General features: G+C 68.1%; 54 protein-coding genes and 1 tRNA gene (2 of these 55 only partly in view). 27 read left to right on the top strand and 28 right to left on the bottom strand.

Features of this window, described 5'->3' with window-relative positions:
* From E4A48_RS18425 to E4A48_RS18365, 13 genes are all read left to right on the top strand, one after another.
* On the top strand, positions 1–188 hold the 3' portion of the coding sequence (locus E4A48_RS18425; RefSeq protein ID WP_142742921.1) for a hypothetical protein. The gene continues 505 nt to the left of window position 1, outside the view; the window shows 188 of its 693 coding nt (coding positions 506–693); the start codon falls outside the window, past its left edge; it ends in the stop codon at positions 186–188.
* On the top strand, positions 185–379 hold the full coding sequence (locus tag E4A48_RS18420; protein ID WP_142742920.1) for a hypothetical protein: 195 nt from the start codon (positions 185–187) through the stop codon (positions 377–379). The genes E4A48_RS18425 and E4A48_RS18420 overlap by 4 nt, the downstream gene beginning before the upstream one ends.
* 40 nt (positions 380–419) lie before the next feature.
* A complete protein-coding gene (gene cpaB / locus E4A48_RS18415; RefSeq protein WP_142742919.1) occupies positions 420–1,262 on the top strand; it encodes a Flp pilus assembly protein CpaB in 843 nt (280 codons plus the stop codon).
* Positions 1,263–1,471: 209 nt separating this feature from the next.
* Complete coding sequence (locus E4A48_RS18410) at positions 1,472–2,848, top strand: type II and III secretion system protein family protein (protein ID WP_142742918.1); 1,377 nt, start codon at positions 1,472–1,474, stop codon at positions 2,846–2,848.
* An 86-nt stretch (positions 2,849–2,934) separates the two neighbouring features.
* A complete protein-coding gene (locus tag E4A48_RS18405) occupies positions 2,935–4,605 on the top strand; it encodes an ATPase, T2SS/T4P/T4SS family (RefSeq protein ID WP_142742917.1) in 1,671 nt (556 codons plus the stop codon).
* Complete coding sequence (locus E4A48_RS18400; protein ID WP_142742916.1) at positions 4,605–5,453, top strand: type II secretion system F family protein; 849 nt, start codon at positions 4,605–4,607, stop codon at positions 5,451–5,453. Before E4A48_RS18405 ends, E4A48_RS18400 begins: the two co-directional genes overlap by 1 nt.
* Complete coding sequence (locus E4A48_RS18395; RefSeq protein ID WP_142742915.1) at positions 5,450–6,340, top strand: type II secretion system F family protein; 891 nt, start codon at positions 5,450–5,452, stop codon at positions 6,338–6,340. The genes E4A48_RS18400 and E4A48_RS18395 overlap by 4 nt, the downstream gene beginning before the upstream one ends.
* Positions 6,337–6,717 (top strand): DUF192 domain-containing protein, encoded by a 381-nt coding sequence (locus E4A48_RS18390; protein ID WP_142742914.1) that lies wholly within the window; start codon positions 6,337–6,339, stop codon positions 6,715–6,717. Before E4A48_RS18395 ends, E4A48_RS18390 begins: the two co-directional genes overlap by 4 nt.
* A gap of 2 nt (positions 6,718–6,719) precedes the next feature.
* Positions 6,720–7,388, top strand: a complete 669-nt coding sequence (locus E4A48_RS18385; RefSeq protein ID WP_142742913.1) for a TadE family protein — start codon at positions 6,720–6,722, stop codon at positions 7,386–7,388.
* On the top strand, positions 7,388–7,996 hold the full coding sequence (locus E4A48_RS18380; RefSeq protein ID WP_142742912.1) for a hypothetical protein: 609 nt from the start codon (positions 7,388–7,390) through the stop codon (positions 7,994–7,996). Before E4A48_RS18385 ends, E4A48_RS18380 begins: the two co-directional genes overlap by 1 nt.
* A 131-nt stretch (positions 7,997–8,127) precedes the next feature.
* Positions 8,128–9,159: an OmpA family protein gene (locus E4A48_RS18375; RefSeq protein ID WP_260607997.1), complete on the top strand. Its 1,032-nt coding sequence runs from the start codon at positions 8,128–8,130 to the stop codon at positions 9,157–9,159.
* A gap of 347 nt (positions 9,160–9,506) precedes the next feature.
* Positions 9,507–10,451: a 2-dehydropantoate 2-reductase gene (gene panE, locus E4A48_RS18370; RefSeq protein WP_142742911.1), complete on the top strand. Its 945-nt coding sequence runs from the start codon at positions 9,507–9,509 to the stop codon at positions 10,449–10,451.
* Positions 10,452–10,880: 429 nt separating this feature from the next.
* The gene (locus tag E4A48_RS18365) at positions 10,881–11,393 is read left to right on the top strand and encodes a hypothetical protein (protein WP_142742910.1); all 513 of its coding nucleotides are present in this window, start codon (positions 10,881–10,883) and stop codon (positions 11,391–11,393) included.
* A gap of 179 nt (positions 11,394–11,572) precedes the next feature.
* Here the strand turns inward: E4A48_RS18365 and E4A48_RS18360 are convergent, their stop codons facing one another.
* On the bottom strand, positions 11,573–12,370 hold the full coding sequence (locus tag E4A48_RS18360) for a TatD family hydrolase (RefSeq protein ID WP_142742909.1): 798 nt from the start codon (positions 12,368–12,370) through the stop codon (positions 11,573–11,575).
* 110 nt (positions 12,371–12,480) lie between these two features.
* Here E4A48_RS18360 and hrpB point away from each other — a divergent pair, with 110 nt between their 5' ends.
* Positions 12,481–15,093, top strand: coding sequence for an ATP-dependent helicase HrpB (gene hrpB / locus E4A48_RS18350; protein WP_260607996.1), 2,613 nt, complete (start codon positions 12,481–12,483; stop codon positions 15,091–15,093).
* Between the two features lie 114 nt (positions 15,094–15,207).
* Positions 15,208–15,609, top strand: a complete 402-nt coding sequence (locus E4A48_RS18345; RefSeq protein ID WP_053835068.1) for a hypothetical protein — start codon at positions 15,208–15,210, stop codon at positions 15,607–15,609.
* A 193-nt stretch (positions 15,610–15,802) separates the two neighbouring features.
* Here the strand turns inward: E4A48_RS18345 and E4A48_RS18340 are convergent, their stop codons facing one another.
* Both E4A48_RS18340 and E4A48_RS18335 read right to left on the bottom strand, forming a co-directional pair.
* Positions 15,803–16,339 carry a pseudouridine synthase gene (locus E4A48_RS18340; protein WP_142742908.1) on the bottom strand — a complete coding sequence of 179 codons (537 nt, stop codon included), beginning with the start codon at positions 16,337–16,339 and terminating at the stop codon, positions 15,803–15,805.
* Positions 16,340–16,499: 160 nt separating this feature from the next.
* Positions 16,500–17,357 (bottom strand): class I SAM-dependent methyltransferase, encoded by an 858-nt coding sequence (locus tag E4A48_RS18335; protein ID WP_039006340.1) that lies wholly within the window; start codon positions 17,355–17,357, stop codon positions 16,500–16,502.
* Positions 17,358–17,534: 177 nt separating this feature from the next.
* Here E4A48_RS18335 and E4A48_RS18330 point away from each other — a divergent pair, with 177 nt between their 5' ends.
* Positions 17,535–18,494, top strand: a complete 960-nt coding sequence (locus E4A48_RS18330) for an aldo/keto reductase (protein ID WP_058195893.1) — start codon at positions 17,535–17,537, stop codon at positions 18,492–18,494.
* The gene (locus E4A48_RS18325; RefSeq protein WP_142742907.1) at positions 18,491–19,537 is read left to right on the top strand and encodes an NADP-dependent oxidoreductase; all 1,047 of its coding nucleotides are present in this window, start codon (positions 18,491–18,493) and stop codon (positions 19,535–19,537) included. Before E4A48_RS18330 ends, E4A48_RS18325 begins: the two co-directional genes overlap by 4 nt.
* 75 nt (positions 19,538–19,612) lie before the next feature.
* Here E4A48_RS18325 and pcaD read toward each other — a convergent pair whose 3' ends face one another.
* Positions 19,613–20,392 (bottom strand): 3-oxoadipate enol-lactonase, encoded by a 780-nt coding sequence (gene pcaD, locus E4A48_RS18320; RefSeq protein ID WP_039006344.1) that lies wholly within the window; start codon positions 20,390–20,392, stop codon positions 19,613–19,615.
* Positions 20,393–20,534: 142 nt separating this feature from the next.
* Positions 20,535–21,023, bottom strand: coding sequence for a nuclear transport factor 2 family protein (locus E4A48_RS18315; protein ID WP_039006347.1), 489 nt, complete (start codon positions 21,021–21,023; stop codon positions 20,535–20,537).
* 655 nt (positions 21,024–21,678) lie between these two features.
* Here E4A48_RS18315 and E4A48_RS18310 point away from each other — a divergent pair.
* Positions 21,679–21,996, top strand: coding sequence for a hypothetical protein (locus E4A48_RS18310; RefSeq protein WP_039006348.1), 318 nt, complete (start codon positions 21,679–21,681; stop codon positions 21,994–21,996).
* Positions 21,997–22,090: 94 nt separating this feature from the next.
* Here E4A48_RS18310 and E4A48_RS18305 read toward each other — a convergent pair whose 3' ends face one another.
* From E4A48_RS18305 to E4A48_RS18290, 4 genes are all read right to left on the bottom strand, one after another.
* The gene (locus tag E4A48_RS18305) at positions 22,091–22,978 is read right to left on the bottom strand and encodes an alpha/beta hydrolase family protein (protein WP_039006349.1); all 888 of its coding nucleotides are present in this window, start codon (positions 22,976–22,978) and stop codon (positions 22,091–22,093) included.
* Between the two features lie 2 nt (positions 22,979–22,980).
* Positions 22,981–24,072, bottom strand: coding sequence for a DUF3182 family protein (locus E4A48_RS18300; RefSeq protein ID WP_058195894.1), 1,092 nt, complete (start codon positions 24,070–24,072; stop codon positions 22,981–22,983).
* 31 nt (positions 24,073–24,103) lie between these two features.
* A complete protein-coding gene (locus E4A48_RS18295; RefSeq protein WP_080763405.1) occupies positions 24,104–24,304 on the bottom strand; it encodes a hypothetical protein in 201 nt (66 codons plus the stop codon).
* A gap of 158 nt (positions 24,305–24,462) precedes the next feature.
* Positions 24,463–24,915: a hypothetical protein gene (locus E4A48_RS18290; RefSeq protein ID WP_052235022.1), complete on the bottom strand. Its 453-nt coding sequence runs from the start codon at positions 24,913–24,915 to the stop codon at positions 24,463–24,465.
* Positions 24,916–25,364: 449 nt separating this feature from the next.
* On the opposite strand from E4A48_RS18290, the gene E4A48_RS18285 reads away from it, so the two are divergent.
* The 3 genes from E4A48_RS18285 (at position 25,365) to E4A48_RS18275 (ending at position 28,557) form a co-directional block, all read left to right on the top strand.
* Positions 25,365–26,987 carry a SulP family inorganic anion transporter gene (locus E4A48_RS18285; protein WP_142742906.1) on the top strand — a complete coding sequence of 541 codons (1,623 nt, stop codon included), beginning with the start codon at positions 25,365–25,367 and terminating at the stop codon, positions 26,985–26,987.
* 218 nt (positions 26,988–27,205) lie between these two features.
* Entirely contained in the window at positions 27,206–27,607 is a 402-nt protein-coding gene (locus E4A48_RS18280) for a hypothetical protein (RefSeq protein ID WP_260607995.1), read from the top strand.
* A 134-nt stretch (positions 27,608–27,741) separates the two neighbouring features.
* Positions 27,742–28,557, top strand: a complete 816-nt coding sequence (locus tag E4A48_RS18275) for a DUF2884 family protein (protein WP_058195890.1) — start codon at positions 27,742–27,744, stop codon at positions 28,555–28,557.
* 114 nt (positions 28,558–28,671) lie between these two features.
* Here the strand turns inward: E4A48_RS18275 and E4A48_RS18270 are convergent, their stop codons facing one another.
* On the bottom strand, positions 28,672–29,859 hold the full coding sequence (locus E4A48_RS18270; protein WP_039006352.1) for a putative peptide maturation dehydrogenase: 1,188 nt from the start codon (positions 29,857–29,859) through the stop codon (positions 28,672–28,674).
* Between the two features lie 105 nt (positions 29,860–29,964).
* On the opposite strand from E4A48_RS18270, the gene E4A48_RS18265 reads away from it, so the two are divergent.
* The gene (locus E4A48_RS18265; RefSeq protein ID WP_004425939.1) at positions 29,965–30,306 is read left to right on the top strand and encodes an NHLP-related RiPP peptide; all 342 of its coding nucleotides are present in this window, start codon (positions 29,965–29,967) and stop codon (positions 30,304–30,306) included.
* Here E4A48_RS18265 and E4A48_RS18260 read toward each other — a convergent pair.
* The 4 genes from E4A48_RS18260 to aceB all read right to left on the bottom strand — a co-directional run bounded on the left by E4A48_RS18260 (position 30,249) and on the right by aceB (position 37,330).
* Complete coding sequence (locus tag E4A48_RS18260; protein WP_142742905.1) at positions 30,249–32,885, bottom strand: putative peptide modification system cyclase; 2,637 nt, start codon at positions 32,883–32,885, stop codon at positions 30,249–30,251. The genes E4A48_RS18265 and E4A48_RS18260 overlap by 58 nt on opposite strands.
* 23 nt (positions 32,886–32,908) lie before the next feature.
* Entirely contained in the window at positions 32,909–33,955 is a 1,047-nt protein-coding gene (locus tag E4A48_RS18255) for a GGDEF domain-containing protein (protein WP_058195888.1), read from the bottom strand.
* Positions 33,956–34,247: 292 nt separating this feature from the next.
* Positions 34,248–35,543 carry an isocitrate lyase gene (gene aceA / locus E4A48_RS18250; RefSeq protein WP_058195887.1) on the bottom strand — a complete coding sequence of 432 codons (1,296 nt, stop codon included), beginning with the start codon at positions 35,541–35,543 and terminating at the stop codon, positions 34,248–34,250.
* A 143-nt stretch (positions 35,544–35,686) separates the two neighbouring features.
* Positions 35,687–37,330 carry a malate synthase A gene (gene aceB, locus E4A48_RS18245; RefSeq protein ID WP_142742904.1) on the bottom strand — a complete coding sequence of 548 codons (1,644 nt, stop codon included), beginning with the start codon at positions 37,328–37,330 and terminating at the stop codon, positions 35,687–35,689.
* Between the two features lie 108 nt (positions 37,331–37,438).
* Here aceB and E4A48_RS18240 point away from each other — a divergent pair, with 108 nt between their 5' ends.
* From E4A48_RS18240 to E4A48_RS21335, 3 genes are all read left to right on the top strand, one after another.
* Positions 37,439–38,407, top strand: a complete 969-nt coding sequence (locus E4A48_RS18240; RefSeq protein WP_142742903.1) for a LysR family transcriptional regulator — start codon at positions 37,439–37,441, stop codon at positions 38,405–38,407.
* Between the two features lie 406 nt (positions 38,408–38,813).
* Positions 38,814–40,937: a type III secretion system effector XopN gene (gene xopN, locus E4A48_RS18235; protein WP_058195885.1), complete on the top strand. Its 2,124-nt coding sequence runs from the start codon at positions 38,814–38,816 to the stop codon at positions 40,935–40,937.
* An 89-nt stretch (positions 40,938–41,026) separates the two neighbouring features.
* Positions 41,027–41,533, top strand: a complete 507-nt coding sequence (locus tag E4A48_RS21335) for a DUF6597 domain-containing transcriptional factor (RefSeq protein ID WP_409976351.1) — start codon at positions 41,027–41,029, stop codon at positions 41,531–41,533.
* A 107-nt stretch (positions 41,534–41,640) separates the two neighbouring features.
* Here the strand turns inward: E4A48_RS21335 and dcp are convergent, their stop codons facing one another.
* The 3 genes from dcp to arfB all read right to left on the bottom strand — a co-directional run bounded on the left by dcp (position 41,641) and on the right by arfB (position 45,053).
* On the bottom strand, positions 41,641–43,794 hold the full coding sequence (dcp, locus tag E4A48_RS18225) for a peptidyl-dipeptidase Dcp (protein WP_039006375.1): 2,154 nt from the start codon (positions 43,792–43,794) through the stop codon (positions 41,641–41,643).
* A 221-nt stretch (positions 43,795–44,015) separates the two neighbouring features.
* Positions 44,016–44,570 (bottom strand): lysophospholipid acyltransferase family protein, encoded by a 555-nt coding sequence (locus tag E4A48_RS18220; protein ID WP_052235128.1) that lies wholly within the window; start codon positions 44,568–44,570, stop codon positions 44,016–44,018.
* A gap of 51 nt (positions 44,571–44,621) precedes the next feature.
* Positions 44,622–45,053: an alternative ribosome rescue aminoacyl-tRNA hydrolase ArfB gene (gene arfB, locus E4A48_RS18215; protein WP_038234330.1), complete on the bottom strand. Its 432-nt coding sequence runs from the start codon at positions 45,051–45,053 to the stop codon at positions 44,622–44,624.
* 105 nt (positions 45,054–45,158) lie between these two features.
* On the opposite strand from arfB, the gene E4A48_RS18210 reads away from it, so the two are divergent.
* Complete coding sequence (locus E4A48_RS18210) at positions 45,159–45,737, top strand: DUF2059 domain-containing protein (RefSeq protein WP_409976384.1); 579 nt, start codon at positions 45,159–45,161, stop codon at positions 45,735–45,737.
* Between the two features lie 385 nt (positions 45,738–46,122).
* Here the strand turns inward: E4A48_RS18210 and E4A48_RS18205 are convergent, their stop codons facing one another.
* The 3 genes from E4A48_RS18205 to E4A48_RS18195 form a co-directional block, all read right to left on the bottom strand.
* On the bottom strand, positions 46,123–47,778 hold the full coding sequence (locus E4A48_RS18205) for a M28 family metallopeptidase (protein WP_039006378.1): 1,656 nt from the start codon (positions 47,776–47,778) through the stop codon (positions 46,123–46,125).
* Positions 47,779–47,927: 149 nt separating this feature from the next.
* A complete protein-coding gene (locus E4A48_RS18200; protein ID WP_058195883.1) occupies positions 47,928–48,851 on the bottom strand; it encodes an MBL fold metallo-hydrolase in 924 nt (307 codons plus the stop codon).
* A 282-nt stretch (positions 48,852–49,133) separates the two neighbouring features.
* Positions 49,134–50,444 carry a tryptophan--tRNA ligase gene (locus E4A48_RS18195; protein WP_039006381.1) on the bottom strand — a complete coding sequence of 437 codons (1,311 nt, stop codon included), beginning with the start codon at positions 50,442–50,444 and terminating at the stop codon, positions 49,134–49,136.
* Between the two features lie 110 nt (positions 50,445–50,554).
* On the opposite strand from E4A48_RS18195, the gene E4A48_RS18190 reads away from it, so the two are divergent.
* The gene (locus E4A48_RS18190; protein ID WP_142742901.1) at positions 50,555–51,406 is read left to right on the top strand and encodes a hypothetical protein; all 852 of its coding nucleotides are present in this window, start codon (positions 50,555–50,557) and stop codon (positions 51,404–51,406) included.
* Positions 51,407–51,475: 69 nt separating this feature from the next.
* Here E4A48_RS18190 and E4A48_RS18185 read toward each other — a convergent pair whose 3' ends face one another.
* From E4A48_RS18185 to birA, 8 genes are all read right to left on the bottom strand, one after another.
* Complete coding sequence (locus E4A48_RS18185) at positions 51,476–51,691, bottom strand: CsbD family protein (protein ID WP_009574162.1); 216 nt, start codon at positions 51,689–51,691, stop codon at positions 51,476–51,478.
* A gap of 199 nt (positions 51,692–51,890) precedes the next feature.
* Positions 51,891–52,025 (bottom strand): entericidin A/B family lipoprotein, encoded by a 135-nt coding sequence (locus tag E4A48_RS18180; protein ID WP_003469322.1) that lies wholly within the window; start codon positions 52,023–52,025, stop codon positions 51,891–51,893.
* Positions 52,026–52,123: 98 nt separating this feature from the next.
* Positions 52,124–52,276: an entericidin A/B family lipoprotein gene (locus tag E4A48_RS18175; protein WP_039006387.1), complete on the bottom strand. Its 153-nt coding sequence runs from the start codon at positions 52,274–52,276 to the stop codon at positions 52,124–52,126.
* Positions 52,277–52,420: 144 nt separating this feature from the next.
* Complete coding sequence (rocF, locus tag E4A48_RS18170; RefSeq protein ID WP_039006388.1) at positions 52,421–53,344, bottom strand: arginase; 924 nt, start codon at positions 53,342–53,344, stop codon at positions 52,421–52,423.
* Positions 53,345–53,553: 209 nt separating this feature from the next.
* Positions 53,554–53,629, bottom strand: a tRNA-Thr gene (locus tag E4A48_RS18165).
* A 135-nt stretch (positions 53,630–53,764) separates the two neighbouring features.
* Complete coding sequence (locus tag E4A48_RS20680) at positions 53,765–54,619, bottom strand: SPOR domain-containing protein (protein ID WP_185910677.1); 855 nt, start codon at positions 54,617–54,619, stop codon at positions 53,765–53,767.
* Between the two features lie 9 nt (positions 54,620–54,628).
* Complete coding sequence (locus E4A48_RS18155) at positions 54,629–55,369, bottom strand: type III pantothenate kinase (protein ID WP_039006389.1); 741 nt, start codon at positions 55,367–55,369, stop codon at positions 54,629–54,631.
* On the bottom strand, positions 55,366–55,602 hold the final stretch of the coding sequence (gene birA, locus E4A48_RS18150; protein WP_039006392.1) for a bifunctional biotin--[acetyl-CoA-carboxylase] ligase/biotin operon repressor BirA. Its footprint extends 735 nt past the window's final position; the window shows 237 of its 972 coding nt (coding positions 736–972); the start codon falls outside the window, past its right edge; the stop codon is at positions 55,366–55,368. The genes E4A48_RS18155 and birA overlap by 4 nt, the downstream gene beginning before the upstream one ends.

The following is a 55,602-nucleotide window of genomic DNA, read 5'->3' as shown; positions in this document are numbered from 1 at the left end:
CGCTGCAGAACCAGCAGTACTACGCGCGGCACTTCGCGGGGCAGGGCTATGCCCGAGACGGCTCTTCGTCGGCGTGTACGGCGAGCAGCCCGCATTGCGTTTCCCGTTTCACCCGGCAGGACGATCGGGTGACGGTCACCTCGAGCCGAGGGCAGAGCGGCACCGTGATCGTGGCGGTGGTCGAATGAACGCGCTCGCCGTGCCTGGCCGACATCTGCAACGCGGCCAGTCCACGATCGAATACACCGTGGTGGTCATGGCCCTGGCGATCGTGCTGATCGCCAAGCCCGATGTGATCACCGAATTGGTGACAGCCCTGAAAGATCTCTATGCCGCCTTCGTCTACGCCATCTCGGCGTCCGACGTGCCGGTGGGTTGATCCCCTTCCCTCGCGATGACCCACCCGACGGCGCCTCTTCATGCAGAAACCCAAACTCAGCAAGAACGTCCTTTTCATCCTGATCGCGGTGGTCATGGCCGGCCTGGCCGCCTTCATCGCGGTCAGCTACATCCGCACCACCGTGGCCGAACGCACCCAGGACAATCGGCCGATGGTCGACGTCGCGGTACCGGTGAACGATCTGCCGCAGGGGACAATCCTGCAGGGCAGCGATCTGGCCCTGCGCACGGTCCCTGCCGAATTCGCGCCCGCCGATGCGGTCACGCCGGACAACCACGCCCAGTTCGAAGGCAGGATGCTGCGGGCACCGGCGCGTGGCGGCGCACCGCTGAGCGCCAGTGCCCTGGTCCCGTTGTACGACCAGTTCTCGCGACTGATCCCTAGGGGCAAGGTCGCCTACACGATGAGCGTGGACGAGAACAATTCGATCTCGGGCATGATCGCGCCAGGCGACCTGATCGACATCTTCTTCGTCAAGGACGCCCCCACCGGCAGCGATGGTGGCGCTGGCGGCCAGGCAGCGGGCGCGCAGGTGTTCCCGCTGCTGCAGAAGATCAAGGTGCTGGCGGCCGGCAGCCGCATCGGCGAAGCGCCGACGCCGAAGGAAGGCGAGGAATCCAACACGTCCACCGGCTTCTCCAGCGTCACCCTGGAGCTGGATCAGTACCAGGCCAAGCAGTTGGCCGTCGCCTCCAAGGTGGGTGCGGTGAGAGTACTGTTGCGCGAAGTCCAGGACACCTCGCCCGGTGCGGCGGCAGGCATGAGCGAAAGTCAGTTGTTGCGATCGCTGGGATCGGACGATCCGGCGAGCATGGGCAGCGGAAGCAGCCGCGTGGAATTCATCATTGGCGGAAAGGGTTGAGCATGAGGCAAGCAGCACGCCGTCGCAGGAGCAAGGCCGGGACATCGGCGCCATGGTTGGCCGGCTTGCTGCTGGCGGGCATCGGCGGATGGAACGCATCGGCCCAACAGGCCGCAACGTCCGCGGCGGCGACACGGCCCGCCGGGCAGAGCACCGCAGCAGCGGCCGGCCAGACGACGGAAATCCCGTCGGCGGAGCAGGCGCAGCTAATGGCGCAAGGCCGCCAGGTAGACCAGCTCAAGCAGGCGGCCGAATCGCCGATCCAGGAACTGGGCAACAGCGGCTCGACGGCGGGCGGCGGCGTCGCCCTGGCCGGCGACAGGAAGCCCTCGATCGCGCCGCTCATCCAGCCGTCGCAAAGCATCTACGCCGGCGAGGCAGTGGTGCGGCGCGTGCCGGGTGCACTGCGCCGTATCGCGGTCGGCGACGGCGAGGTCCTGAGCGTCTTCTCGGTCGGCAAGTCCGAGTTGGTCATGATCGGCACCAAGCCCGGCGACACCAACGTGCACTTGTGGATGTCCGATGGCAGCCAGCGCGACGTCAACGTGACGGTGAGCGGCAGCAAGTCCGAGGGTGCTGCGGACACCGTGCGTGAACTGCTGGGCAATACGCCGGGCGTCACCGTGCGGGCCATCGGCGCCAATGTGGTGATCTCCGGCAACGACATCGATGCCGCTACAACGGCGAAGATCCAGGCCTTGCAGAAGATCTATCCGCAGGTGTTGAACTTCGCCGGGGCCGACCCGGTGGGCATGCGGCCGATGGTGCAGATGGACGTGTCCATCATGGAGTTCAACAAGAACGCCGTGGAGGATCTGGGCATCCGCTGGGACAGCACCATCGATGGTCCGATCGGCGGCATGATCCGCGACGTGACCACGAACAATTACTTCCGCGTGCTGCCGCAGGACAACCAGACCTTTCAGGACATCAAGGATCGGTTGCCCACCAAGCTGCCCGGGCCGCAGGGCTACTTCGGCATCGCCACAACGATCGCCTCGAAGATCAACCTGCTGATGAGCCGCGGCAAGGCCTGGGTGCTCGCGCAACCCAAGCTGAGCGCCAAGAGCGGCAGCAATGCGACCTTCCTGGTCGGCGGCGAAGTTCCGATCGTGGTGCCTTCGGTGCTTGGGCAGACCCAGATCGAATACAAGGAATACGGCATCCGTCTCAACATCAACCCGACGGTCAATTCCTCCAATCAGGTCAACACCTCGATCATGGCGGAAGTCAGCAGGATCGATCCGTCGGTGTCGGTGCAGGGCGTGCCCGGCTTTCTGACCCGGCGCGTCGAGACCGAACTGAACGTCAATGCCGGCCAGACCATCGTCATCTCCGGTCTGCTCGATCGGGAGGCCTCCAAGGCCGTGGACAAGATGCCGCTGCTGGGCGACATCCCGATCCTGGGCAAGCTGTTCCGCTCCGACGGCTTCCGTGGCAACAAGACCGAACTGGTGGTCTTCGTGACCCCGCGCATCGTCGGCCCGACCTCGCCGGAAAACCTGCAGGATCTGCGGCGTGGCGACGCGATCGAGAAGGCGTTGCAGGACGACATCAACCCCAGACAAGACAAGTTGATCAAGTAATTCCCACGCAGCGCGAAGGGTTCACCGTCATCATGTTCACAGTGCTGATCACTACCCCAGGAGGCGATACGCGACAGGTCAAATGCATGCACCGCGAGTGCGGCATCGGCCGCGCCGATGCCAATCTGGTCATGCTGCAGGGCTGGAACATTGCCGGCAAACACGCCACGTTGCTGCGCGAGGAGGAAGGCGTGTTCATCCTGCCGCTGGGCGGGCGCGAGCCGATCACGCTCAACGGCAAGGTGGTGCTGGCCAAGCAGGGCCCGATCGACGGCAGCGACGAGATCCGCATCGGCCAGTACATGCTCAAGGTCAGCGGTGACGAGGCGCGCATCGTCAGGCAGACGCCGGCCGCCAACGACGGTAGCGCGGCCAGGGCCGCGGAGGCGGCGGCATCGACGACCGAGGCCACCTCCACCGCTGCGCCTGCCGTACCTGCGGCGACCGACATGGTCGTGGCAGGCCCGCCGCCGTCGGACATCGCGACCTGGAGAACCAAACTGCACATGGCGCTGGTGCAGCAGATGGATCTGCGGCGTATGGATGTGCGCAGCATGGGCGACAGCGCGCTGCGCGACAGCACGATCAACCTGATCGACGACATCCTCAAGCGTGAGTTCAGCGATCTGCCCGCCGACATCAACCCGCGCCGGCTGGCCAAGCAGGTGCTGGACGAGGCGATCGGACTGGGGCCGCTGGAAGATCTGATCGACGACCCGACCGTCACCGAAATCATGGTCAATGCCCACGACGACATCTTCATCGAGCGTGCCGGGCGCATCCAGAAATCGGACGTGGTGTTCTCCAACGAACGCGCCTGTCTGGCCGCGATCGAGCGGATCGTTACCCCCTTGGGGCGGCGCATCGACGAAAGCTCGCCGCTGGTCGATGCGCGCCTCAAGGACGGATCGCGCGTGAATGCGGTAATCCCGCCCGTCGCCCTGCGCGGGCCGAGCATCAGCATCCGAAAGTTCGCCACGCGCCGGTTGATGGGCGAGGACCTGCTGAAGTACGGCTCGCTGAACCAGGCGATGCTGGATTTCCTGATCATGGCGGTGCGCGAGCGCCGCAACGTCGTGGTGTCCGGCGGTACCGGCTCGGGCAAGACCACGCTGCTGAACATCCTGTCGAACTTCATCCCCGATGGCGACCGCGTGGTGACCATCGAGGATGCGGCCGAACTCAAGCTGGTGCAGCCCAATCTGGTGGCGCTGGAGGCGCGTCCCGCCAACATGGAGGGCAAGGGTCAGATCACCATCCGCGACCTGGTCAAGAACGCGCTGCGCATGCGCCCCGACCGCATCGTGGTCGGCGAGTGCCGCGGCGGCGAATGTCTGGACATGCTGCAGGCGATGAACACCGGCCACGAAGGCTCGCTGACCACCGCGCACGCCAACAACCCGCGCGAGACGCTGTCGCGCCTGGAGGTGATGGTGATGATGGCCGGCATGGAACTGCCCATGGCGGTCGTGCGCGAACAGATCGCCTCGGCGGTCAACCTCATCGTGCACCAGCGCCGCTATCCCTGCGGCTCGCGCAAGGTCAGCCACATCACCGAAATCACCGGCATCGAAAGCGGCACCATCCAGATGCAGGATCTGTTCCTGTTCAAACCCACCACCTACCACGGCCCGGACGGCAAGGTCGCCGGCAACTTCGTCGCGACCGGCGCGGTGCCCGAGTTCTACGAAGAACTCGCCGAACGCGGCGTGTCGGTGGACCTGGGCATCTTCCGCAACCAGGGAAGCGCGCGCTGATGGCACTTTGGCTGATCGCCCTGCTGGTGTTCGGCGGGACCGTGATGGCGTTCGTGCTGATCGCGCGCTCCGGCGAGCGGTTCCTGAAGCGCTACCGCGAAAGCTTCATGGACCAGGCGCGCATGAACCTGACGGACATGTTTTTGTTCCTGGATCCCGCGCAGGTCTACATGATCAGCGCGGTGGTGATGGTGCTCGTTCCGCTGATCATCTGGATGCTGACCGGCAGCCTGATCATCGCGGTGCTGATCGGCATCTTCCTGATCTTCACGCCACGCAAGATCTACGCGTTCCTGCGCAAGCGCAGGCTGGAGCAGATCCAGGAGCAGCTTCCCGACGCGCTGCAGATGCTGTCCAGCAGCCTGCGCGCCGGCGTCGGCTTCGCGCCGGCGATGGAGATACTGGTCCAAGACGGGCAGCCGCCGCTGGCGCAGGAACTGGCGCTGGTGCTGCGCGAACAGCACATGGGCATTCGCGCCGAAGAGGCGATGGAGAATTTCAGCAAACGCGTCCCCATCACCGATGCCGAGCTGTTCGTCTCGGCGGTCAACATCTCGCGCGAGGTCGGCGGCAACCTGGCCGAAACCCTGGCGACACTGGCCGAGACGCTGCGCCGGCGCCTGACCATGGAGAAGAAGGTCAAGTCGCTGACCGCGCAGGGCCGCCTGCAAGGCATCGTGATGGCGATGCTGCCGGTGTTCCTGATCGGCTATCTCAGCCTGATGTACAGCGAAACCATGCAGCCCATGTTCCACAGCTGGCACGGCTGGGTGGTGATCAGCATCTGCCTGGTCATGGAATACCTGGGCTACCGCCTGTGCAAGAAGATCATGACGATCGACGTATGACCTGGATGCTCGCCTTCGTCGCGCTTCTGGCCGCCGGTGCCGTCGCGCTGGTGGTCATCGGCACGCGCGGGGTGATCCGCGAAGTCGAGCTCGAAGACCGTACCTATTACGATCCCCTGCCGCGGCTGATGCAGTTGATGTGGCCGTTGGTGACCGTGCTGACCCGGCGCATCGCCCCGCACCTGAGGGTCGCGCAACTGGAGCAGACCCATCGGCACCTGCAGGCGGCCGGGCAGGACTACACCCTGTCGCCGGAAGAATTTTACGGCTTGCGCATGGCCAGCGCGCTGGTGGTGATCGCCTTCTTCCTGCTGTGCACCGGAATGCTCGGCCATCTGGGCATCGGCTCGGGCCTGATGTGCCTGATGTTCGGCGGCCTGCTCGGCTGGCTGTACCCGGCCCTGTGGCTGGGCGAACGCCGCAAGGCGCGGCACAAGACCGTCGTGCGCGACCTGCCGATCTATCTGGATTTCATCACCATGTCGGTCGAGGCCGGCCTGAACGTCACCGGCGGCATCGAGCAGGCGGTGGCCAAGGGCCCCGCCGGCGCGCTGTCGCAGGAGTTCTCGCGCATGCTGCGCGACCTGCGCGCCGGCCTGCCCCGTGCCGAGGCATTGCGGCGCATGGCCGAGCGCATGGACATCGCACAGATCACCAGCTTCACCAGCGCGCTGATCCAGGCAGACAGGGTCGGCGCCAACCTGAGCGATACGCTGCGCGCGCAAGCCAACCAGCGCCGCGAGGAACGCTTCCTGCGCGCCGAGAAGCTGGCGCTGGAGGCACCGGTGAAGATGATGCTGCCGCTGGTCATGTTCTTCTTCCCGCTGATCTTCCTGTTCCTGGGCTACTTCATCTACTTGAAGATGCTGCAGGAGGGCATCCTGTGAAGCGCGGATGCATCGAACGCAGCGGCGGCACGTCGATCCCGCGCGTGTGGGCGGCGGACACCTGGTGGTCGCGCGCGCGCGGGCTGCTGGCGCGCCCGGCACTGGCCGCGGACGGATCGGAGGCCTTGCTGATCCGCCCCTGCGCCAGCGTCCACACCATCGGCATGGTCTACCCGCTGGACCTGGTATTCCTGACACGCGACGACGCCGTGCTGGAGTGGCGCGAGAACGTCAGGCCGTACCGGGCCGCGCTGTGCCGACGCGCCGCGGCCACCATCGAGTTCCATGGCGGTGCGCTGGACCGCCTGCAACCGCAACGCGGCGAACACTGGCACTGGCGCGCCACCGCGCTCGCGCCTTCGGACACGGGAGCCTAGTCATGAAAGCACGCGTCCGCGCACCGCGCAGCCGCTCGTCGATACGCGGCCAATCCATGGTGGAACTGGTGATCATCACGCCGGTGCTGTTGTTCCTGTTGTTGGCTGTTATCCAGGCGGTACTGCTGTACCGGATGAAGTCCACGCTCGATTACGCCGCGCTGCTGGCCGCGCGTGCCGGCGCGGTGAGCGGGGTGGATCGCATGCAGATGCGCAACGGTTTGGCCAAGGGCATGATGCCGCTGTACGCGCACGACACCGGGCAGGCCGCGCTGGAACTGGCGTACGGCAAGGCGTTGGCCGACCTTACGCTTCACGGCCACATTACCGTCATCAATCCGACCCGCGCCGCGTGGAACAACTTTCGGGAGCGCCAGTACGACGGCCGCTATGCGCTGCCCAACGACACGCTCGCCTATCGCAGCGACGCGGTCGGCAGCAGCGGCGTCAACGTCCAGGACGCCAACATCCTCAAGGTCAAGGTGGTCTATGACGCGCCCTTGGTCGTTCCTTTCGTCGGCTGGGTGCTGGGAGGAAAGTCGGAATATCTGAAACCTGACACGTTCGAATCGTCCACGCTCCCAGCTTTCAGCAAGCGCCTTCCGATCGAGAGCTACGCCATCGTGCGCATGCAGTCGCCGATCTATAAGCAGGGGAATCTGGACCAGTGATGCAGAGATTTCCACTGCTGGCCTCGGTTGCGCTGCTGTGCCAGGCCATCGTCGGCGCGGCCTGCGCCGCGGATGGCGCCTTGTCCGGCGTGGCGCAGGTCATGACCAATCAGTTGGGCAGCCTGAGCCGGATCCAGCCGCGCGGCGCCTCGCAGCTGGTGACGGTCTATTTTCGCGACGATGCGCTGCGCATCCAGCTCAAGGATGCCAGCGGCACGCCGTATGCGCTGATCCTGGCGAAGGACGCGCCAACCGGCTGGATCGTCGGCCAGCAGGGCGGCGCCATGCCGGTGCCCGGCATGCGCTGGCCGCTGCGCTTCGACCCGGAACACCCCTGCGCGGGCCTGGGCATCTTCGCCGACTGCCGGCGTAGCGACAGCGGTCTGCGTGCAGGCCGGCCCGCGGTGCAGTGGCGCTATCGCCTGGTCAATCCGGGCGGCCCGGGAATGACCCGGCAGGGCACGATGTGGCTGGACCGCGAGACCGGCCTGGTGCTCACCTACCGCAGCAAGACCGGACTGGAGCAACCTCAGCAATGGGACATCCAGCGCGTCGAGTACGGCCCGCAGGCGGATGCGCTGTTCCAGCCGCCCGACCTCGCGCGCTGATCCAGTCTTCGCATGCTGCTGCGCGGTGCACCGCGCGCAGCCGGTCGAGGCGGGTTCGTGGTTCCGCGGCAAGATCGACCGATCCCGCCGTTACACTATTTTCGTTCGTCCCCCGACCAAGGAGTATCTCTGTGAAAAAAGCAGTAGCGGCGACGTTGGCACTGGCCATCATGGCGAGTCTGAGCGCCTGCAAGAAGCATGAGCAGGCTGCCCATCCAGACGATCAGGCAGCTCCCCCCGCGACGACCGCCAGCGGCGCGCGGGAAACTCCCGCGCAGCGCGCCGCCGTCAGTACGGCATTCGACCCGGCCAGCCTGCCGGTGTCCAGCGCGCCGCTGGGAGACTTCCCGTACATTGCCCTACCCAGCGGCTATGTCGCGGGAGCCACACCAGATATTGCCGATTTCGATCAGGTGCCGTTCTGGACCGGCGATCGCCTGCAGCCGGTCGAGGGCAAGGTCTGGTCGGCGCACATCGACGCGGCGCAGGGCAAGACCTTCTCCGACCTGGAGTTGGAACGCAACATCGAGGCTGTCGTCACCGCGCTCGGCGGCAAGAAGATCTTCGATGGCAAGCTTACTGAAGCGGCTACTCAGAAGATCAAGGAATGGCCGCGCAATGTCGCAAGCAAGTACAACAGCGGCCTGGGCGATATCTGGAACAACCCCGCGCAGGTCTTCGTCGTACATCGCGCCGATCGCGATATCTGGATCCACCTGTGCAGCTACCAGTTCGGCGGCGGCCTGCTGATCGCCGAGACCAAGCCGCTGCAGGTCACCGCCAGCCTGCTGCCTGCCAGCGAACTGAAGACGCGGATCGACAAGACCGGCAAGGTCGCGCTGCACGTCAACTTCGCCACCGACAAGACCGACATCCTGGCGGATTCGCAACCGCAGATCGCGCAGGTCGTGCAGTTGCTCAAGCAGGACGCCGCACTGAAGCTGGCCGTCAACGGCTACACCGATGGCACCGGCGACCCCGCGCACAACAAGACGCTGTCGGAAGGCCGGGCCAAGGCGGTCGTCGCCGCCATTACCGCCCAGGGTATCGATGCGGGCCGGCTGTCGTCTGCTGGTTTCGGCGACGCCGACCCGGTAGCCGACAACGCAACCGAGCTGGGCAAGTCGCAGAACCGCAGGGTCGAACTGGTCAAGCAGCCCTGAGTGCGCGAAGCGCTGCGGCGCCCCGTCGCGGGTGATGCCGGTGCATTCGGCGCGGCTTTACGGAGGCTGCGCCGAGCCCCCATGCGGCCGCCGGCTGGCGCTATCCATCCGCCACGCAGGGACCCGACGGCACCACCAGCGGCACGCTGTGGTTGGACAGCAGCGGCCTGTTGCCCGGCGATCGCGGCCGCATCGGCACGCGTCGCGACGAACGCAGCCTGCGTGGGGATGCGGTCAGCGACGCGCCCGTGCCCGCCGAGATCTTCGCCAGCCGGATGGCTTGCGCACGCCGCACGCGCGCGACGCATCACACTGAACCAGGCCGGCGCCACTGCTACCATCGGCGCATGCGTATCCTGATCCTCGGCGCCGGCGCGACCGGCGGCTACTTCGGCGGACGCCTGGCCCAGGCCGGTGCCGACGTCACCTTCCTGGTCCGTCCGGCGCGGGCCGAGCGCCTGCAGCGCGACGGCCTGCGCCTGCGCAGTCCGCGCGGCGATGCCGACATCGCGGTGGCCACGCTGACCGCGGACACGCTGCCGACAACCGCTGCCGCGCAGCCATTCGACCTGGCGATCCTCAGCTGCAAGGCCTACGACCTGGACAGCGCCCTGGACGCGCTGGCGCCGGCGATGGCCTACGGCACCGCGTTGCTGCCGATCCTCAACGGCCTGCGCCACTATCCGCTGCTGGACACGCGCTTCGGGGCCGACCGTGTGCTCGGCGGGCTGTGCTTCATCAGCGCCACGCTGGACGCGGACGGCAGCATCCGGCATCTGGCCAAGCCAGCCTCGCTGACCTTCGGCGAGCGCGACGGGCGCGGCGCCGACAGCGCACGCGTGCGCGATCTGGCCGCCACCTGCACGCAGGCCGGCATCGACCATGTCGCCACGCCGCGGATCGCGCAGGAACAATGGATCAAGTACACCTTCCTGACCGCGCTGGCCGCGGCCACCTGTCTGCTGCGCGCGCCGACCGGCCGCATCGTCGCCAGCGACGACGGCGTGGCGCTGCTGCACGGGTTGTATGCCGAATGCACGGCGGTCGCTGCCGCCGCGGGCGAGCCGGTGCCGGACGCGGCGCAGGCCAACGCGCTGCAGTTGCTGACCCAGCCCGGTTCGCCGATGAAGGCGTCGATGCTGCGCGACCTGGAAGCCGGGCAGCAGGTGGAAGCGCAGCAGATCGTCGGCGACATGCTGGCGCGCGCCCGTGCCGCCGGCCATGCCGCGCCCTGGCTGATGGCCGCTTATTGCCATCTGCAGGCCTATCAGGCGGGGTTGGCGGAACGCTGACGCCGGTGCCGGCGTGGCGACGCCTGGCACGCTGCGCGTTGCCACAGCCGCCGCACGGCCTCTGCCGCCTCACGGTCGCGGGATGCGGCACGCCGCGATGGATGATGCGCAATGCATTTTGCGGCAACGGCTTCAGCCGCGACGCGCGGAGCCATGCGCTTGTCCGCCCGGCAGGCGTCGGGACTGAAGTCCCTCCCACAGTGGCTCCGGCCGACGATCGCCGCGCCACGCCTCTTGTGCAGCGCCGGCCAGCCAGCTCACGGCGCGCGTCCGGTAATCGCTGCAACCGCGGCAACGCCGTGCGGAGGGAACGCCTTCCGCGCATTGGGACATGCGCCACTGGCCGCCGCCCCGCCCCTGGGGCACACCTTCGCGCGCCGCTGACGTCCGCGACGCCTATGCTCACCGACCTGACCACGGCGAATGGCGATGAAGTTCATGGAAAAACTCTTCCGCGGCGGCCATTTCGTCATCATCCTGCTGTTCCTGCTGTGCGCCGCCGGCCTGGTGGCGATGGCGGTGCTGGAGCTGTGGCACGGCCTCACCCCCGGCGGCGACCTGGTGATCCGCGACCGCTTCAACGTGGTGCTGGAGGCGATCGGCCTGCTCACCGTGGCGCTGGTGACGCTGGAACTGGGCCAGACCATCTTCGAGGAAGAAGTGCAGCGCGACGTCAAGATCAGCGGCCCGACGCGGGTGCGCCGCTACCTGTCGCGGTTCTTCGTGGTCATCGTCATCGCCCTGGCGATCGAGACGCTGGTGTCGATCTTCGAACTGATGCACGACGACCCGGCCAAGCTGCCCTACGCCACCGCGGTCGGCCTGTGCGCGGCGCTGTTGCTGATCGCCTGGGGCGTGTTCGTCAAGCTCAACCGCAGCGCCGAGGAACTGGAGCCGGAAGCGATGGCCGAGGCCAAGCGCGAGGACGCGCAGGTCGAATAGCGCGGATGCGCGCCATGGGAAACCGGCAGGCCATGACCCCTGTAGGAGCGGCTTCAGCCGCGACAGGGGTCCCCGATAATGCCGGTCGCGGCTGAAGCCGCTCCTACAAGATTCGGCACAGGACAGGCACACATCGCCACCCACAACGGCGATCGCCGCAGCCGGGCGGCGGACTCCGCTCACGCGGCGGCGGGCAAGCGGAAGAACCCGCGCGCAGTGGCGGTGGTCGACGCCGCGGTCGCCGCCACGTCCTCGCCGCGGTCGCGCGCCAGTTCCTCGGCGATGTGCGCCAGGAACGCCGGCTCGTTGCGCCGGTCCTTCGGTAGCGGCTTGAGCGTGCGCGGCAGCAGGTACGGCGCGTCGGTCTCGATCATCAGCCGCGATGCCGGGATGTTCCTCACCAGTTCGCGCAGATGCGCGCCGCGGCGCTCGTCGCACAGCCAGCCGGTGATGCCGATATACCAGTCGCGGTCCAGGTAGTCGAACAATTCCTCGCGGGTGCCGGTGAAGCAATGCACCACCGCCGCGCCGAGCTTGCCGTCGAACTGGCGCATCAGCGCCAGGAAGTCCGCATGCGCGTCGCGCTGGTGCAGGAACAGCGGCTTGCCGGTGTCGGCGGCCAGCTGCAGCTGGCGCTCGAAGGCGCGGTGCTGCGCCGGGCGCGGCGCCAGGTCGCGGAAGTAGTCCAGCCCGCACTCGCCCACCGCCACCACCTCGGCCTGCGCATGCAGCGCGCGCAATTCGGCGTCGCACTCGGCGGTGTACTCGAGCGCGTGGTGCGGATGCACGCCGGCGGTGGCGTAGAGGAGGCCAGGATGCTGCTGCGCCAGCTGCAACGCCAGCGGCGAGTGCTCGCGGCTGGCGCCGGTGACCACCAGCTGCGCGACGCCGGCGTCGCGGGCGCGCTGCAGCACCGCGTCGCGGTCGCGATCGAAGGAGTCATGGGTGAGGTTGGCGCCGATATCGATCAGAGTCATGCGCAGATGCCGAGGAAGCCGGGCAGGAAAGCGGAGGATTGTACGGGGCCGGCGCTACCCGCGAGATAGACGCGCTCTACAGCGGCGCAGCCGATCCGTATCCTTGGCCGATGGCCTCTCCCGTTTTTCCGATCGACCCGCTGCTGCCGCAGATCCGCGACAGCCTCGCCGCGCATCCGCGGCTGGTGCTGGAAGCCCCGCCCGGCGCCGGCAAGACCACCCAGGTGCCGCCGGCGCTGCTGGACGCGCCGTGGCTGCAGGGCCGCCGCATCGTGATGCTGGAGCCGCGCCGGGTCGCCGCGCGCAGCGCCGCCACGTTCATGGCCCGGCAGCGTGGCGAGGCACCAGGCGAGACCATCGGCTACCGCATCCGCTTCGAAAACAAGGTGTCCGCGCGCACCCGCATCGAGGTGGTCACCGAAGGCATCCTGACCCGGATGCTGCAGGACGACCCGATGCTCGACGGCGTCGGCGCGCTGCTGTTCGACGAATTCCACGAACGCCATCTGGCCGCCGACCTGGGCCTGGCGCTGGCGCTGGACGTGCAGGCCCAGGTGCGCGAGGACCTGCGCATCGTGGTGATGTCGGCGACGCTGGACGGCGAACGCCTGGCGCAGTTCCTGGACGCGCCGCGGCTGTCCAGTGCCGGCCGCAGCTATCCGGTGGAGATCGCGCATTTCCCGGTGCGGCGCGAGGAAGCGCTGGAAGCGCAGACCCGCCGCGCCATCGAACATGCGCTGCAGCAGCATCCCGGCGACGTGCTGGTATTCCTGCCGGGTCAGCGCGAGATCGCGCGGGTGCAGGCGGCGTTGGAAGCGGCCGGGGTGGGATTGGGCGTGCTCGCATCAGGGGCCACTTCGGGCGCTCTCTCATCCAGCACCGTTTCGGGCGTACCCTCATCCGGCGCTGCGCGCCACCTTCTCCCAGAGGGACAAGGGAGCGGTGTCGATGTTTTGCCGTTGCATGGCGAGCTGCCGGTCGAGCAGCAGGCCAAGGTGCTGCAGCCCGATCCGCATGGCCGCCGCCGCGTGGTGCTGGCGACCAACGTGGCCGAATCCTCGGTGACTCTGCCCGGCGTGCGCGTGGTGATCGATGCCGGGCTGGCGCGCGAGCCGCACTACGATCCCAACAGCGGTTTCTCGCGACTGGACGTGACCGCCATCGCCCAGGCCTCGGCCGACCAGCGCGCCGGCCGCGCCGGCCGTGTCGCCTCGGGCTGGGCCTACCGGCTATGGCCGCAATCGCAGCGCCTGGAGGCACAGCGCCGCGCGGAAATGTTGCAGGTGGAACTGGCCGGGCTGGCGCTGGAACTGGCGGCCTGGGGCAGCGATGCGTTGCGCTTCGTCGATCCACCGCCGGCCGGCGCGCTGGCCGCCGCGCGCGAGCTGCTACAGCGGCTCGGCGCCTTGAGCGAGAATCATGCGATCACCGCGAGCGGCCGGCGTATGCTCGCGCTGGGCACACACCCGCGGCTGGCGGCGATGCTGCTGGCCGCGCCGGATGCGCGGGCGCAAGCGCTGGCCTGCGACCTGGCCGCGCTGGTCGAGGCGCGCGACCCGCTGCGCCAGGGCGGCGACGCGCTGGCGGCGCGCTGGCGCGCACTGGCCGGGTTCCGCCGCGGCCGCGCCCCACACGACGCCAACCGCGGCGGCCTTGCCGCGATCGACGCGGCCGCCAAGCAATGGCGGCGGCGCCTGCGCAGCGACGCCGCCGCGCCGGACAGCGTGGAAGCGCACGAACTCGGCGACCTGCTGGCCCACGCCTTCCCCGACCGCATCGCCACCCGGCATCCGGCCGATCCGCTGCGCTACCTGCTGGCCAACGGCCGCAGCGCGCGCTTGTTCGACAACAGCGACCTGCGCGGCGAGCCGTGGCTGGTCGCCACCGAACTGCGCTACGAGGCCAAGGACGCGCTGCTGCTGCGCGCCGCGCCAGTGGACGAGGCACGGCTGCGCACGGATTTCCCGCAGCGCTTCGTGCAGCAGGACGTGGTGCGCTGGGACGCCGAACGGCGCGCGCTGAGCGCGCTGCGCGAAACCCGCTTCGAGCGCATCGTGCTCGACAGCCGCCCCGCCGGCCGCGTCGATCCGGCGCATGCGGCGGCGGCGCTGACCGAGGCGGTGCGCGAACTCGGCCTGCAGGCGCTGCCGTGGAGCGAGCCGCTGAGCCAGTGGCGCGCACGCGTGGTCGCCCTGCGCACGTGGATGCCAGAGCTGGGCTTGCCCGATCTCGGCGACGCAGCGTTGCTGGAAAGCCTGGACGCTTGGTTGCGCCCGGCTTTCGCCGGCAAGACCCGGCTCGACGCGCTGGGCGAAAACGACCTCGGCGAAGCGCTGAAGTCGCTGCTGCCGTGGGACCAGCGGCAGGCCGTCGATCGCCACGCGCCAACGCGGATCACCGTACCCTCGGGCATGGAGCGACGCATCGATTACGCGCTCGACCACGCCGGCCAGCCGCAACCGCCGGTGCTGGCGGTGAAGCTGCAGGAACTGTTCGGCCTGGCCGACACCCCGCGCGTCGCCGACGGCCGCGTGCCGCTGCTGCTGCACCTGCTCTCGCCCGGCGGGCGCCCGCTGCAGGTGACCCAGGACCTGCGCAACTTCTGGTCCAGCACCTATCCGGAAGTGAAGAAGGAAATGAAGGGCCGCTATCCCCGCCACCCATGGCCGGACGATCCATGGACCGCCACCGCCAGCCATCGTGCCAAGCCGCGCGGCACCTGATTTCCCGCAGCGGCGCATTCAGCCGGCAGACGATTCCACAGCGGCGCGCTAACGCGGTCTATACGGTGTCCAGGGGACACTGCGTTCCTTATTCCTGCCAGTAGGGACGCCCCCATGAGCAAGCTCACCATCATCACCGATCGCGCACTGGATCTCGCCAGCCATGCCGGCGACAGCCTCCGTCACATCGGGCCGCAGGCCAACAAGTGGTTGCACTCCGGCGCGGCCATGGGCGCGCTCAAGACCGGTGCGGCACTGGGTGCGGTGAAATCCGGCACCAGGGTCGCGCGGACCGCGGTACGGCGCAATCCGGTCATCGCGATCGCGGCGGCCGCGGTGGGCGTGGGCCTGCTCGGCTATGCGATCTACCGCAAGCGCCAGCGCGACAAGAGCGCGCCGATCGAAGGCGATTCGCAGCGCATCGAAGCCAGCAAGCGCGGCAATGCCGGCGCCCGCCGTTCGGCTGCACGCACCTCGCGCCGTGCCACGGCCGCGCAGGACGCCACCGAAGAATAAGCACCGCGGCAGCGTCGCTGGCGACAGCGACGCCGCAGAAAACAGCGGCCGGGACGACGTTCCGGCCGCTGTTTTTTTGCGCGCCGCCTCGATGCACGCGACCCGCTTCTGTAGGAGCGGCTTCAGCCGCGACAGATCGATCGGTAAAAGCGTCGCGGCTGAAGCAGCTCCTACAAGGGCGTTGCTGCTGGCGCTACAGCGCCCGCCACGCGCCCGGCGCCAATCCTTCCAGCCGGTGCGCGCCGATCGCCGCACGCACCAGACGCAAGGTCGGCAAACCGACCGCGGCGGTCATCCGCCGCACCTGGCGGTTGCGCCCCTCGCGCAGCACGATCTGCAGCCAGGCATCGGCCACGGTCTTGCGGAAGCGTACCGGCGGATCGCGCGGCCACAGCGCCGGTGCCGTCTCCAGCAGGCTGGCCTGCGCCGGCGCGGTCGGTCCGTCGTTCAACACCACGCCATCGCGCAGCCGCTGCAGTTGCTCCGGCTGCGGCACGCCTTCCACCTGCACCCAGTACGTCTTCGGTTGCTTGTGCCGCGGATCGGTGTAGCGGTGCGCCAGCGCGCCATCGTCGGTCAGCAGCAGCAGGCCTTCGCTGTCGTAGTCCAGCCGTCCCGCCGCGTATACGCCGGCGGGCAGGCCGAACCCGGCCAGCGTGCGCCGCGGCGGTGCGCTGCGATCGGTGAACTGGCACAGCACATTGAACGGCTTGTTGAACGCGATCAGCATTGCGGCAGAGGCAGGCGGGCGGAGGGAAACGGAGCGGACAGCACGACACACTGCACCGCACAGCCCGGGCGCATTCTCCCACGCGCGCTCCCCGCTCCGCTCGCCGTCGCTATCGCCATCGCCTCCAGCCCGCGCAGGCCGCGGGCATGGATTGCACGCGTTACGGCTTGACGAACTTCAGCGTCATCCGGTCGCTCTCGCCGATCGCCTTGTACTTGGCGTCGTCGGTGGCAGCGTGGTCGTTGCTCGGCGGCAGCGTCCACACGCCGCCCGGGTAGTCCTTGCTGTCGCGCGGGTTGGCGTTGAGCTCGCTCTTGCCTGCCAGCTTGAAGCCGGCCGCCTCGGCCATCGCGATCACCTGCGCCTGACCGACATAACCGCTCTTGTCGTCGGCCGGCACATCGGCCTTGGCCCGGTGCTCGACCACGCCGAGCACGCCGCCGGGTTTGAGCACCGCGTAGAAGCCCTTGAACATGCCCTCGGCCTGGCCGGACATGCGCCAGTTGTGCACGTTGCGGAAGGTCAGCACCAGATCGGCCGAGCCAGCCGGACCCAAGACCGGCGCGGTCGGCGAATACGCCACCAGCTTGGCGCGGTCGTATTGCGACGGCGCGGCGGCGAACTTCTGCTCCAGCGTCGCGCGCGCTTTCTGTTGATAGTCGCGGCCACGCCCTTCCGGCACCGCGGTCGGATCGACCACCGCGGCAATGTACTGGCCGCGCTCGCGCAGATACGGCGCCAGGATTTCCGCATACCAGCCGCCGCCCGGAGTGATCTCGATCACCGTCTGGGTGGGCTTGATGCCGAAGAACGCCAGGGTCTGCCCGGGGTGGCGATAGGCATCGCGCTCGACATAGACGCGGTCGCGCCAACTGCCGTCGATGGCGGTCTGCAAGGCCGCATCCGGCGCGGGCAAGCTGGCGCTGTCGGCAGGCTTGATCGCCTGTGCGGCCGGGATCGTCAGCGTCGCGGCAATGGCGAGGGTACAAGCGCAGGCAAGCGTGGTGCGAAGGCTCATGGCGTCTACGTCCGTTATCGATGTGAGGCGAGCCTAGCATGCATGTCCGCGCCCCCGAATGTTGTCGTCGCGTTAGCGCGAATCACACAAACGGAACGCTGTTTTCGCGACCATCGCCGCGATACCGAAACCTCGGGCGACTATCCTGTCGCCCTTCCCCACAGCGGAGCGTTCCCCATGCTGCACACGCGCGAACTCGGCCGTTCCGGCCTGCACGCGGCGCCGCTCGCCTTCGGCGGCAATGTGTTCGGCTGGAGCGCCGACGCCAAGACGTCCTTCGCCTTGCTCGATGCCTTCGTCGATGCCGGCTTCAACCTGATCGACACCGCCGACGTATATGCGGCCTGGGTACCCGGCAACCGCGGCGGCGAATCGGAAACCATCATCGGCCAGTGGCTCAAGCGCAGCGGCAAGCGCGACAAGGTGCTGATCGCGACCAAGGTCGGCAAATGGGCCGAACGCCCGGGCCTGTCCGCCGACAATATCGCCGCGGCGGTGGACGAATCGCTGCAGCGCCTGCAGACCGACGTGATCGATCTGTACCAGGCCCACGAGGACGACGAGTCGGTGCCGCTGGAAGCCTCGCTGGCCGCGTTCGGGCGACTGATCGAGCAAGGCAAGGTGCGCGCGATCGGCGCTTCCAACTACAGCGCCGAACGCCTGGCCGAGGCGTTGAAGGTGTCCGCGCAGTATGGTTTGCCGCGCTACGAGACCTTGCAGCCCGAGTACAACCTGTACGACCGCAGCGGCTACGAAAACGGCCTGGAACCGCTGGTGCGCGAGCAGGGCCTGGGCACGCTCTGTTACTACGCGCTGGCCCGTGGCTTCCTCAGCGGCAAGTACCGCAGCCCCGCCGATGCGACGAAGAGCCAGGCGCGCGGCGACAGCGTGATCGCGCGTTATCTCAACGCGCGCGGCCTGCGCATCCTGGCCGCACTCGACGACATCGCCGGCAAGCATTCGGCCACGCCGACCCAGGTCGCCCTGGCGTGGCTGATCGCACGTCCCGGCATCGCCGCGCCGATTGCCAGCGCCACCAGCATCGAGCAATTGCAGCAGTTGCTGGCAGCCGCGCGCCTGGCGCTGTCGGCCGACGATCTCGCGCAACTGGATTCTGCCAGCAAGGAAACCGTATGAGCACCGCTTCTCACACCACCCGCGTGGTCCTCGCCTCGCGTCCGCAAGGCGCGCCGACCGCACAGAATTTCCGCATCGAACAGGCGCCGCTGGCCGTGCCCGGCCCCGGCCAGGTGCTGCTGCGCAACCGCTGGCTGTCGCTGGATCCGTACATGCGCGGGCGCATGAGCGATGTACCCTCGTACGCGCCGCCAGTGCAGTTGGGCGAAGTGATGGTCGGCAGCACCGTCGCCGAAGTGCTGGAATCGCACCATCCCGACCTCAAGCCCGGCGACCTGGTGCTGGTGCAGAGCGGCGGTTGGCAGACGCATCTGGTGGCCGATGGCGCCGGCCTGCGGCGCAAGCTCGATCCGCAGTCGCCGCTGCCGCCGAGTACCGCGCTCGGCGTGTACGGCATGCCCGGTTTCACCGCCTATGCCGGCCTGCACGAGATCGGCAAGCCGCAGAGCGGCGAAACCGTGGCGGTCGCCGCCGCTACCGGCCCGGTCGGCGCCAGCGTGGCGCAGATCGCCAGGTTGCGCGGCGCCAAGGTCATCGCCATCGCCGGCGGCGCCGACAAATGCCGCTACCTGCGCGAGGAACTCGGCGTGGACGTGGCGCTGGACCATCGCGCCGCGGATTTCGCCGAGCAACTGCGTGCCGCGGCGGCGGACGGCATCGATGTCTATTTCGAGAACGTCGGCGGCCACGTCTTCGACGCGGTGCTGCCGCTGCTCAACGATTTCGCGCGGGTGCCGGTGTGCGGCACCATCGCCACCTACAACAACAAGGGCGACTTGCCGCCCGGGCCGGATCGCCTGCCGGCGCTGATGGGCCAGGTGCTGCGCCAGCGGCTGACCCTGCGCGGCTTCATCGTCGGCGATTTCGTCAAGCTCTATCCCGAGTTCCTGCGCGAGATGGGCGCATGGCTGGCCGACGGCAGCGTGCGCTACCGCGAGCATGTCGTGCACGGTCTGGAGAACGCGCCGCAGGCCTTCATCGACATGCTCGGCGGCGGCAACTTCGGCAAGCTGGTAGTGCAGCTTGATGAGCACCGGGATTAGGGATTCGGGGTTGGAGAGCCTGCGCTGCGTGGTCGCGACCAAGCGGCGACTGTGTCTGCAGCCCGGCCGCTCCGGCTATTGCAACAGGAAACGCAGCAGCGCGTCGTTGAAGGCGTGCGGCGATTCCACATTGCACAGATGCCGGCCATGCACCTGGGCGAAGCTGCCGCGCGCCGCCTGCGCGGCGATCGCCTGCAGATCGGCCGGCGGGCAGACCGGATCGTCGTGTCCGGCCAGCGCCAGCAGCGGCGTGGCGATCTCGCCCAAAGCGCCACGGAAGTCGGCGCTGGCCACGGCTGCGCAGCAGGCCGTGTAGGCCTGCGCATCGGTGCTCAGCAAGCGCGCCAGGATCGCCTCCACCGTCGCCGGCTGCATCTCGACGAAGGCCGGGGTGAACCAGCGCTCGCGGGTGCCGGCGAGCAGCGGCGCCAGTCCGTCGGCCTGCACCTGCGCGATGCGCGCCAGCCAGCCATCCTCGGTGCCGATCCTGGCCGCGGTCGCGCACACGCTGAGCGTGTGCAGGCGCGCGCCGGCGTGGATGCCCAGCCACAGCCCGGTCAGCCCGCCGATCGACAGGCCGCAGAAATGGGTGCGCTCCACCGACAGCGCATCGAGCAATGCCAGTACATCGCCGGCCAGGTCCTCGATCCGATACGGTCCCGGCGCGGCGCTCGAGGCGCCGTGGCCGCGGCGGTCGTAGCGCAGCACCCGGTAGTACGGTGCCAACGCGTCGATCTGCGCGTCCCACATGTGCAGATCGGTGCCGAGCGAATTGCAGAAGGTCAGCCATGGACGGCCATCGCTGCCGTCGATGCGGTAATGCAGGTGATGCGTCGGAAGCTCGATGAACGGCATGGCGGCGATGTCTGCTAGGGAGGGAGACGCGCGCGACCGGCGGCCGCGATCGGCGTCTGCGAGTCTAGCCTGCTCATGCCCTGCCGGCATGCCCGAGCCGTCGCTGCGGGCCGCAGCAGCGCTGCGGCCCGCCCGGTCTAGGTCACTTGGTCGCAGGATCCCAATGCTCCTGGATCTTGCCGTTCTGGATGCGGAACATGTCGAACCAGGTGGTCGTGTAGGTCTTGGTGGGGTCCTTGGGATCGGGCAGCGTGCTTACCGATACCAGGGTCACGTAGTCGCCCTCGGCAAGGATCGCCACCAGCGGCAGTTGCACGCGCGGCTTGATCGGCTGCGGTTTGACGAACGCGGTCAGGAACTGCAGGAACGCATCGCGGCCGTCGGCAACGTTCGGATTGTGCTGGATGTAGTCCTTGGCCATGTACATCGGCGCGTACTCGGTGTGCCCGGCTTCGAACACGATGCGCCAGAAGTCGTAGACCAGGCGCTTGTTCGCCGTGGTCCGGCCATCCGATCCCTGCAGCAGCTGCTGATGGTTGGGATTGGCGGTGACCGCGGTTTGCGCGAACGCGGAGGCGGCGGGGAACGCGAGCAGCAAGGCGAGGAGAGACGCATACAGACGAATTTTCATTTCGATGGCTCCATGGGGAAAATGGCTTGATCGCAGCTTCCATCCAGTGACCGAAACGTAAGTGACTGGCGGCTGCAGGACGCACCGTGAGCCTAACAGTGCGCATGGCGCCAGGTCGGCCATGGGCAATGAAAAATCCGGCGATTTGCCGATGAATTTTCCTGCTCTGCGGAGCCGACCACAGTAACCAAAACACCAGAATTGGAAACGGATATCGACGAATCCGTTGCTGCACGAAAACAGGGAAGTTTTGCTCGCGAGGCGCGCAAGCGCCGCGTCCACGTGGGTGGCGGGAATCGCTTCGACGCAGGAATTGCCGTTTCGAAAGAAGCCGCAATCGGGAAACTGCATTCGATAGCAACATGGCGTCAGCGAGCGCGGCCTGATGGATCGCAACCGGCGTTTCGAGCGTGGCAGCACGCGCGGCGTGTACCGCCTGTTCGACGTTGCGTCGGATATGCGGCGGCCTTGTTCGACGATCGGCACGCGCGGCAGGCCGAGCCCGGCATGGCGTCGGCTGCGACCGGACGCCTGTCCGCTCATCTCGCTGATCGGTTCAGCGATCGGCGCGCGACGGCGTCGTTCAGGCGCAAAACGCGGGAAATATCCGCTAGGATCGCAGCGACAGGGGGTAGCTTCGAGAGGAATCCTACCCATGCAGACCGCTTCCGCTCTCGCTCGTCCTGCCCACGCTCGGCGCACCGTCGATCTGGAGGCCGAAATGGCCTACTGGCGGCAGGCGCATGCCAATGGCCGCCTCGGTCACCATGGTTTCTCCGACTACGCCTCGCTGCTGAAGATGGGCTACGACGTCTATCTGGCCTATCCGCGCGCCACCGAGGCGCAGCTGTACCGCGTGCTGCAGGAGTCCTATCACCACCTGGCACCGTCGCTTTCGGTGCCGTGGGACGAAGCGCGCTGGCTGGTACGCCATGCCTGGCACCGTCTGCAGCAATCCGGTCGCAGTCACTGACGCCGGGCGCGGCAGATCCGGGACAGGGCATCGCGCTGCCGACTGCAGCGCGATGCGCCCTGATCACACACAGCCATTGCGCCGTGCCAGCGGTTCACCGTGACGGCACGGCCTCGGAGGTGCGTTCCTTGGCCTCGATCTGGCCATGGAATTGCTTGGAACCCTGGCCGGGCGACGTGGCCGCATCGCCCTGCGTGTGCTTGAGGCTCTGCTTGCGCCGCTCGACCACATTCTTGGCCAGCGCCACGCGGCGCCCCACCACCATCTCGGTGAGCCAGTCGATCAGGTAGCGGGTGTATTCGAACTGGTGCTCCTTGCGGTTCAACGCATGGTCGGCGCCCTTGATCGCCCGCGCGGTGAGCGAACGCGCATTGGAGAACGCGGCGGCATAGTTCTTCAGCACCTGGCCCGGCACGATCAGGTCCTGCTCGGCTTCGACCAGCAGCACATCGCCGCGGAAGCGCTGGCACGCGGCCAGCGCGACGTTGTCGTCCGGCGCGATGACGCGGTGCCGATACGGCATCAAGTCCGGATCGCGGTTCAACGCCACCTTCGGACCGTCCCACTGCGCGTCCTTGTAAAGCGCCGGCGAACGCAGCGCCAGCCACTCCACCGGCCGCTCCAGGGTCAGCAGCGAGGCCAGATAGCCGCCGTAGCTCAGGCCCACCACCGCGATCGATTCCGGGTCCACCTGCGGGCAATCCACCAGCCGGTCGTAGGCCGCTTTGATGTCGTCCAGATTCTGCGCGCGCGTCACCGTCTCGCGCATCGACGCCATGCCTTCGTGGCCGCGCAGGTCGAAGGTCAGGCACACGCAGCCCAGGCCGACCGCTTCGCGCGCGCGCACCAGATTGTGATGCTGGTTGCCGCCCCAGCCATGCACGAACAGCACGCCGGGCATGCCGTTGGTCGGAGTCAGCAAGGTGCCGCTCAAGGCGTCGCCGTCCACCGCGATATCGATGCTGGAGAGTTTGGTTTCCATTTTCAGTCTGCAACGCTCACATAACGGTATTTGGTCAGGCGGCCCACGCGCGGATCCTCGCCCGTGTAGTAGACCTCGGCGTCGGCCGGCAGCGCCACTGCACCGTAGCGCTCGACGGTGGCCGCGACCACCGCGAGCAGCACCGGTTCGCGCTGGAAGGCAGCGACCGCGGCCAACTCAGCCGGCGTCGCCCCGCCGATGCGCCAGGACTGCTCGAGTACGCCGCACAGGCGCGTGCCGTCCTGGGTAATGCCGTCGATCACGTCGTAGTTGCGGCGCGATGCGTAGAAGCCGGGATAGGCTTCGGCGACGCAGCGATCGTAGTGGCGCGCCTTCTGCACCGCCTGGCGCTGCGGCGGTGGCACTGCGCGTTCGAGCAGCGCATCCAGCGTGCCGCGGATCACGAACAGTTGCGAGCCACCATAAGTCTGGCGGCCGGCGCCGTCCGCGGTGGGCGATTGCGTGCCGTAATAGGCGATGGTCATGCCAGCGCAGTCCACTTCGCCGACGCTGAAGGTCGTCGAGCGGTCCAGTTGCCGCTCCAGCACCACGCCCTGCTGCGCCAGATCCGCCGCCGCCAACGCGTCCAGCGCGGCGTCCAATGCGGGTGCGTCATGCAGCAACAGTTGGCCCTGCCCGGCGATGCCATGCGGCAACTTCAAGCGCACCTGGCCGTCGCCGCACAGGCGCGCATAGGCCACGCGCGCGTCGGCTGCCGAGAAGGCGGTGTAGCCGGGTACCGTCGCCGCACCCAGTGCGCCGCCGAGCGCATGGTTCCAACCTTGCGGCGCAGCCGCGCCGGGATCGACCAGCGGATGGCTGATCGCCTTGGTGGCGACGAACGCATGCGGCACCACGCCACCGAGCAGGTCGGCCGCCATGCGCACGCCCAGCTGCTGCGCCTGCGCGACAGTCAGGGTGTCGTCCGGCACATGGAAACCGTTCTGTGCCGCGCCTGCATCCTGCAACGGCAGGCGCATCAGCCGCGCCACTTCGGCGGCGATCCAGGCATGCGTCGCGGCCTCGTGCCCGCCGGGCGGATGCAGGCGCACGCTGCAGCGACGGACATGATCGTGTGCGGCAGATGGCGCCATGCGCGGAACTCCGTTCGAGGAGGACAGCAGGTCAAGCACGAACATACCCGTACAGCAACAGACCCAGCACAAGCAACGCCGCCACGGCGAGTAGCCAGCGCGGCACGGCGGCGCGCAGTTGCCGCCACCAGGTGCCGGCTTCCGAGGTACCCGCTGCTGCGGCGAGTGCCGGGTGCGCACGGCGCGGCGGCGAAGCGGACGGCGGCGCGGAATGGCGGGAGGGGACGGCCATACGCCCAGGCTGTCCGCCGCCGCGTTGCGGATGGGTGAACGCAGCGTGGCGGGCGCGTCAGCGACGCGGCGGCAACGAGGCTGGCAGCGCGGCGCGGCGGCGCCGATATGCAGCCTCCGCCGGGCATGGTGGCCCTCTACGTGCCGTAGGCCACCCGCCTACGCCCGCACTGCAGATTTTGGGGCGTCGGCTCCGGCCGACAACCAGCGCGCAGCCACCTGCGCATCGATCCGGTGCTTGCCGGCCAGCGCCTGCATGCCCTGCAGCGTGGCCTGCACCGCGCTGGCATAGCCGCTGCGCCATAGCTCGGCACGCGACTGGCGCGAAGACGCCTCGGCCAGCGCCAGCGCGAAGGCCTGCACACGCGGGTCGGCCAGCGTCGCACGGTCCAGGAACGATTGCTCCGGTGCGATCACGTCCACCGGCGCCAGCCAGGCATCGGCGACCAGCTCGGCCACGCCGACCCGGTGCGACAGCTGATGCATCGCGCTCAGGGTCTCGTGCAGCATTTCCAGATACGCCCACTGCCACAACGCCGCTTTGCGTTGCGGATCGGCCTGGTCCAGCGCGGACAAGGCAGCGTCGACATGGTCGATGCGTAAGTCGTTCATTCGCTGGCGCTCCACGTCGCGCAATCTGCTTGCCACATTCTGCGCGCAAATAGTGAGGAGATTGTGAGCCGCAGCCTCTCCGGCAGTGGGACGGCGCGTTCGGTGATTCGGCCTGGGCAGGCAGGCGATCGGCTGCGAGCAGCCGCATCGGACAGTAGCTTGTTCCGCGCCACTAGGCCGCATGCCGACCTGCAGCGCTGCATCCCCCGCAGCACGCACAAGTGCGAAGCAACGCAAGACCGGCGTAGGCGCGATGTTCTATACTGGCGCGACACGCAGCGCATCGCCGCGCACGCGCTTCAATAGCTCTCCACGCCACGACATGACGCCACCCTGACACCCGCGCCGCGCTTTCCACGCTGTCCCCTTGCGGGACGCCCGGTGTGTTCTGGCTTTCCATTCGTGTAGCGCCGCCCCGCGACGGGCGCGGCGTCAGGAGCGTTTTTCTCGTGAATCTCTATCCCCCGCTGCGCCAGCAATGGTTCGGCAACATCCGTGGCGACGTGCTCGCCGGTTTGGTCGTGGCGCTGGCGCTGATCCCCGAAGCCATCGCCTTCTCCATCATCGCCGGAGTCGATCCCAAGGTCGGGCTGTATGCCTCGTTCTGCATCTGCGTGGTGATCGCCTGCGTCGGCGGCCGGCCAGGCATGATCTCCGCCGCCACCGGCGCGATGGCGCTGCTGATGGTCGGCCTGGTCAAGGAACATGGCTTGCAGTATCTGCTGGCGGCGACGCTGCTGACTGGCGTGCTGCAGATCGGTGCCGGCCTGCTCAAGCTCGGCGCGCTGATGCGTTTCGTGTCGCGCTCGGTGATCACCGGTTTCGTCAACGCCTTGGCGATCCTGATCTTCATGGCGCAGCTGCCGGAACTGATCGGCGTGCCCGCGCTGGTCTACCCGCTGGTGGCGCTGGGCCTGCTGGTGATCTACGGCCTGCCGTGGCTGGCGCAACGCACCTTTGCCGGACTCGGCCTGTGGCTGCTGCTGCTCGGCGCCGCGCTGACCGCCGGCAGCCTCGATGCGCGTGCGCTGTACGCGGTGGCGGCGATCGGTGCCGCCGCGCTGCTGCTCGGCCATCGCTGGACGCGCACGCTCGCATTGCCGCCGCCGCTGGTGGCGATCGTGCTGCTGACAGGCATAGCGCTGTATTTCGGCATCGCGGTGCCCACCGTCGGCGACAAGGGCCAGTTGCCCAACAGCCTGCCGACGTTCCTGCTGCCGGACGTGCCATGGACGTTGGAGACGCTGAAGATCGTGTTCCCGGTGTCGGCGACGATGGCGGTGGTCGGCCTGCTCGAATCGATGATGACCGCGCAGATCGTCGACGACATGACCGACACCCCCAGCGGCAAGAACCGCGAATGCATCGGCCAGGGCACCGCCAACATCGCCAGCGGGCTGATCGGCGGCATGGCCGGCTGCGCGATGATCGGGCAGTCGGTGATCAACGTGAAGTCCGGCGGCCGCGGCCGCCTGTCGGCGCTGGTCGCCGGCAGCGTGCTGCTGATGCTGGTGGTGTTCGCCGGCCCGTGGGTGCGGCAGATCCCGATGGCCGCGCTGGTGGCGGTGATGATCATGGTCTCGATCGGCACCTTCAGCTGGCGCTCGCTGGCGCAGCTGCGCACGCATCCGAAGAGCTCCAGCGTGGTGATGCTCGCCACCGTGGTGGTGACCGTGGCCACCCACGACCTGGCGCGCGGCGTGCTGACCGGCGTGCTGCTGTCGGCGCTGTTCTTCGCGCGCAAGGTCGGACGCATGCTGGACATCGGCAAGACCGAGGACGCCGATGGCGGCCACACCTACCGCATCGGCGGCCAGCTGTTCTTCGCCTCGGCCGGCAGCTTCACCGCCGCGTTCGACTATGCGCACGCGCCGGCGCGGGTCACCCTCGACCTGTCGCAGGCGCACCTGTGGGACATCAGCGCGATCGGCGCGCTGGACAAGGTGGTACTGAAGTTCCGCCGCCATGGCGCGCAGGTGCAGGTGATCGGACTGAATGCGGCCAGCGCGGCCATGGTCGGGGACCTGGGCACGCATCATCGTACCGACGCAGGCGCGGCACCGCTGCATTGAGGCGCACAGCGGCAGCGCTGGCGACAGCGCCTGCGCTGCCGTGTGCAGGTCAGCGAATGGCGTTCGTGTTTCCGTGCCGGTCGATGCGGGAGCAAATGCAGCGCAACGCTGTTGACGCCGCCGCAGCGTGCCATGACGCCACGACCACGCGGCCTTGTTAGCATGCCCCGTAGCGGGCTGCACGCTGCCCGGCGCACCATGGCTGCGAGGATTCGCCGATGCCTCTGCAACACTGGCTGATGCCACCGCACGCCTGGGTCCCCAACCATCCGTTCCTGCCGGTCCTGCTGTACCGCCAGGAGGAAGGCGATGGCGATGCCGCCGGCTTCGAACGCCGCTTCGCCGCCCACGGCTGGCCACCGCAGTGGCGCGATGGCATCTACGATTATCACCACCATTCCACTGCGCACGAGGTGCTTGACGTGGCCAGCGGCAGCGCGCGGCTGGTCATCGGCGGCCCAGGCGGCACCGACACCACGCTGGCGACCGGCGACGCCTTGCTGCTGCCGGCAGGCGCCCGGCACCGAGATGACCCGACGCATCGCCCAGCTGCCGTTCCTACCCAGCGATCCCGTCACCGGGGCGCAACGCCCGCTTCTCCAGTACTGGAAGATGCCTGAGGATCCGGGCTGGATCCACGCGGGCATGCCGGTGCGCCGCGGTGCGGGCATGACTTCCCGCACCCTGACTTCCCGCAGACGACAGGGTGCGGCCCAGCACCGATGCTGCGGTCATCGCCAAAGGAACCGCCGCCATGCGCCTGCTGCTCTCCATGTGCACGCTCTCCCTGCTCGGAGCCGCCGCCAGCGCCGCCGCCGGCCCGCAACTCTCCTCGCAGCAATGCGGTTTCTCCACGCCCTACGACGTCATCGTCGACCGGACCGGCGTCGCCCTGACCCGCAGTGCCGGCACGCCGAAGACCGTGTTCCTGCATGAGGGCCACCTGCAGGTGAACGGCCTCGCCCAGCCGCTCAGCAATACCGATGCGCAGCGCGTGCGGCAGATGGAACAGGGCGCGCAGGCGCTGATGCCCGAAGTGGCCAGCGTCGCCCGCGAAGTGGTCGGCATCACCTTCGATGCCTTCGGCGGTGTAGTCGAAGCGATCACCGGCAGCCGCAGCAAGGCACGCAAGATCGAGCGGCACCGCGACGCCGCCCTCGCCCACCTGGACCGCACCCTGGGCAAGGGCCAATGGCAGAAGGACCCGTTCGACAAGGCGTTCGAGGCCGACGTCAGCGCCGCGGCCGAGGAAATGGCCGGCGCGCTGACCCGCGGGGTGATGTTCGCGGTGTTCACCGGTCGCGCCGACGACATAGAGAAACGCACCGACGCGATGGAGAAGGATATGGAGCGGCGCATGGACGCGCGTGGCAAGGCGCTGGAAGCAAGGGCCAACGCGCTGTGCACGCAGGTCGCGGCACTCGATGCGTTGGAGCAGCAACTGGACTACCGGTTGCCTGGCGGCAAGCGTTTGGACCTGCTCGAACATAACGGCAAGCCAACCAAGCCGGCTGCATCCGACGAAGCGATCGTGGCCGCAACCACAGCGACGCACAGTCAGGCGCACTGAGCGCAGGCAGCGACTAACCGCGGACGGAACCGCAGCTGCAGGGGCGCAGCACCAGTGCGGCGGCCATGCTCGCTGGCTCTGATGGGAAATGCCTCATGCCAGCGCGCGCTCTCGTCAGGGCGATCGGGAGACGCTGGCCTGCCATACCGCGCCGGCCGGATCGAACTCCGCGGTGGTCAATGCAGGCGCCCGCCAACCGAAGCCGCAGACCACCAGCGGCCCTTCGCGTAACGGGTCCATGCCGAATGCCTGCTCGATGTCCACTTCGTTGATCGCCGAGGTCACGAACGCGCCCCACTGCGCCTGCGTCGCGCACAAGTACAGCAACTGCGACAGGTGCCCGATATCCAGCAGCAAGGCTCGATAGGCCTTGGGATGATGCCGATATTTCCAGTACATGCGCGCGTACCGCGGCGCCATCACCACCAGCACCGGCGCATCGGCGAACCAATGCTGACCGGCCACGGCGGTCCGTGCCAGCACGTCCAGCGCGATGTCCGGGGCCGGCAACGGTTCCAAGGCGTGATCGACCGGGTGATAGTGATACACGCCCGGCGCGAGGCCGTGCACGCGCTGCACGATCAGATAGGCCTCGGTGGCGTGCAAGCCGCCGCCGGAGGGCGCGTTCTTTTTCAGGAATGCGGCGACACCGTCGGCCTCGACCCTGACGCGTGCCGCGAACACGCGCTGCATCAACTGCGCGAATGCAACCAGCGGCAACGGCCGCGCGGTATCGAAATTGCGGCAGGTGGCGCGGCGCGCGAGCAGCGCATCGAAGTCGTCCGCGCGCGCGCGCGGCAGCGGCAGGCGTGCGGTTGCCGCGCCGCGCTCGCCCACTTCAGCAGGCGGTGGACCGAGCTTCTCGCACAGGCCCGCCGCGGTGGTCAGGCCATTGGCTTCCATCGCCACGACGCTGTCGCTGCCTTGCCAGCGCCCGAACCGGTGCGCCAGCACGGCCGGCCCCCACCAATAGGCCTCGCGCATGGTCGCATCGCGCTCGGCGAAGCCACCCGGCGCATCGTCGGCGTCGCTCAGCAGCAGGCCGACCTCGAGCAGGCGCGCGCCGGCGGCGGTGCAATGCGACGGCAATGCTTGCGTATCGGTCCAATCGCCCGCACTGAGCGCGCCGAGCAGCTCGCGCTCCAGCGCATCGACCTCCAGCTCCTGCTCCAGATGCGGCGCCAGGGCCACCCATTGCCGCTCGCGCCGCAGTCCGTTGCCTCCTGCCAACAACGAGGCCATATCGAAGCGGCTGACCTCGCGCGGCTCAAGGAACAAATGGAAACAGCGGCGCACATGCATGCGGAAAGACCGATTCAACTGGTAGGCGATTATGCCGATGGATATAGTGGTTGCGCCTTACGCCTCGTGCCCAATACCGCTCTTCCCTGCGAGATGACACGCCTAATGAATACCGCCCGCCACGATCCGTTGCCTGCCGACATCGCCGACCGCCTGCTGGAGCTGCTGAGCACCGACGACGCGTTCCGCGCCAGCTTCCAGGAAAATCCGGTCGCCGCCCTGGCCAGTCTCGGCTACAAGCCGGCCGACCAGGCGCTGGCCGCGGACCCGAAGCCGCCCAAGCAGGGCGCGCCGTTCTACTGTATGACCTCGCAGCAACTGGCGTCGAAAGAAGAAATCGCCAAGGCGCGCAAGGAACTGGTCAGCCACCTGACGGTGGACGGCAACCATCACGTCATTTTCGCTTTCGAAGCCGGCAAGGTCGCCTCGACCGTCTCTCTCAAGTAAGCCGGCATCGCGGCGCTGGGCCATGCGGCGAACAGCGCTTCGATTCGCCGCTGCGCATCCGGGACCCTGTCCATCTGCGACAGGGTTTGCGCCGCCCAACGTGAAGCCATGCGCGTATCGGCGACATTCAAGGCCTGCAGCGACTGCGATACCGAGGCTTCGCCATAGGCGAGGCCTCGGTGTTCGCCGATCCAATCCGCCTGCACCAGCGCCTGCCGATGCTCCCCCGCCGCCTGCAAGGTGAGGTATAGCGCCACCCGCGACTGCAGCAGATCGTCATCGCGGGGTGCCAGCAACGCGAGCGCCTGCGCATACTCGCCGCGCAAGCGGAGCTGACCCGCCTGCACGACCCGCAGCAACTTGCCCAGTGCCGGATCCGCCGATGTCTGCGCCCACGGGCCTGCAACCTTCAGCGTGCGCGCCGACAGCGCGTCGTCGCCCAGCCGTTGCGCCAGATAGGCGGAGGCGAGAATGAGCGCGGCGCGATCGGCCGCGTATGGCTCGCCCGGAAGCACCCTCTGTTGCATCTGCAGCTGGACGTTCTGCCATTGCCGCAGCCGCGGCAACACCTTGCCGGGCGGCAACGTCAACGCCAGGACCGACAACTGCACGAAGCCGAACTGTGCCTGGGTGAAGTCGTTGGCCGAGCGACTGGCCTTGATCGCATCGCCGAGTTCGGCGGCGACCTGGTCCCATTTGCCCTGGTCCAGCTTCAGCGCGATCAGGTCCAGGCGCGGCACCATGTCATCGTTCGCATAGTCGCTCTTGGGAATGGCGCGCAGCCGCGCCTCGGCCTCGGCATACTTGCCCTGCAGCGCCAGCACATTGGCCAGGCGCCGGCCGGGTCCGCTCTTGTCCTGCAGCGCAATCCGGGTGAACTGTGTCTTGGCCTGCTGCAACTTTCCCTGCACCAGATAGATGCGGCCGATGTCGTCGGTGGCGATCGACCGATACGGATCCTGCCCGGTGTCGGCGGCGACGGCATGCGGCAATGCGTCGGCGAACCGATTGGCCTGGAACAGATGCCAGAACGCATTGCCGTGTGCGGCGAAGCTGTCCGGATACAAGCGCAGCAACTGCTCCCATCCTGCCAAGGCGGCCGGACTGTCCTGGAGTTCGTCCGCCCATGCCGCAAGATAGAGCCGGTCGCGTGCCGGCAGACGCGATGCGTATTGCTGTGCCTTCTGCAGATACGGCATCGCCGCAGCGCGGTCGGAGGTCGCTGCAAGCACCCGGGCGATGCCGACGTAGGCCAGCGCGAACTGCGGATCAAGCTCGATCGCCACGCGGAAATGCTGTTCCGCTTGCGTCCAGTTGCCCTGCCCCGTCGCCTCCAGACCCAATGCGTAGGAACGCAACGCATCCAGATTGGATGTCGTGACCTGCGGCAACGGCTTGGATGCCTGCTCGACCGACTGGATGGCTTCGCCGAGCTGCTGCCGCAACTGGCCGCTGACCGTATCCACCGACGCCAGCACCGACTCCAGCCCGCGTCCGGTCTGCGATTCGGTATGCACGGTCGCTTGCGTCGCCGGGTCGACCAATTCCACGGTGACGCGGATGCGGCCGCCCACTTCGGCGACGGTCGGCAGGATCACGGCGCGCGCGCCGTCACGCAGCGCGATCTCCGAGGCGACCGCGCGATCGAGCTTGCTGTCCGGACTACGCTTCATCCGGCCCAGGGTGTCGCGCACCTTGAGGTCGCTGAGCAGGTTGACGTAGCGCGATTGCTCCAGGCTGATCCGGAACGCTTGGTCGAGCGAAGCATCGAGCATCGCGTTGCCAGTGAGGTTGCGCAGGTCGCCGACCACGACCCAGTCGCGCTCGGCGAACGCGATGGCCGGCTCCGGCCGGCCGAAGAACAGCAGCGCGGCGACCGCCCCCAAGGTCAGCGTCGCCTCCGCCACCAGCGCGGCCGGCCGCCGCCACAGCGGGATGTCCCGCCATGCCTTCGGCGTCGGTTTCGGCGCGCGCAGGGGGGTGTTGCCGATCTCGCCGACTTCGTAGATCTCCTGCACCGTCGGCACGCCCTTGAAGCGCCAGCGGCCGTGCGATTTCCACAGCAGGCGCTCGCCGCGCTCGCCAAGTTCGCGCGCGGCGCGGTGGGTCAGCGACTCGGCCACCGCCGACAGCAGGATCTGCCCGGGACGTGCCAGGGTCATCAGCCGCGCCGCGGTCGGTTTGGCCAGGCCCTCCACTTCCAGCGGTTTGGCGCCGACCTGCACCGCGGCATCGCTGTTGCGCCAGGTCAGCACTTCGCCGACGTGCAGGCCGGCGCGCACGTTCAGTTCCAGTTTGCGCTGCGTGCCCAGCGCGTGCAGGCCGCGGTTGTAGTCCAGGGCGAAACCGAGGCCGTCGATCGGCCGCTCGAACAGCAGCAGCAGGCCGTCGGAACGGTCGATCAGGCGCCCGCGCCAGCGTTGCTGCAGTTCCAGCACCAGCGCGTCGTGCAGTTTGAACAGCTCGGCGGCGTTGGCGTCGCCGAGCCGCTCTACCAGCGCCATCGAATCGCACAGGTCGGTCAGCAGCAGGGTGCGTAGCTGTGGGACCTCGGGCTGTGACGGGTAGGCATCGTTCATGGCAGCTCGAGGACGCGCGTGCGTCAGTAGGGTGCGGAGGCGCGGTCGTGCCAATACAGGCGGTTGCCACCGAGGCGCTTGGCCTCGTACAGCGCGGCATCGGCGTTGGCGTACCAGTCGTTCCAGTCGGACTGCGGATCAACCCGGCTGATGCCGATGCTGACCGGGCAGATATGCGGCGAGGGGTGCGGCACGCCGAGCAGGTTCTGCACCGTGGCGATCACGAACTCGCCGATGCGGCGCAGGTCTTGCACGTTGCCGGTCGCCACCAGCAGGCAGAATTCGTCGCCGCCGAGGCGGCAGGCGATGTCGTCCCGGCCGACGACCGAACGCAGGATGTTGGCGACGTTCTGCAGCACACGGTCGCCGACCAGGTGGCCGTGTTCGTCGTTGATGTGCTTGAAGCGGTCGCAGTCGATCAGCAGCAGGCCCGGCCCGGGCGAGCGGCCGTCGCGGCGGCATTCCTGCAGGCGCAGGATCAGGCCGCGGCGGTTGTGCAGGCCGGTCAATTCGTCGGTGCGCACCAGCTCTTCGGTCTGGGTGAGCTGGTGGGTGGTGGTGTAGAGGTTGTCCAGTGCCGCTTCCAGGTCGTGGTTGCGGCGGCGCAGCTGGCGGATCAGGGTCTGCTCGTTCATCACCACGCGCATGATGGTGCGGCGCAGGAAGTAGGCAACCACGCCCGGGTCGCGCTCCACCAGGCGCTGGAAGTCGTCGTGATCCAGCTCGACCAGCACGCCGTCGCTGGCGGCGATGGCGTCGGCGCTGCGCATGTGGCTGCCGATCAACAAGCCGAGTTCGCCGAAGAATTCGCCGTGGCCGAGATGCTTGACGACCAGGTCTTCGCCGAAATCCAGGTCGATCACGCCGCTGCCGATCACGAACATGGCGCTGCCGCCGTCGCCGCGACGGAACAGCACGTCGCCGGCACGCACCGTGCGCGAACGGCCGAACTCGGAGAATAGACGCAGTTCCGCTGCGGTCAACACCGCCAGCTCATTGGGCTTGGGGGCGACCACACCAATCGTCGAAGTTGTCTCGCGTGCATTGGACGCGGCGCTGTCGCAGCTCATCCAGCCCCCCTACTGCTCTTGGCGTCGCCCGCCATCTTCTTCGAAGCATACCATCTGAACACGGCGTTCACCGGGAGGTCGCAGCCGATCTCGCAGCTGGCAGAGACGGCAAAAGGCATGCAATCGCGCGCTGCCGCCGCACTCGCGCCACGCTGCGGCGCGGCGGCTTGGCGCAACGCATCGACACCGCATCACGCCGGGGCGCAGGCCGCCGCACGGGCAAAAAAAGCCCGGGCGAACCCGGGCTCTCCCCTCCCTGGGGATCGGCAAGCAACGGCCGCCCGGCTGCAGGTCAGGCGGCCTTTTCGCCGTGGAACTGCTCTTCTTCCGTCGAGCCCTTCAGTGCGGTGGTGGAGGACTGGCCTTGCTGGATCGCCTGGGTCACCGCATCGAAGTAGCCGGTGCCGACCTCGCGCTGGTGCTTGACCGCGGTGAAGCCGCGATCGGCGGCGGCGAACTCGGCTTCCTGCAACTCGACGAAGGCACTCATCTGCCGGCGCGCATAGCCGTGCGCCAGGTTGAACATCGAGTAGTTCAGCGCATGGAAGCCGGCCAGGGTGATGAACTGGAACTTGTAGCCGTAGCGGGCGATCTCCTGCTGAAACGTGGCGATGGTCGCGTCGTCCAGGTTCTTCTTCCAGTTGAAGCTCGGCGAGCAGTTGTAGGCCAGCAACTTGCCCGGGAACTTGGCGTGGATCGCCTCGGCGAACTGGCGCGCGAACGCCAGGTCCGGCTTGCCGGTCTCGCACCAGATCAGGTCGGCGTAGGGAGCGTAGGCCAGGCCGCGGCTGATCGCCTGGTCCAGGCCCTTGATGGTCTTGAAGAAGCCTTCGACGGTGCGCTCGCCGGTGGTGAACGGGCGGTCGTTGGGGTCGATGTCGCTGGTCACCAGGTCGGCGGCCTCGGCGTCGGTGCGCGCGACCAGCAGCGTCGGCACGCCCAGCACGTCGGCGGCCAGGCGCGCGGCGTTCAACTTCTCGATCGCCTCACGGGTCGGCACCAGCACCTTGCCGCCCATGTGTCCACACTTCTTCACCGAGGCCAGTTGGTCTTCGAAATGCACCCCGGCGGCGCCGGCCTCGATCATCGCCTTCATCAGCTCGAAGGCATTGAGCACACCGCCGAAACCTGCCTCGGCATCGGCCACGATCGGCTGCAGGAAGTCGATCTCGTCCTTGCCTTCGGCGTGGTGCAACTGGTCGGCGCGCAGCAGCGTGTTGTTGATGCGCTTGACCACCGCCGGCACCGAGTCGGCCGGGTACAGCGACTGGTCCGGATACATCTGCCCGGCCAGGTTGGCGTCGGCGGCGACCTGCCAACCGGACAGGTAGATCGCGTTGAGCCCGGCCTTGACCTGCTGCATCGCCTGGTTGCCGGTCAGCGCGCCCAGCGCGTTGACGAAGTCCTTTTCATGCAGGTATTTCCACAGCTTCTCGGCACCGAGCCGGGCCAGCGAATGCTCCACATGCACGGTGCCGCGCAGGCGCACCACGTCGGCGGCGGTGTAGTTGCGGGCGATCCCGGCCCAGCGCGGATCGGTGTCCCAGGCGTGCTGGATCTGCTCGGCGGTCTGCAATGTGGTGCTCATCTTGCGCTCTCCTTGGAATGGATACGGCGATGAAACGGTGGCGCGGTGTATCGGATGAAACGCGTGGAAGGCATGGAACAAGTCGGGCGCAAGGACATCGCTCTCACGATTCGCCATTCCCGATTCCCTACTCCCAACTCCAATCAATCGATCATCTGGTAAGCCGGCAAGGTCAGGAATTCGGCCAAGTCCTCGCTGCGGGTCAGCGCGTCCAGCAGCGCGATGGCGTCGTCCAGGCGGTTGCCGCCGGGCAGCAGCGCGCGCTCGCCCAGGCGCGCCGGCAGATGGCGCATGCAGGCATCGAACAGCGCGAAGTCGATCGCGGTGCCGTCGTCCAGATGCAGGCCGCTCACGTGCAGCCACTGCCACAGCTGGCTGCGGCTGATCTCGGCGGTGGCCGCGTCTTCCATCAGGTGGTGGATCGGCACGCAGCCGTTGCCGTCCAGCCATGCGGCCAGGTAGCGCACGCACACTTCGATGTTGCCCTCGAAGCCGGCGCGGGTGATGGTGCCGGTGGATGGCGCGATCAGCGTGTCGCGGTCGGCCTGCACGTCCTCGCGGCGCACGTTGTGCTGGTTCGGCGCGTGCATGTGCTCGTCGAAGATGGCGCGGGCGATCGGGATCAGCGCCGGATGCGCGACCCAGGTGCCGTCGTGACCGGCGCTGACCTCGCGCAGCTTGTCCGCACGCACCCGTGCCATCGCCTGCTCGTTGGCCGCCTCGTCGTGGCGGATCGGGATCTGCGCGGCCATGCCGCCCATCGCATGCGCGCCGCGGCGGTGGCAGGTGCGGATCAGCAGTTCCGAATACGCCTTCAGGAACGGCTGGGTCATGGTCACCTGGCCGCGCTCGGGCAGCACCCGGTCGCGGTGGCGGCGGAACGTCTTCAGGTAAGAAAAGATGTAGTCCCAGCGGCCGCAGTTCAGGCCGACGATGCGCTCGCGCAGCGCATGCAGGATCTCGTCCATCTCGAACACCGCCGGCAGTGTCTCGATCAGCACGGTGACCTTGATCTGGCCCTGCGGCAGGCCCAGCATCGCCTCGATGTGCGACAGCGCCGCTTCCCACAGCGCGGCCTCTTCCATCGACTGCAGCTTGGGCAGGTACAGGTAGGGGCCACGGTCCTTGGCCAGCAGCGCGCGGCCGTTGTGGAAGGCGAACAGCGCCGCGTCGAACAGGCCGCCGGCCAGCGCCTGGCCATCGACCAGCACGTGCTTTTCGTCCAGGTGCCAGCCGCGCGGACGCACGATCAGCACCGCCTGCTCGTCGTAGGGTTTTAGCGCATAGCGCTTGCCCGGGCTGCCGTCGCGCGCCGGCGGCGCGCTGAAGCTCAGCGTGCCGGCCACCGCCTCGGCCAACGTGCGTTGGCCGGCGACCAGGTTGCGCCAGGTCGGCGCGGTCGAATCCTCGAAGTCGGCCATGTACACCTTGGCGCCGGAGTTCAGCGCGTTGATGACCATCTTCGGATCGGTCGGGCCAGTGATCTCGACGCGGCGATCCTGCAGCGCGGCCGGCAGCGGCGCCACACGCCAGTCGCCGGCGCGGATCGCTTGGGTGTCGGCGCGGAAGTCCGGCAGCCCGCCGCCGTCGAACCAGGCCTGGCGTTCGCGGCGCGCCGCCAGCCGCGCCTGGCGCTCGGGTTCGATCGCCCGGTGCAGCGACACCAGCAGGGCCAGCGCCGCCGGCGGCAATAGGGCGTTCTGACCGGCCAGCGCGGCGGTCAGGGTGATGCCGGGGGTGGAGCGTTCGGCGGACAGGGATGAAGCGGCGAAGGCGGCGGCGGACATGGTGGGGTTCCTCGATGTTTCCGGACTCTCACCGTGCTGCCGCAGCATGTATTTGACAATACAGTTTTATCAATGCATTAAATAAGTACACCTTATAGTTGCTATGTCATGGCCACGCGCGACACTGCAACTCCGCGTTTTCCCTACAAATCCGACCGACTGAAGCCGTTGCGCGCGTTCTGCCAGACGGTGCGCCTGGGTTCCGTCTCACGAGCCGCCGAGGCGCTGTTCGTCAGTCAGCCGGCGGTGACCCTGCAACTGCAGGCGCTGGAGCGCGAACTGGGCGTGGTACTGCTGGAGCGCAGCGGGCGGCGCCTGATCCCCAGCCGCGAAGGCCAGCTGCTGTACGAAATGGCGCAGCCGCTGGTGGAAAGCCTGGACCGGCTGGAGGCCGACTTCCGCGAAAAGGCACGTGGGCTGGACGCCGGCGAACTGAACATCGCCGCCAACAGCTCCACCATTCTGTATCTGTTGCCGAAGATCGTGGAGAACTTCCGCGCGCGCTACCCGGACGTGCGCCTGACCCTGCACAACGCGATCAGCGCCGACGGCACCGAGCTGTTGCGCAAGGATGCGGTGGACCTGGCGGTGGGCTCGATGCTCGACGTGCCGGCCGACCTCAGCTACGCGCCGGTGTACCGCTTCGAGCAATTGCTGATCGCCCCGCGCGAGCACCCGCTGGCGAACTTGCCCACGCTCACCTTGCACGACTTGTCGCCGTATCCGCTGATCCTGCCGCCCAAGCGCCAGGTGACCTATCGCCTGGTCGACCTGGTGTTCCAGCAGGCGCGGGTGCCGTACACGGTGGCGCTGGAAGTGGGTGGCTGGGAGGTGATCAAGCAGTACGTGGCGATGGGCATGGGCATCTCCATCGTCAGCTCGATCTGCGTCACCGAGGCCGACCGCGGCAAGCTCGCCACGCGCATGCTGGGCGACTATTTCCCCGCCCGCAGCTACGGCGTGGTGGTGCGCAAAGGCAAGTACCTGTCGTCGCAGGCACGCGCCTTTATCGAACTGATCCGGCCGGACCTGTTCACCCCGCGCGGCTACGACGAAAGCGGGCCGTCGGAGCGCTAGCCACGGCTCGCGCATCGCCACGCACAACGCCGACCGCGACACCGTCCATTGCGCGCACACCCGCGCATGGCGCGCTGCCGCCACGCCGGCATCAGCGCGCAACGCAACAGTGGATCAGCTCAACATTCCGATGGGTAGCGGCAAAGCCTTCTGACAAGCGCACATCACTTCGCACGCCGCAGCAAGGCGACGCTGGCAGGGTGTTTGAATGAAGTGTGCCAATGTATCTGCAGGCGACGAAGACTCCATGCGCTACGCACCGACGCTCGCAAATCGCCATCGAGCGCTACCCCCACGGCGCGTAACACACGATACCTGGCATTAAGCCCGGCTCGGGGGGGACCGTCTGCTTGCGATCCGTGTCCCGAGCCGCTGCCCTCGCCGCATCGCCAGGACATCTGCCACCATGAAGTTATATCAACACCTCAACCTCAGCAGCACGACCAATCGCTCGGAAGCCTCCACAAGTTCCGCGCAATCGGAAATACAGCCACAAGCGCCGGCTCACGCACAGCCGGAAAGCGGCCCTGCCGCTCTGGCAGGCCTTTCGCGCAGCCCCAGCCCGCGCGGCGTGGAGGCCACGGCAGCGGCAACCGCGCTGAGCGCTGCATCCGTCACCGCCGAGGCGACCGCTGCGCCAGCGCACGCGTCCGTGTCGGCGACATTGCAAGGGCTCCACACGCAGTTGCAGCAAGACAAGCAACGCCCGGTAGACAAGGACCTCGCCGCACAACTCATCAGCGCACTGCGGCCGCTGCGCTCTTCGGAGGCGACAGGCGCCCCGCGCAACCTTGCGACCAGTGCGGAGTTGGTCGGCCAGGTCAGCGAGCAGGATGTGATGCGCTGGTACCAGGCGCAAGGCCTGCAGGAATCCGATGTGCACACGCTGCGCCGCACCGCGTTGCTGTCGGGCATGCCCAATCCGTCCGGCAGCTTTCTCAACAACGCGATGCAGTACATCGCTTCGCCATGGATCAACTACGCCACCGGCAATCCCTGGGCGGGCGCGAGCTTCGGCTTCGCGACCGCGGCCATCGCAGCGCCGATGAATGCCGCCCAGCAGTCGGCCGTGGTCAGCTTGTGCGAATCGATCCGCGAACATGGCGGACATGTGATCGTGCCCGACAAGAGCCAGATCAACGACAAGCAGTGGTTGCCGGATCTAGCGATCAAATTGAGCGAAAAGCTGGCCGATTTCAGCAAGTGCTACGACGATTTCAGCGCGGCGGTTGGTAAGCACTCAGCAAACGATGCGGGCGCGTTGGCCAGCGATGCCGAGGTCGTGCAGGCCGCCCAGGCGCTGATGCGCGCGGAGAGCGCCCTGCAAAAAACGCAAGGCGATTTCGTGATGACCCAGGGTGCGCACGATCGGCAATGGAAGGGCAATCGCTGGCAATCGATACCGCGTACGTTGCGCTCGCCCCTTTCCAGTTCGCTGGGACTGATCAGCAAGACCCCGGCGATACGCGCCCTGTCGCCGAGCGCACAGGCCGTCGCCTCGCTTGTGGTCACCGGCATGCAGCATGTGGCGGCGGGATTCGACGAACGCGCCAAGCAGGAGGCCAACAACACGCTGAACTTGCTGCACGCCGATGTGTTCACCCCGGAAGGTGCGCAGAAGCTTGCACGCGGCGAGCCGCTCGGTGGCCAGGACATCGACGAGGGCAAGTTGCGCAAGCTGATCCAGTCGCCCACCCAGGCGCTGGTCAAGCGGGTGACCAGCGGCTTGACCGCCGTGCAAAAGGAACTCAGCAAAAAACTGGAAAACGCCGGGCCGGCAAGCACAGAAGCCGGGCACGAGGTCGATCTGGAGCTGGGCCACGGCAACAAGCCCGCGGCGTTGGTCGAACTGGAAAAGGACCTGGATTGCCTGCGCGAAGGCAGGTTGACCGACCTGGCGCACGACGGAGCCGCGGCGCGGCTGTTGGCCGGGTCGGCAACGTCGGTCATTTCCGAACAACTGGTCCGCGATATCGGCGCCAAGTACACGATGCGCGAATTCTCCGCGCAGACCGCCCAGCGCCTGGGCCAGGCGTTCCATCTGGGCGTGTTCGGCAGTGCGGCATCCTCGGTGATCGGCAAGCTGACCTCGGCCGCGCAGGGAGGCACGCGCAACGTCCCCATCCCGCAGGTGGCGGGCGTGGCCGCGCTGTCCGGGGCGATGGCGGCGGTCGGTGCGTTGAACCAGCATGTGGCCATCAGCGTCAAGAACAATCGGCGCGAAGCCAGCCCGGACATCGGGCTGGGCAAGCAGATCACGCGCGGCATCATGGGCGGCGCGCAGGAAGCAATGGCGCAATACAGCGGCACCAAGACCAGCAAGGCCATCAACGCAAAGCTGGGAGACGCCGACGTGCACACCATGCTGCAGAAGGCCAGGGAGTTGTGCCAGACGCAAGCTGCTGGGCCGTCGAACCCGCTGACGCTAGACGAGGCGGTGCAGCAACTACGGCCAGGGCAACGCGCTGCGTCGCATTCGGGTGAGATCACGGTGCAGATCGAAGAGGAAAAGGCAACGCCTCCGGCCTGAACCCACGCCGGACGCGACGCAGAATGGATCGGCCGCGGTACGCGCTGCAGTAGACTGCCGCACCGCCGCCGGTCGATCCGATCACTGCCTTGCCAACGCCCTCCCGCTACGCCGAACGCGACGCGCCGCCGGCATTGCGCGATCGCCTGCGCTGCAGCTGGCGCTTTCGCCAGGGCGCTGGCGAAGCGCTGCCGACGCGGGTGCTGCCAGATGGCTGCGTGGACCTGATCAGGGATGGCCGCGCGCTGTTCGTGGCCGGACCGGACCACTGCGCCAGCAGCGCGGCGGTGGCGCCGGGCAGCGAGCTGAGCGGCGTACGCCTGGCCGCCGGCGCAGGCGCGGCTCAAAGACGGCGCCGCCCCACTGCCGTTGCTGCAGGCGCTGTGCGCCAGGCACCCGCTGCAGACCGAGCAGCCGATAGCCTGGCTATTCGCGCAGCTCGCCGGGGCCGACGCGCCGAGGACATCGCGGCATTGCCATCGCGACAGTGCGCGCGGCGCGGCGCGGGTACCAGTGACGGAAGGCATGGGGCGGCGCTTGCGCCATCGGGCGTCGGGCGAGGATGCGTCCTGGGCTTGGGAGGCGGTCGGGACTGAAGCCGCTCCTGCAGGGTTGCCGCGGCCATTTCGCGGCGGCGGCAACGAAAAACGGGATGGCCGTTGGGCCATCCCGTTCTCGATCACCGCTGGCGGCGAGGTTCGACTCAGTTCTTCAGACCGCGGTTTTCCAGCAGCGATTCGACGGTGGCGTCCTTGCCGCGGAAATCGCGGTACAGAGTGGTCAGGTCGACGCTGTTGCCGCGCGAGAGGATCTTGGCGCGGAAGATGTCGCCGTTCTTGCGCAACAGGCCGCCGTTCTCCTTGAACCATTCGAAGGCGTCGTCGTCGAGCACTTCCGACCAGAAATAGGCGTAGTAACCAGCCGAGTAGCCGCCACCCCAGATGTGGTCGAAATAGGTGCTGCGGTAGCGCGGCGGCACTTCGGCCAGGTCCACCTTGAACTTCTTCAGCGCGTCGGCTTCGAACTTGTCCACGTCCTGCAGCGGCGCATCGGCCGGCTGGGTGTGCCAGGCCAGGTCGAGCAGCGCCGCCGACAGGTATTCGGTGGTCGCATAGCCCTGGTTGAAGGTGCGCGCCTTCTTGATCTTTTCCACCAGCTCGGCCGGCATCGCCGCGCCGGTCTGGTAGTGCTTGGCGTAGTGCGCGAACACCTTCGGATCCGAGGCCCAGTGCTCGTTGAACTGCGACGGGAACTCGACGAAGTCGGCAGGAGTGCTGGTGCCGGCGATCGACGGGTATTTCACCTTGGAGAACATGCCGTGCAGCGCGTGGCCGAACTCGTGGAACATGGTGGTGACATCGTCGAAGCTGAGCAGCGCCGGCTGGCCGGGCGCGGGCTTGGTGAAGTTGCAGACGTTGTAGACCACCGGCTTGGCGCCGGTGAGGCCGTCCTGCTCGACGAACACGTCCATCCACGCGCCGCCGGACTTGCTGTCGCGCTTGTAGTAGTCGGTATAGAACAGCGCCATCGAGGTGCCGTCCTGGTCAAACACTTCGTACACTTTCATGTCCGGGTTGTATGTCGGAATGTCGGTGCGTTCCTTGAAGGTGATGCCGTACAGCTCGGTGGCGGCGTAGAACACGCCGTTCTTGAGCACGTTGTCCAGCTCGAAGTACGGCTTGATCTGCGATTCGTCCAGGTCGTACTTGGCCTTGCGCACCTGCTCGGCGTAGAAGTCCCAATCGGAGGCGGCGAGCTTGAAGCCGCCCTTCTGGGCATCGATCACCTTCTGCATCTCGGCCACTTCGCTGCGCGCCTTGGCGGTGGCCGCCGGCACGGTGTCGTTGAGCAGCTTCAGCGCCGCGGCCGGGGTCTTGGCCATCTTGTCAGACAGGCTGTAGGCGGCGTAGCTGTCGAAGCCGAGCAGCTTGGCCTTCTGCGCACGCAGCTGGGCCAGGCGCTGGATGGTCTGGCGGGTGTCGTTGGCGTCGCCCTTCTCGGCGCGCGACTGCGAGGCGGCCATCACCTGGATGCGCAGCTCGCGGTCCTTCAGCGAGGCCAGCACCGGCTGCTGGGTGGTGTTCTGCAGCGCGAGCAAATACTTGCCGTCGAGCTTGCGTGCGGTGGCGTCCTGCGCGGCCGATGCGATGTCGCCCTCGGACAGGCCGTCGAGCTTGGCCTTGTCGTCCACCACCACTGCACCGGCGCTGGAAGCGGCGACCAGCTTGGTGTGGAACTGGGTGGCCAGCGTGGTTTCCTCTACGTTGAGCTTGCGCAGCGTCGCCTTGTCGGCATCGGACAACTGCGCGCCGGCGCGCACGAACTCTTCGTAGTCGCGCTCGACCAGGCGCTTCTGCTCCGGCTCCAGGTCCAGCGTGTCGCGCTGGTCGTAGATCGCCTTGATCCGCGCGAACAGCTTCGCGTCCAGGCTGATCTCGTCCTGGTGCGCGGCCAGCTTCGGCGCGACCGCTTCCTGGATCTTCTGGCGCGCGTCGTTGGTGTCGGCCTGGACCAGGCCGAAGAAGATGCGCCGGACCCGGTCCAGGGTCTCGCCGCTGCGCTCCATCGCCTCGATGGTGTTGGCGAAGGTGGCCGGCTCGGCGTTGTCGGCGATCTTGCGGATCTCGGTCAGGTGCTGCTTCATGCCCTCTTCGAACGCGGGCAGGTAGTCGGCGTCCTTGATCTTGTCGAACGGCGGCGCCTGGAACGGCAGCGTGCTGGCGCTCAACAGCGGATTGGCGGCGGTGGGAGCGGGGGACTGCGAGGCGGGGGCGGCGGGCACGGGGGGGGACTCCTTACCGGAACAGGCGGCCAGCGCCAGGCTGATGGCGGCGGCCAGAATGACAGTACGCGACATGGGGTGGAACTCCTGACAGGGACATGGTGGCGGGGCAGCCGCGCACGCTACGCGGTTTGCGCGGGGGCGGCATGTGCCATTGGATCTGGGAGTGGGCGCGCGCGGCATGGACATGGCGCCGACCGCCCTGGCGCAGGGGCCTGGGCGGCGCTTTGCGGACAGATCCTGCCGCGGCTGAAGCCGCTACAGGAACCCCATTCGCATCGACGTGCCGGCACGCCTCACAACGTATCGCGATGCTTGCCGCGCCACGGCCGGTACCAGGTGCGGATCGCGGCGATGTCGGCGTGCATGTCGGCGCTGGTGTGGAACAGCGGGCCGAGGCCGACGGTGCGGCTGGGATAGTCGAAGTACACCGGGAAGATCGGGATCTCGGCGCCGTGGGCGATCTTCCAGAAGCCGACCTTCCACTTCTCCACCCGCTTGCGCGTGCCTTCGGGGGTGATCACGTACCACATGCGCGGCGCCTGCCGGATCAGCGCCACCGCCTGCTCGACCACCCCGCGCGGCGACTTGCGGTCCAGCGGGATGCCGCCGAGCTTGCGCAGCAGCGGCCCCAGCGGCCACCAGAACAGCTGGGTCTTGCCCATCACGCGCACCTCGAAGCCGACCGCGAACTTGACCGCGAAGCCCAGGAACCCGTCCCAGTTGGACGAATGCGGGGCGACGATCATCACCAGCTTCGGCACGTCCGGGAACTCGCCGACCACCCGCCAGCCGGTCAGGCGCAGCGCGGTGCGGCCGAACCAGCGGGCGAGGCGGCTGGGCTTGACCATCGGCATGTTCGGGGTTGCGGGTGGCAACGAAAAATTGCGTTCGCTCAAAAGTCACTCCCAGCGGCCGGGCGAACGGCCGCGTTTGATCTGGCTGCGCTCGCGCTTGGCGTCCAGGCGCCGCAGCTTGGCGCCATGCGAGGGCTTGGTGGCGATGCGCCGCTTCGGCACCGACAGCCCGGCGGCGATGAACTCGGCCAGGCGCTGGCGCGCATCGTCGCGGTTGCGGTCCTGGGTGCGGAAGCGCTGCGCATCGATCACCAGCACGCCTTCGGCGGTGATGCGACGGTCGCGCCGCGCCAGCAGCCGCGCACGCAGCGGCTCCGGCAGCGACGGCGAGCCGGCCAGATCGAAACGCAGTTCCACTGCGGTGGAGACCTTGTTGACGTTCTGCCCACCGGCGCCGCTGGCGCGCACGAAGCGCTCGACGATTTCGGTTTCCGGAATCGCCAGGCTGCTCGAAATGTGGATGGCCCCATGACTCATCCGCGAATTGTAGGGCATCTGCCAGATGGCTTGGTTTTCCGAGGCCCGCGACCGCGACATGAAGACGCGGGCCGGCGCCGACGGCGAGGCCACGACGATTCCCGTATCCTGGCCGCCGGCCATAGCCTTGCAGGACGCTCGATGAACCCGACCCCGCTGCTTTCCCGCCGCTGGCCGCAGCGCCTGCTGCTGGCCGCGCTGCTGGCCCTGGCCGCAATCCCTGCGCTGGCCGAACCGCCCAGCGACGGCGACATCAACCGCCTGCTGTCGGCCTCGCGCGCGCAGAACATGCTCGACAGCATGCTGCCGCAGATCCAGGCGATGCAGCGCCAGCAATTCGCGCAGTTGACCGCGCAGCGCCCGCTCGACGCGGCGCAGCAGCAGAAAGTGCAGCAGATCCAGGAGCGCACCCAGGCCACCGTGCGCAAGGCGCTGTCGTGGCAGGAAATGCGCCCGCTGTACGTGAACCTCTACAAGCAGTCGTTCTCCAGGCAGGACGTGCTGGCGATGGCCGAGTTCTACGAGAGCCCGGCCGGACAGAGCATGCTCGACAAGACCCCGCAGCTGATGCAGAACCTGATGGGCACGATCCAGCAGAAGATCACCCCGCTGTTCGCCGACCTGCAAAAGGACCTGGAGCAGACCGTCAACACGCCGCCGCCGGCACCGGCGAAGAAGCCCTAGCCGGCGGCCCTGCTCGCTGCAGGAGCGGTTTCACCGGGACGAGCGAAGCGACTGGCGCTGCACTCGCGGCAGAGGTCTGAATCGAAATGTCCCGACCCCACCTGGAAGCTCGGATCGCGCAGAAGACACCGTCGGAACGACTCCGGGTGGCGTCAGGTTATCCCTCGTCGCGATGGGGCTCACCGGTCATGCCAGTCGCGGCTGAAGCTGCTCCTACACTGCCTGCGGATCGCCTGCGGATCGCCTGCTGGGTGCACTGTAGAGCGGCTTCAGCCGCGATGCGCGAAGTCGGGAACTGCACCGCCCTCAGACGCTGTCGGTACGAAAAGAGCTTCTCCTACGGTTTCCCCGGCAAAGCAACGCCCGCGCCGCACCCACCCCACACTCAGCGACGCACTGACTCGCTCGCGTCGCGCGCCGGCTTGAATTCGGAACCGTCGTCCCAGCGCGGCCATTCGCGGCTGTCGGCCAGACGCTGACCCAGGTCGTACAGCAACAGCGTGTCTGCGGCATGCCCAGCCGGATCCCACGAGTCGCTCCAGCGATCGCAGGGCTGGTGGTAACAGTCGGCGAAATAGCGGTCGCGGATCGCCTTGCCTGCCGCAACGCCACCCTCGCGCTTGTCCAGCCCCGGCCCCACCGTGATCGCCGGCACCCCGGCACGGGCGAAGGCGAAGTGGTCGGCACGGTAGAAGAAGCCCGCCTCCAGGTTCGGATCCGGCGAATAGGCGCGGCCGCGCGCCTGCGCCGCCGCGGCCAGGTCGCGCTCCAGCGAGACCCGTCCGCGGCCCCATGAGGCGATGTCGCCGGTGGCGCCGTCGGGGCTGAACATCTCGCTGTTGATCACCGCCACGGTGGTCGCCAGCGGCGCCAGCGGATGCGCGGCGTAATAAGTCGCGCCGAGCAGGCCCGTTTCCTCGGCGGTGAGCGCGAGGAAGTACAGCGTGCGCTGCGGCCGCGGCCCGGCCGCGAATACCCGCGCCAGCTCCAGCACGCTGGCCACGCCGGTGGCGTTGTCGACCGCGCCGCGGCGGATGCGATCGCCGCTGGCGTCGGCCGCGCCGATGCCGAACGCATCCCAATGCGCCGAATAAATGACGGTCTCGTGCGGATGCGTGGCGCCTTCCAGCTTGGCCACCACGTTGTGGGTGACCACGCGCTCGCGCTTGAGCGCGAAGCGCACCGACAGCGCCGCATCGCCCAGCGCCTGCGGGCGGAAGTCGGCGCGCTGCGCACGCTTTTTCTCCGCCTCGAAATCCAGCCCGGCGCGCTGGAACAGCGACACCGCCAGCGCGCGCTGCATCCAGCCGCGTACCGGCACGTGCTGCGCGCGCGCCTGCGCGTCGCTGCGCTCGATGTCGAACAGCGGCGACAGCCCGGAACTCTTCACCGTGGCCCAGCCATACGCGGCCGGCGCGGTCTCGTGCACGATCAGCACGCCGGCCGCGCCCTGCCGCGCGGCTTCCTCGTACTTGTAGGTCCAGCGCCCGTAGTAGGTGACCGCGCGGCCGTCGAAGGCGCCGGGCTGCGGCGTCTGGAAGTCGGCGTCGTTGATCAGCATCACCGCGATCTTGCCCTTCAGGTCCACGCCCTTGTAGTCGTCCCAGCCGCGCTCGGGCGCATGGATGCCGTAGCCGACGAACACCAGCGGCGCATCCTTCAGCGCCACGTTGCTGCCGGGCCGCAGGCTCTGCAGCACCACATCCTCGCCGTTGACCAGCGCCTGCGCCGCGCCGGCCACGCGCAGCGTCGCCGTCACCGGTCCGTCCACCTGCGCGCGCACCAGCGGCACCGCCTGGGTCCAGCCGCCGTCGTCGCCCGCCGGTTGCACCCCGGCCAGGCGGAATTGCTCGCTGAGATAGGCGATGGTCTTGTCCTCGCCCGGCGTGGCCGGCGCGCGGCCCTCGAACGCATCGGAGGCCAGCGTACGCACATGCCGCTCCAGCGCTTCGGCATCGATGCCGCCACCGGGCAGCGCCTCGTTCGCCGCCTGTGCGGCGCCTCCCATGAACAGGCAGGCGGACAGCAGCAACATGCGCATCGGGTTCACGGCAACGACCTGAAAAAAGCTGGCCGCACAGTGTAGAACGCGACGCCGTCATGAAACAGCAATGAGGCGGATCCAGACGCGAGAAGCGCAGACACACGCTGCTCCCATTCCAGATTCCCCAATTGCCGTTTCCCGGCCCCTCAACGCTCCAGCCAGCAGGCCAGGCCCTGCGCATTGAGCTCGATATCCATCTGCAGCACCCGTTCCACGCCGGCATCGTCAAGCGGGCAGCCATGCAGCCGCGCGCGCTCCAGGTACAGCGCGCCGAGCGCGGCGACCAGGCAGCGATGGCGATCGGAACGCCCGTCGCAACTGCGCGCGATCGCCACCATCGCGTCGAGTTGCTCGAACAGATCCGCCGCCAGCGTGCCCGCCGCGCCGACCGGGCCGTAGTGGGTCAGATACAGCGTCTCCGGCGCATGGCCAAGCATGCGCTGGATCGAGGCGCGCATCGCCTCCGGATCGAACTGCACCGGCGAGGACGTCGGGAGCACGAACGCGCCCTGCGCACTGTCCAGTTCGCGATACGACAGGCCGAAGGTGTCGCCGCTGAACCAGCTGCGGCTGCGCGCGTCCCACACGCACAGATGATGGCGCGCGTGGCCCGGCGTATCGATGCACAACAGTTCGCGCTCGCCCAGCCACAGCCGATGGCCGTCCTCGGCGACGACGACGCGCTCGGCCGGCACCGGCACGATCGTGCCGTAGCTGCGCGCGATCTCGGCTTCGCCGTACACCGCGGTGGCGCCGGCGATCAGCCGCGCCGGATCGATCATGTGCGGCGCGCCGCGCGGATGCACCAGCAGGCGCGCATTCGGCAGGTGCTGCAGCAGCGCACCGGCGCCGCCGGCATGGTCCAGATGCACGTGGGTCACGATCAGCCAGTCCACGTCGCCCGGCGCCAGGCCGGCGCCGTCGAGCGCGGCGAGCATGGCCGGCAGCGAGTGACTGGTGCCGCAATCGACGAAGGCGCCGCGCCCGTGCTCCACGATCAGGTAGGCCGCATCGAACTGCGCGCGCTGAAAGCCGGTGTCGATGAGATGGATGCTGGGGTCGCGTGGCATGGCGCAGGGCGGTGGCTAGGCGAACCTCCATTCTAGGCCGTATGGAAGCCGATGCCAGGCCTGCCGGCTGTGCCCTGGTGTCCCAGCAATCCAGAACGCCCGCGGTCGCCATCGGCACATGCCCTCCTGGCGGACGGTGGCGCCAACCAGCCGTCCTGATGGACCACCGCGATTTTCGGCCATTGTGGGAGAGACTTCAGTCCCGACGCATTACCGCCAAGGCCTCGTCGGGACTGAAGTCCCTCCAACACATCATGGCCAGGCTCGCGGTGTACTCCCGCCTCAGCCCGCGTCGCGCAGCCGCTGCAGCGCGGCCAGCACCGCATCGGCCGGCACCGCCAGGGTCAGTTCCGCGCCGTGCAGCGCATCGGCGTGATCGGCCTGCTTGAGCGCACCGATCACGCGCCCGGCCTCGCGCGGCGAATCGAAACCGCCGCTCTGCAGCAGTAGCGCGCCTTCGCCGTCGAGCAGCTTGAAGTAGAAGCGGCCGTCCTGCTCGCGGTACTGCTTGAACACCGGCAACGCCGATGTGATCAGCACACTCGCCGAAGCTGACGTCTCGATCACGCCCGCTGCCGGCTCGACGACAAGGCTGCGCAGGCCCACCGCACGCCGCAGTTCGGCCAGGAACGGCGTGGCATAGCGCGTACGCAGGCGCTGCGCGTTGTCGCGCAGGATCGCCTCGATCTCGCCCGGGCGCGCCATCAACGCCTCGTAGCGCTCGCGCATCGGCGCGATCTCCGCATCGATACGCGCGAACAGCTGCTGCTTGGCCTCGCCCCAGCCGATGCCGGCGGCGAAGGCTTGCGCGAACGCAGCGGTTTCCTCGGCAGTGGCGAAGGCCTGGTACAGCTGGAACAGCGCCGAGCCATCGGTGTCCTTCGGCGCGCCCGGCGCGCGCGAATCGGTGACGATGGAGAACACGCGCTTCTTCAATTCCTCGCGCGGGGCGAACAACGGAATCGTGTTGTCGTAGCTCTTGCTCATCTTGCGCCCATCCAACCCGGGCAAGGTGGCCACGTTCTCGTCGATCAGCGCTTCGGGCAGGGTGAAATAGTCGCGGCCGTAGACATGGTTGAAACGCTGGCCGAAATCGCGCGCCATCTCGATGTGCTGGATCTGGTCGCGGCCCACCGGCACCTGCTGCGCCTTGAACAGCAGGATGTCGGCGGCCATCAGCACCGGGTACATAAACAGTCCGGCGCTGATCCCGGCATCGTCGTCCTCGCCGTCGGCGCGGTTCTTGTCCACCGCCGCCTTGTAGGCGTGGGCGCGGTTGAGGATGCCCTTGCCGGCGACGCAGGTCAGGAACCAGGTCAGCTCGTTGGTTTCCGGCACGTCCGACTGGCGGTAGAACCACACCTTCGACGGATCCAGCCCGGCCGCCAGCCACGAGGCAGCGATCTCCAGGGTCGAGCGCTGGGTGCGCGCCGGGTCCTGCGCCTTGATCAGGCTGTGCAAGTCGGCCAGGAAATAGAAGCTCTCGATGCCGGGGCGCAGGCTGGCCTGCAGCGCCGGGCGAATCGCGCCAACGTAGTTGCCCAGGTGCGGGGTGCCGGAGGTGGTGATGCCGGTAAGGACGCGGGTGGTCATGCGGGGAATCGACGGCCAGAAGAAAACCCGGCGAGTTTAACCGCTGCGCGGCAACCCCGTTCCGGCGCATGGCGCGTTCAACAGCAGGTTCCTTCCATGGAGTGGCCGTGATGCGCAAGCCCGCCCGCCTGTTTTTCCCGATCCGCCCGATCCGCTCGCTCGGCCAGCTCTCGATCGCCTTGCTGTGCATCGGCCTGATGTGCGGTTTCCGCCCCTGCGCGCCACCGCCCGCGTCCACCGCACCGGTTGTGTTGCGCGTGATCGACCGCGATGCCGATGGCGCCGACCTGCCGCAATACGCGCAGCGCGGCGGGCGCTGGATCGCCGCCACGCCAGGCCACCGCTATGCGCTGCACCTGACCGACCACAGCGACCGCCGCGTGCTGGTGGTGCTGTCGGTGGACGGGGTCAACGCGGTCAGCGGACAGACCGCATCCAGCGACCAGCGCGGCTACGTGTTGGCGCCATGGCAGAGCACCGAGATCGCCGGCTGGCGCAAGTCGCAACGCGAGGTCGCGCAGTTCGTGTTCACCGATCTCGCCGACAGCTATGCCGCGCGCACCGGCCGCCCCGACAACGTCGGCGTGATCGGCATGGCCGTGTTCGACGAAGCGCCGACCATGGTGCCGCAGGCGAGCGTCGCGCAACGCCGCAAGCGCGCGGAGGCACCGATGCCGGCCGCGGCCGCCATGGCCGCCGCGCCGGTGCAGGAACGCGATGCCGCGCAGGGCGAGGCGCAGCGCGTGGGCACCGGCCACGGCGAGCGCGAATGGTCGCCCTCCCGCGTCACCGAATTCGAACGGGCCAGCGACCTGCCGCAGCAGCGCCTGCAATTACGCTACGACAGCCATGCGCGGCTGGTCGCGCGCGGCGTGATCCCGCAGCCGCGGCGGTACCCGCGCGTGGCCGACGTGCCGCAGGCCTTCCCCGGCGACTTCGTAGCGGACCCGCCAGCGTACTGAGCCTGCAGCAACGCGCAAAACGCCGCTGGCCGCATCCGCGGCGTTTCCACGTCAGGCGCAGCGCGCGCCTCAGTCGCGGTATTCCTTGCCCAGCCCGTCCTGGAACGTGCGCACCTCCTTTTCGGCGCGGTCGCGATCCCAGCCATAGCGTTCCTGCAACTTGCCCGACAGGTACTGCGCGTTGCCGGTGGCCACGTCGAAATCGTCGTCGGTCAGATCGCCCCACTGCGCCTTGATCTTGCCCTTGAGCTGGGTCCACTTGCCGGAAATGATGTCTTTGTTCATAGCGTGGCGCTCCTTGGATGTCCGCGGCGATTGCACCGCGTGCACAGCGTTGCGCCGGCACCGTTGCCGATCGATCAATGCACCGTCAACGGCGCATGAGGGCGCTGAAGCGTTGACCGTCAACGCCGGCGGCGATGGCCAAAAGCGCAAAAAAAACGGGCCGGCAAGCCGGCCCGTCTTTCGTCACCGAGCGCTGGGCTCAGTTCTTGGCGGCGTCTTCGACCTTCTCGCCGGCGCTCTTCACGTCCTTGCCGGCACCGGCAACCGTGTTGCAGCCCGACAGCAGGCCCACCGAAAACATCGCCAGCAGCATCCACGCAAAAGTACGCTTCATAGGTCTTACTCCTTCTTGGTCATGGGAACGCGGCGTACGCGCCGCGCTGGGTTACGCATTGGGTCATCGGTCAACGCCAAGCCACTGCGGACAATCGATCAGCACTTGCCGTCTTTGCAGTCGTCGGCCTTGTTTTCCACCTTATCGCCGGCCTTCTGCATATCCTTGCCGGCACCGGCCATGGTGTTGCAGCCAGTCAGCATGCCTGCACAGAACAGGGTCAGCATCGTCAAGGTGAACAGTCGCTTCATTGGGGATTCCTCGCAGTGGATCGGGTCTGGGACAGCGGCGATAGCAATTGCCGAGCTACCGTCTGCCGCTGAATCTGACTTCACGACTGTGGATGTCACGTGAATGAAGCGCCACGACATTCAGCTTTGCGCCGAAAAGCCGCGTCAGTCGCGCATCAGCGTGGACTTGCCGAACAGGCTCTCGACCAGGTCAACCGCCAGTTCGGCGGTCAGATTGCGATGGTCCAGCACCGGATTGAGTTCGACGATGTCCAGCGAGCCCATGCGCCCACTGTCGGCGATCATCTCCATCACCAGCTGCGCCTCGCGGTAGTTGGGGCCGCCGGGCACGGTGGTGCCGACGCCCGGCGCGATGCTGGGGTCCAGGAAATCCACGTCGAAGCTGACGTGCAGGTGGGTGTTGGCATCGACCCCATCCAGCGCCGCTTCCATGGTCCGCTTCATGCCCATCTCGTCGATGTAGCGCATATCGTACACGTCGATGCGGTGCTGCTTGATCAGCCGCTTCTCGTCCGGATCCACCGAGCGGATGCCGATCTGGCGGATCTGCTCCGGGCGCAGCGCCGGCGCGGCGCCGCCCAGTTCGGTCAGTGCCTGCGGCCCCAGCCCGCACAGGCAGGCCACCGGCATGCCGTGCACGTTGCCCGACGGGGTCACCGCGCTGGTGTTGAAGTCCGAATGCGCATCCAGCCACAGTACCCGCAGCTTGCGCCCCTGCTCGCGGCAATACCGCGCCACCGCGGTGATCGAGCCGATGCCCAGGCAATGATCGCCACCGAGCATGATCGGCATGCGCCCGGCGCACAGTTCGGCGTAGCTGGCCTCCATCAGCGCGCGGTTCCAGGCCACCACCTGGTCCAGATGCCGGTAGCCGCCGACCGGGGATTGCCACGGATTGCGCGGACCGTCGAGGTTGCCCAGATCGCGCACTTCGATGCCACGACCGGCCAGCGCCTCGTGCAGACCGGCGATACGCAGCGCCTCCGGCCCCATGCGCGCGCCACGGTGACCGGCGCCGATATCGGTGGGAACACCGATCAGGGACACCGGCAGAAAAGAGGAATTCATGCGGACACGCTCCAGCGAAATAATGTGCACCAGTCTAGCGAGCCGCTTGCAGCGCGACCCGCCGCGGCGCAGCAGGCTAGCGCCGGCGCTATGCGCTGATTGCCGGAAACATACTGGGAGTGCCGCGGCGCGCTTGCACGTGCATGCAGGCAATCGGCATACGGCATGCTGCTGACGCAGTGTGGCGCTGGCTTGTGCGATGCGAAAAGTGGTGCCGCTTGTCCGAATCGAACGGACGACCTACTGATTACAAATCAGTTGCTCTACCGACTGAGCTAAAGCGGCACGAGGACTGTGCTACCCGCGCTGCGGGCCGTCGCAGTCTACCTGCTGGCAGGCCGCTGCGGCAGATCGCGGCGGCGGCGCTGGACCGCGATCCGCGCCGGCCGCACACGACCGAAGCCAACGCAAGGCGGCATTCTAGCGCAGCGTGGCGCAATCCAGCGCGCGTTGCCGCGGCGCGCCGAGGCGCCGGCGCAGCGCCGCGGCCTGCGCCGCGGAGTCGGCGCGCAGGTCCAGCCACCAGCGCGACTGGCCGCTGCCGCCGCTGGGAATCAGGTCGACGTTGAAACCGGCGCGGGCCAGTTCGGCCTTGCGGCGTTCTGCGCCTTCGCGGCTGCGGTACTGGCCCAGGGCGATGGCGTTGCCGGCATCGCCCTCGCGGATCGGGTAGTAGTCGCGGATGCCGGCGGCGACGATGCGATCGACCGCAGCCTTGACCCCGTCCTCGCCGCCGATGGTCGGCAGCAGCACGCGGAAGCTGGTGGCGGCGTCATCGCCGACCTCGCGCAGGCGCGGGCGCGACGCGGCGGTGCCAAGTGCGGCCACGGCCGTCTGGGCGGCAGCGCGGTCGGGATATGGGCCCAGGCTCAGGCAGACCGGCGCGGCGGCAGGATCGGCGGCGGCGGCCACTGCTGCCGCCCTGGGCACCTCGACCGGCACGGACGGCGCCGTGGCGGCAACCGGCGATGCGGTCGCCGGCACCACCGTGCTCGCCGGCGCATCCGCGACGGGTGCGCCGGGGACCACCGTGGCGACAGCGGCCGGCGCGCTGGCGGCGGGGTCGGCCACGGATGGCCCCGCGGCAGCAGCAGTAGGTACCTGGGCAGAGCTCTGTGGTGTGGCCTGCGGCACCTGCACCAATTGCAGCGTCGCCACCCCTGCCGGCAGTGCCGGCAGCGGTGCCGGCGCCGGGGTCTGCGGTTGCGTCGCCCACCACAGCGCGACGCCGAGATTGAGGATGGTCAGGACGACGAGCAGGGCGCGGACGAGCATGCGCCGATTCTACCCGGCACGCCCGGCCGCGGCGTGCGCCTGCGCCCACAGCGCCAACCCGTCCAGCACCAGCGATGGCCGCTGCTCGGCGGCCGGCAACGCGTGCAGCAACGGCGGTGCGCCGCCGCCGTGCAGCAGCAGCCGCGGGCGCCGCGTCAGCAGCGCCTCGCCCCGCTGCAGGCTGCGCTCGATCAGCGCCAGCGCCGCGCCGTCGCAACCGGAGGCCAGCGCATCGGCGGTATCGGCGGCGAACTCGCGATAGTCGCCGCCCTCGGCCGGCAGCTGCGCCGCCCGCTGCTGCAGGGCCTGGCGCATCGTGGTCGGCGACGGTGCGATGCGCCCGCCGTGGTGCAGGCCGTCGCGATCGAGCAGGTCCAGGGTCAGCGCGGTGCCGACCCCGACCACCAGCACGTCGCCCCCGCCGTGCGCGGCGAGCAGCGCCAGGAAGCGGTCCACACCGAACTTGTGCGGCTGCGCATAGGCGATGCGCACGCCGGCGCAGACCGCCTCGGTGCGCGCCACCTGCACCTGGGTGAAGCGGGTGCGCAAGGCATCGAGCACCGTCGCGGTCAATGCCGGCGCGGCGACGCTGGCCACATAGGCGCTGTCGCCGCGCGGCAGCGCCGCCACCGCCGCCGCGTCCATCGCTTCGGCGCCATGCGGCCAGGCTTGCACGACGCCGGGATGGCCACGCTCCAGCGCGGCGAACTTGAAGCGCGAATTGCCCAGGTCGAACAACCAGTCGCTCATGCCGGCCTCACGCTGACTTCGCCGGCATGCAGGGCGCGCTCGCCATCGGCGAAAGCCACCCGCAATGCGCCGTCGTCGGCCAGCCCCAGCGCCACGCCCTCACTGGCGACGCCACCCTCGTCGATGCGGATCGCGCGCCCGGCGAGCAGGTCCAGCGCCGCATAGCGCGGCAGGAACGGCGCCAGGCCCTGCGCGTCGAACAGCGCCAGCGCCGGTAGCAGGTGCGACAGCAC

The sequence above is a fragment of the Xanthomonas translucens pv. cerealis genome (assembly GCF_006838285.1).
Lineage (GTDB): Bacteria > Pseudomonadota > Gammaproteobacteria > Xanthomonadales > Xanthomonadaceae > Xanthomonas_A > Xanthomonas_A cerealis.
Note: the sequence above shows the minus strand (reverse complement) of the source record. Positions and strands in the feature narration are given on the sequence as shown.

What these genes read in the sequence shown, in the direction of transcription:
- E4A48_RS18420 (WP_142742920.1), top strand. Translation starts at nt 185, where the DNA reads ATGAACGCGCTCGCCGTGCCTGGCCGACATCTGCAACGCGGCCAGTCC.
- cpaB (WP_142742919.1), top strand. Translation starts at nt 420, where the DNA reads ATGCAGAAACCCAAACTCAGCAAGAACGTCCTTTTCATCCTGATCGCG.
- E4A48_RS18410 (WP_142742918.1), top strand. Translation starts at nt 1,472, where the DNA reads ATGGCGCAAGGCCGCCAGGTAGACCAGCTCAAGCAGGCGGCCGAATCG.
- E4A48_RS18405 (WP_142742917.1), top strand. Translation starts at nt 2,935, where the DNA reads ATGCACCGCGAGTGCGGCATCGGCCGCGCCGATGCCAATCTGGTCATG.
- E4A48_RS18400 (WP_142742916.1), top strand. Translation starts at nt 4,605, where the DNA reads ATGGCACTTTGGCTGATCGCCCTGCTGGTGTTCGGCGGGACCGTGATG.
- E4A48_RS18395 (WP_142742915.1), top strand. Translation starts at nt 5,450, where the DNA reads ATGACCTGGATGCTCGCCTTCGTCGCGCTTCTGGCCGCCGGTGCCGTC.
- E4A48_RS18385 (WP_142742913.1), top strand. Translation starts at nt 6,720, where the DNA reads ATGAAAGCACGCGTCCGCGCACCGCGCAGCCGCTCGTCGATACGCGGC.
- E4A48_RS18380 (WP_142742912.1), top strand. Translation starts at nt 7,388, where the DNA reads ATGCAGAGATTTCCACTGCTGGCCTCGGTTGCGCTGCTGTGCCAGGCC.
- panE (WP_142742911.1), top strand. Translation starts at nt 9,507, where the DNA reads ATGCGTATCCTGATCCTCGGCGCCGGCGCGACCGGCGGCTACTTCGGC.
- E4A48_RS18365 (WP_142742910.1), top strand. Translation starts at nt 10,881, where the DNA reads ATGAAGTTCATGGAAAAACTCTTCCGCGGCGGCCATTTCGTCATCATC.
- E4A48_RS18360 (WP_142742909.1), bottom strand. Translation starts at nt 12,370, where the DNA reads ATGACTCTGATCGATATCGGCGCCAACCTCACCCATGACTCCTTCGAT.
- hrpB (WP_260607996.1), top strand. Translation starts at nt 12,481, where the DNA reads ATGGCCTCTCCCGTTTTTCCGATCGACCCGCTGCTGCCGCAGATCCGC.
- E4A48_RS18345 (WP_053835068.1), top strand. Translation starts at nt 15,208, where the DNA reads ATGAGCAAGCTCACCATCATCACCGATCGCGCACTGGATCTCGCCAGC.
- E4A48_RS18340 (WP_142742908.1), bottom strand. Translation starts at nt 16,339, where the DNA reads ATGCTGATCGCGTTCAACAAGCCGTTCAATGTGCTGTGCCAGTTCACC.
- E4A48_RS18335 (WP_039006340.1), bottom strand. Translation starts at nt 17,357, where the DNA reads ATGAGCCTTCGCACCACGCTTGCCTGCGCTTGTACCCTCGCCATTGCC.
- E4A48_RS18330 (WP_058195893.1), top strand. Translation starts at nt 17,535, where the DNA reads ATGCTGCACACGCGCGAACTCGGCCGTTCCGGCCTGCACGCGGCGCCG.
- E4A48_RS18325 (WP_142742907.1), top strand. Translation starts at nt 18,491, where the DNA reads ATGAGCACCGCTTCTCACACCACCCGCGTGGTCCTCGCCTCGCGTCCG.
- pcaD (WP_039006344.1), bottom strand. Translation starts at nt 20,392, where the DNA reads ATGCCGTTCATCGAGCTTCCGACGCATCACCTGCATTACCGCATCGAC.
- E4A48_RS18315 (WP_039006347.1), bottom strand. Translation starts at nt 21,023, where the DNA reads ATGAAAATTCGTCTGTATGCGTCTCTCCTCGCCTTGCTGCTCGCGTTC.
- E4A48_RS18310 (WP_039006348.1), top strand. Translation starts at nt 21,679, where the DNA reads ATGCAGACCGCTTCCGCTCTCGCTCGTCCTGCCCACGCTCGGCGCACC.
- E4A48_RS18305 (WP_039006349.1), bottom strand. Translation starts at nt 22,978, where the DNA reads ATGGAAACCAAACTCTCCAGCATCGATATCGCGGTGGACGGCGACGCC.
- E4A48_RS18300 (WP_058195894.1), bottom strand. Translation starts at nt 24,072, where the DNA reads ATGGCGCCATCTGCCGCACACGATCATGTCCGTCGCTGCAGCGTGCGC.
- E4A48_RS18295 (WP_080763405.1), bottom strand. Translation starts at nt 24,304, where the DNA reads ATGGCCGTCCCCTCCCGCCATTCCGCGCCGCCGTCCGCTTCGCCGCCG.
- E4A48_RS18290 (WP_052235022.1), bottom strand. Translation starts at nt 24,915, where the DNA reads ATGAACGACTTACGCATCGACCATGTCGACGCTGCCTTGTCCGCGCTG.
- E4A48_RS18280 (WP_260607995.1), top strand. Translation starts at nt 27,206, where the DNA reads ATGCCTCTGCAACACTGGCTGATGCCACCGCACGCCTGGGTCCCCAAC.
- E4A48_RS18275 (WP_058195890.1), top strand. Translation starts at nt 27,742, where the DNA reads ATGCGCCTGCTGCTCTCCATGTGCACGCTCTCCCTGCTCGGAGCCGCC.
- E4A48_RS18270 (WP_039006352.1), bottom strand. Translation starts at nt 29,859, where the DNA reads ATGCATGTGCGCCGCTGTTTCCATTTGTTCCTTGAGCCGCGCGAGGTC.
- E4A48_RS18265 (WP_004425939.1), top strand. Translation starts at nt 29,965, where the DNA reads ATGAATACCGCCCGCCACGATCCGTTGCCTGCCGACATCGCCGACCGC.
- E4A48_RS18260 (WP_142742905.1), bottom strand. Translation starts at nt 32,885, where the DNA reads ATGAACGATGCCTACCCGTCACAGCCCGAGGTCCCACAGCTACGCACC.
- E4A48_RS18255 (WP_058195888.1), bottom strand. Translation starts at nt 33,955, where the DNA reads ATGAGCTGCGACAGCGCCGCGTCCAATGCACGCGAGACAACTTCGACG.
- aceA (WP_058195887.1), bottom strand. Translation starts at nt 35,543, where the DNA reads ATGAGCACCACATTGCAGACCGCCGAGCAGATCCAGCACGCCTGGGAC.
- aceB (WP_142742904.1), bottom strand. Translation starts at nt 37,330, where the DNA reads ATGTCCGCCGCCGCCTTCGCCGCTTCATCCCTGTCCGCCGAACGCTCC.
- E4A48_RS18240 (WP_142742903.1), top strand. Translation starts at nt 37,439, where the DNA reads ATGGCCACGCGCGACACTGCAACTCCGCGTTTTCCCTACAAATCCGAC.
- xopN (WP_058195885.1), top strand. Translation starts at nt 38,814, where the DNA reads ATGAAGTTATATCAACACCTCAACCTCAGCAGCACGACCAATCGCTCG.
- dcp (WP_039006375.1), bottom strand. Translation starts at nt 43,794, where the DNA reads ATGTCGCGTACTGTCATTCTGGCCGCCGCCATCAGCCTGGCGCTGGCC.
- E4A48_RS18220 (WP_052235128.1), bottom strand. Translation starts at nt 44,570, where the DNA reads ATGGTCAAGCCCAGCCGCCTCGCCCGCTGGTTCGGCCGCACCGCGCTG.
- arfB (WP_038234330.1), bottom strand. Translation starts at nt 45,053, where the DNA reads ATGAGTCATGGGGCCATCCACATTTCGAGCAGCCTGGCGATTCCGGAA.
- E4A48_RS18205 (WP_039006378.1), bottom strand. Translation starts at nt 47,778, where the DNA reads ATGCGCATGTTGCTGCTGTCCGCCTGCCTGTTCATGGGAGGCGCCGCA.
- E4A48_RS18200 (WP_058195883.1), bottom strand. Translation starts at nt 48,851, where the DNA reads ATGCCACGCGACCCCAGCATCCATCTCATCGACACCGGCTTTCAGCGC.
- E4A48_RS18195 (WP_039006381.1), bottom strand. Translation starts at nt 50,444, where the DNA reads ATGACCACCCGCGTCCTTACCGGCATCACCACCTCCGGCACCCCGCAC.
- E4A48_RS18190 (WP_142742901.1), top strand. Translation starts at nt 50,555, where the DNA reads ATGCGCAAGCCCGCCCGCCTGTTTTTCCCGATCCGCCCGATCCGCTCG.
- E4A48_RS18185 (WP_009574162.1), bottom strand. Translation starts at nt 51,691, where the DNA reads ATGAACAAAGACATCATTTCCGGCAAGTGGACCCAGCTCAAGGGCAAG.
- E4A48_RS18180 (WP_003469322.1), bottom strand. Translation starts at nt 52,025, where the DNA reads ATGAAGCGTACTTTTGCGTGGATGCTGCTGGCGATGTTTTCGGTGGGC.
- E4A48_RS18175 (WP_039006387.1), bottom strand. Translation starts at nt 52,276, where the DNA reads ATGAAGCGACTGTTCACCTTGACGATGCTGACCCTGTTCTGTGCAGGC.
- rocF (WP_039006388.1), bottom strand. Translation starts at nt 53,344, where the DNA reads ATGAATTCCTCTTTTCTGCCGGTGTCCCTGATCGGTGTTCCCACCGAT.
- E4A48_RS20680 (WP_185910677.1), bottom strand. Translation starts at nt 54,619, where the DNA reads ATGCTCGTCCGCGCCCTGCTCGTCGTCCTGACCATCCTCAATCTCGGC.
- E4A48_RS18155 (WP_039006389.1), bottom strand. Translation starts at nt 55,369, where the DNA reads ATGAGCGACTGGTTGTTCGACCTGGGCAATTCGCGCTTCAAGTTCGCC.